At 65.6% G+C, this 53,234-nt stretch carries 59 protein-coding genes and 3 pseudogenes; 23 read left to right on the top strand and 39 right to left on the bottom strand.

The window, feature by feature from the left end; genetic code table 11:
* Positions 1-95: 95 nt before the first annotated feature.
* Positions 96-797, bottom strand: coding sequence for an organomercurial lyase (gene merB, locus BLV97_RS13475; RefSeq protein WP_160169209.1), 702 nt, complete (start codon positions 795-797; stop codon positions 96-98).
* A gap of 394 nt (positions 798-1,191) precedes the next feature.
* On the opposite strand from merB, the gene BLV97_RS13470 reads away from it, so the two are divergent.
* Positions 1,192-1,542 carry a YnfA family protein gene (locus BLV97_RS13470; protein ID WP_051646350.1) on the top strand — a complete coding sequence of 117 codons (351 nt, stop codon included), beginning with the start codon at positions 1,192-1,194 and terminating at the stop codon, positions 1,540-1,542.
* Positions 1,543-1,570: 28 nt separating this feature from the next.
* Here the strand turns inward: BLV97_RS13470 and BLV97_RS13465 are convergent, their stop codons facing one another.
* From BLV97_RS13465 to BLV97_RS13445, 5 genes are all read right to left on the bottom strand, one after another.
* On the bottom strand, positions 1,571-1,993 hold the full coding sequence (locus tag BLV97_RS13465; protein WP_035847039.1) for a hypothetical protein: 423 nt from the start codon (positions 1,991-1,993) through the stop codon (positions 1,571-1,573).
* 46 nt (positions 1,994-2,039) lie between these two features.
* Entirely contained in the window at positions 2,040-3,491 is a 1,452-nt protein-coding gene (gene merA, locus BLV97_RS13460; RefSeq protein WP_092164106.1) for a mercury(II) reductase, read from the bottom strand.
* Positions 3,492-3,722: 231 nt separating this feature from the next.
* Complete coding sequence (locus tag BLV97_RS13455; protein WP_244521027.1) at positions 3,723-3,950, bottom strand: hypothetical protein; 228 nt, start codon at positions 3,948-3,950, stop codon at positions 3,723-3,725.
* Between the two features lie 4 nt (positions 3,951-3,954).
* Entirely contained in the window at positions 3,955-4,272 is a 318-nt protein-coding gene (locus tag BLV97_RS21230) for a cation transporter (RefSeq protein ID WP_176992657.1), read from the bottom strand.
* 38 nt (positions 4,273-4,310) lie between these two features.
* Complete coding sequence (locus BLV97_RS13445; protein WP_035847030.1) at positions 4,311-4,694, bottom strand: mercuric transporter MerT family protein; 384 nt, start codon at positions 4,692-4,694, stop codon at positions 4,311-4,313.
* A 74-nt stretch (positions 4,695-4,768) separates the two neighbouring features.
* Here BLV97_RS13445 and BLV97_RS13440 point away from each other — a divergent pair, with 74 nt between their 5' ends.
* On the top strand, positions 4,769-5,185 hold the full coding sequence (locus BLV97_RS13440) for a MerR family transcriptional regulator (RefSeq protein WP_035847029.1): 417 nt from the start codon (positions 4,769-4,771) through the stop codon (positions 5,183-5,185).
* Between the two features lie 916 nt (positions 5,186-6,101).
* On the opposite strand, the gene BLV97_RS13430 is transcribed toward BLV97_RS13440, so the two are convergent.
* The 4 genes from BLV97_RS13430 to BLV97_RS13415 form a co-directional block, all read right to left on the bottom strand.
* On the bottom strand, positions 6,102-6,779 hold the full coding sequence (locus tag BLV97_RS13430; protein WP_035847024.1) for a cytochrome c biogenesis protein CcdA: 678 nt from the start codon (positions 6,777-6,779) through the stop codon (positions 6,102-6,104).
* A complete protein-coding gene (locus BLV97_RS13425) occupies positions 6,776-7,453 on the bottom strand; it encodes a MerR family transcriptional regulator (RefSeq protein ID WP_035847021.1) in 678 nt (225 codons plus the stop codon). Before BLV97_RS13425 ends, BLV97_RS13430 begins: the two co-directional genes overlap by 4 nt.
* Before the next feature lie 166 nt (positions 7,454-7,619).
* The gene (locus BLV97_RS13420) at positions 7,620-9,041 is read right to left on the bottom strand and encodes an ATP-binding protein (RefSeq protein WP_092164099.1); all 1,422 of its coding nucleotides are present in this window, start codon (positions 9,039-9,041) and stop codon (positions 7,620-7,622) included.
* Positions 9,038-9,760, bottom strand: a complete 723-nt coding sequence (locus BLV97_RS13415) for a response regulator (protein WP_035846997.1) — start codon at positions 9,758-9,760, stop codon at positions 9,038-9,040. The genes BLV97_RS13420 and BLV97_RS13415 overlap by 4 nt, the downstream gene beginning before the upstream one ends.
* Positions 9,761-9,931: 171 nt before the next feature.
* Between BLV97_RS13415 and BLV97_RS13410 the strand changes: the two genes are divergently transcribed.
* Together BLV97_RS13410 and BLV97_RS21805 are read left to right on the top strand one after the other, a co-directional pair.
* Positions 9,932-10,588 carry an EF-hand domain-containing protein gene (locus tag BLV97_RS13410; protein ID WP_051646349.1) on the top strand — a complete coding sequence of 219 codons (657 nt, stop codon included), beginning with the start codon at positions 9,932-9,934 and terminating at the stop codon, positions 10,586-10,588.
* 278 nt (positions 10,589-10,866) lie between these two features.
* Complete coding sequence (locus tag BLV97_RS21805; protein WP_280138189.1) at positions 10,867-10,995, top strand: hypothetical protein; 129 nt, start codon at positions 10,867-10,869, stop codon at positions 10,993-10,995.
* 13 nt (positions 10,996-11,008) lie between these two features.
* Here BLV97_RS21805 and BLV97_RS21225 read toward each other — a convergent pair whose 3' ends face one another.
* Complete coding sequence (locus BLV97_RS21225; RefSeq protein ID WP_160169208.1) at positions 11,009-11,299, bottom strand: hypothetical protein; 291 nt, start codon at positions 11,297-11,299, stop codon at positions 11,009-11,011.
* Between BLV97_RS21225 and BLV97_RS13395 the strand changes: the two genes are divergently transcribed.
* The gene (locus tag BLV97_RS13395) at positions 11,286-11,975 is read left to right on the top strand and encodes a TVP38/TMEM64 family protein (protein ID WP_035846991.1); all 690 of its coding nucleotides are present in this window, start codon (positions 11,286-11,288) and stop codon (positions 11,973-11,975) included. The two genes, BLV97_RS21225 and BLV97_RS13395, sit on opposite strands and share 14 nt — an antisense overlap.
* A gap of 121 nt (positions 11,976-12,096) precedes the next feature.
* On the opposite strand, the gene BLV97_RS13390 is transcribed toward BLV97_RS13395, so the two are convergent.
* The 4 genes from BLV97_RS13390 to BLV97_RS13375 all read right to left on the bottom strand — a co-directional run bounded on the left by BLV97_RS13390 (position 12,097) and on the right by BLV97_RS13375 (position 16,033).
* Positions 12,097-12,786: a ZIP family metal transporter gene (locus tag BLV97_RS13390; protein ID WP_035846988.1), complete on the bottom strand. Its 690-nt coding sequence runs from the start codon at positions 12,784-12,786 to the stop codon at positions 12,097-12,099.
* 66 nt (positions 12,787-12,852) lie between these two features.
* Positions 12,853-13,281 carry a MerR family transcriptional regulator gene (locus BLV97_RS13385; RefSeq protein WP_035846985.1) on the bottom strand — a complete coding sequence of 143 codons (429 nt, stop codon included), beginning with the start codon at positions 13,279-13,281 and terminating at the stop codon, positions 12,853-12,855.
* Positions 13,282-13,353: 72 nt separating this feature from the next.
* Positions 13,354-13,608 (bottom strand): TFIIB-type zinc ribbon-containing protein, encoded by a 255-nt coding sequence (locus BLV97_RS13380; RefSeq protein WP_035846982.1) that lies wholly within the window; start codon positions 13,606-13,608, stop codon positions 13,354-13,356.
* A 52-nt stretch (positions 13,609-13,660) separates the two neighbouring features.
* Positions 13,661-16,033, bottom strand: a complete 2,373-nt coding sequence (locus BLV97_RS13375; protein WP_081825220.1) for a heavy metal translocating P-type ATPase — start codon at positions 16,031-16,033, stop codon at positions 13,661-13,663.
* Between the two features lie 391 nt (positions 16,034-16,424).
* Here BLV97_RS13375 and BLV97_RS13370 point away from each other — a divergent pair, with 391 nt between their 5' ends.
* The 3 genes from BLV97_RS13370 to BLV97_RS13360 are packed head-to-tail and all read left to right on the top strand — an operon-like array spanning position 16,425 to position 18,598.
* Positions 16,425-16,964, top strand: a complete 540-nt coding sequence (locus tag BLV97_RS13370; RefSeq protein WP_081825219.1) for an iron transporter — start codon at positions 16,425-16,427, stop codon at positions 16,962-16,964.
* A gap of 28 nt (positions 16,965-16,992) precedes the next feature.
* Positions 16,993-17,175: a hypothetical protein gene (locus tag BLV97_RS13365; RefSeq protein ID WP_035846977.1), complete on the top strand. Its 183-nt coding sequence runs from the start codon at positions 16,993-16,995 to the stop codon at positions 17,173-17,175.
* 7 nt (positions 17,176-17,182) lie between these two features.
* Positions 17,183-18,598 (top strand): 4Fe-4S binding protein, encoded by a 1,416-nt coding sequence (locus tag BLV97_RS13360; protein WP_051646347.1) that lies wholly within the window; start codon positions 17,183-17,185, stop codon positions 18,596-18,598.
* 271 nt (positions 18,599-18,869) lie between these two features.
* Here BLV97_RS13360 and BLV97_RS13355 read toward each other — a convergent pair whose 3' ends face one another.
* Both BLV97_RS13355 and BLV97_RS13350 read right to left on the bottom strand, forming a co-directional pair.
* Complete coding sequence (locus BLV97_RS13355; protein WP_035846974.1) at positions 18,870-20,195, bottom strand: type II toxin-antitoxin system HipA family toxin; 1,326 nt, start codon at positions 20,193-20,195, stop codon at positions 18,870-18,872.
* Positions 20,195-20,446, bottom strand: a complete 252-nt coding sequence (locus BLV97_RS13350; protein ID WP_035846971.1) for a helix-turn-helix domain-containing protein — start codon at positions 20,444-20,446, stop codon at positions 20,195-20,197. The genes BLV97_RS13355 and BLV97_RS13350 overlap by 1 nt, the downstream gene beginning before the upstream one ends.
* Before the next feature lie 166 nt (positions 20,447-20,612).
* Here BLV97_RS13350 and BLV97_RS20795 point away from each other — a divergent pair, with 166 nt between their 5' ends.
* Positions 20,613-20,813, top strand: a complete 201-nt coding sequence (locus BLV97_RS20795; protein ID WP_143037537.1) for a hypothetical protein — start codon at positions 20,613-20,615, stop codon at positions 20,811-20,813.
* Here the strand turns inward: BLV97_RS20795 and BLV97_RS13345 are convergent.
* Positions 20,777-21,880, bottom strand: coding sequence for a lysine-2,3-aminomutase-like protein (locus tag BLV97_RS13345; RefSeq protein ID WP_051646346.1), 1,104 nt, complete (start codon positions 21,878-21,880; stop codon positions 20,777-20,779). The genes BLV97_RS20795 and BLV97_RS13345 overlap by 37 nt on opposite strands.
* Positions 21,881-22,266: 386 nt before the next feature.
* On the opposite strand from BLV97_RS13345, the gene BLV97_RS13340 reads away from it, so the two are divergent.
* Together BLV97_RS13340 and BLV97_RS13335 are read left to right on the top strand one after the other, a co-directional pair.
* On the top strand, positions 22,267-23,427 hold the full coding sequence (locus tag BLV97_RS13340; protein WP_035846969.1) for an aminodeoxychorismate synthase component I: 1,161 nt from the start codon (positions 22,267-22,269) through the stop codon (positions 23,425-23,427).
* Positions 23,388-24,065: an aminotransferase class IV family protein gene (locus BLV97_RS13335; protein ID WP_051646345.1), complete on the top strand. Its 678-nt coding sequence runs from the start codon at positions 23,388-23,390 to the stop codon at positions 24,063-24,065. Before BLV97_RS13340 ends, BLV97_RS13335 begins: the two co-directional genes overlap by 40 nt.
* Positions 24,066-24,153: 88 nt before the next feature.
* On the opposite strand, the gene BLV97_RS13330 is transcribed toward BLV97_RS13335, so the two are convergent.
* Positions 24,154-24,468 (bottom strand): hypothetical protein, encoded by a 315-nt coding sequence (locus BLV97_RS13330; protein ID WP_035846967.1) that lies wholly within the window; start codon positions 24,466-24,468, stop codon positions 24,154-24,156.
* A 228-nt stretch (positions 24,469-24,696) separates the two neighbouring features.
* Here BLV97_RS13330 and BLV97_RS13325 point away from each other — a divergent pair.
* Together BLV97_RS13325 and BLV97_RS21220 are read left to right on the top strand one after the other, a co-directional pair.
* Positions 24,697-25,036: pseudogene (locus tag BLV97_RS13325) on the top strand (acyl-CoA dehydrogenase family protein); the annotation flags it as partial.
* On the top strand, positions 25,011-25,247 hold the full coding sequence (locus BLV97_RS21220; RefSeq protein ID WP_035846964.1) for a hypothetical protein: 237 nt from the start codon (positions 25,011-25,013) through the stop codon (positions 25,245-25,247). The pseudogene BLV97_RS13325 and the gene BLV97_RS21220, both read left to right, overlap by 26 nt.
* A 219-nt stretch (positions 25,248-25,466) precedes the next feature.
* Here the strand turns inward: BLV97_RS21220 and BLV97_RS13320 are convergent, their stop codons facing one another.
* Together BLV97_RS13320 and BLV97_RS13315 are read right to left on the bottom strand one after the other, a co-directional pair.
* Complete coding sequence (locus tag BLV97_RS13320) at positions 25,467-26,111, bottom strand: 3-oxoacid CoA-transferase subunit B (RefSeq protein ID WP_035846962.1); 645 nt, start codon at positions 26,109-26,111, stop codon at positions 25,467-25,469.
* Complete coding sequence (locus BLV97_RS13315) at positions 26,108-26,884, bottom strand: 3-oxoacid CoA-transferase subunit A (protein ID WP_244521030.1); 777 nt, start codon at positions 26,882-26,884, stop codon at positions 26,108-26,110. The genes BLV97_RS13320 and BLV97_RS13315 overlap by 4 nt, the downstream gene beginning before the upstream one ends.
* A 49-nt stretch (positions 26,885-26,933) precedes the next feature.
* On the opposite strand from BLV97_RS13315, the gene BLV97_RS21800 reads away from it, so the two are divergent.
* The 3 genes from BLV97_RS21800 to BLV97_RS13305 all read left to right on the top strand — a co-directional run bounded on the left by BLV97_RS21800 (position 26,934) and on the right by BLV97_RS13305 (position 28,689).
* Complete coding sequence (locus BLV97_RS21800; RefSeq protein WP_280138187.1) at positions 26,934-27,065, top strand: hypothetical protein; 132 nt, start codon at positions 26,934-26,936, stop codon at positions 27,063-27,065.
* 161 nt (positions 27,066-27,226) lie between these two features.
* A complete protein-coding gene (locus BLV97_RS13310) occupies positions 27,227-27,457 on the top strand; it encodes a hypothetical protein (RefSeq protein WP_035846960.1) in 231 nt (76 codons plus the stop codon).
* A gap of 74 nt (positions 27,458-27,531) precedes the next feature.
* Positions 27,532-28,689, top strand: a complete 1,158-nt coding sequence (locus BLV97_RS13305) for a CaiB/BaiF CoA transferase family protein (RefSeq protein WP_035846958.1) — start codon at positions 27,532-27,534, stop codon at positions 28,687-28,689.
* A gap of 11 nt (positions 28,690-28,700) precedes the next feature.
* On the opposite strand, the gene BLV97_RS13300 is transcribed toward BLV97_RS13305, so the two are convergent.
* Genes BLV97_RS13300 through BLV97_RS13240 form a run of 13 tightly spaced genes read right to left on the bottom strand, consistent with a single transcriptional unit; the run spans position 28,701 to position 39,854 of the window.
* On the bottom strand, positions 28,701-29,624 hold the full coding sequence (locus BLV97_RS13300; RefSeq protein WP_035846956.1) for an SDR family NAD(P)-dependent oxidoreductase: 924 nt from the start codon (positions 29,622-29,624) through the stop codon (positions 28,701-28,703).
* Between the two features lie 23 nt (positions 29,625-29,647).
* Positions 29,648-30,409 (bottom strand): enoyl-CoA hydratase/isomerase family protein, encoded by a 762-nt coding sequence (locus tag BLV97_RS13295; RefSeq protein ID WP_035846954.1) that lies wholly within the window; start codon positions 30,407-30,409, stop codon positions 29,648-29,650.
* A gap of 9 nt (positions 30,410-30,418) precedes the next feature.
* Entirely contained in the window at positions 30,419-31,285 is an 867-nt protein-coding gene (locus BLV97_RS13290) for a MaoC/PaaZ C-terminal domain-containing protein (protein WP_035846951.1), read from the bottom strand.
* Positions 31,282-31,854, bottom strand: a complete 573-nt coding sequence (locus BLV97_RS13285; RefSeq protein ID WP_035846949.1) for an acetate--CoA ligase family protein — start codon at positions 31,852-31,854, stop codon at positions 31,282-31,284. The genes BLV97_RS13290 and BLV97_RS13285 overlap by 4 nt, the downstream gene beginning before the upstream one ends.
* Positions 31,851-33,002 (bottom strand): thiolase, encoded by a 1,152-nt coding sequence (locus tag BLV97_RS13280; protein WP_092164098.1) that lies wholly within the window; start codon positions 33,000-33,002, stop codon positions 31,851-31,853. Before BLV97_RS13280 ends, BLV97_RS13285 begins: the two co-directional genes overlap by 4 nt.
* An 8-nt stretch (positions 33,003-33,010) precedes the next feature.
* On the bottom strand, positions 33,011-33,373 hold the full coding sequence (locus tag BLV97_RS13275) for a Zn-ribbon domain-containing OB-fold protein (RefSeq protein WP_035846941.1): 363 nt from the start codon (positions 33,371-33,373) through the stop codon (positions 33,011-33,013).
* Positions 33,370-33,864 (bottom strand): MaoC/PaaZ C-terminal domain-containing protein, encoded by a 495-nt coding sequence (locus BLV97_RS13270; RefSeq protein WP_035846939.1) that lies wholly within the window; start codon positions 33,862-33,864, stop codon positions 33,370-33,372. Before BLV97_RS13270 ends, BLV97_RS13275 begins: the two co-directional genes overlap by 4 nt.
* Positions 33,861-35,441, bottom strand: a complete 1,581-nt coding sequence (locus BLV97_RS13265; protein ID WP_035846936.1) for an AMP-binding protein — start codon at positions 35,439-35,441, stop codon at positions 33,861-33,863. The genes BLV97_RS13270 and BLV97_RS13265 overlap by 4 nt, the downstream gene beginning before the upstream one ends.
* Positions 35,441-36,151 (bottom strand): ABC transporter ATP-binding protein, encoded by a 711-nt coding sequence (locus BLV97_RS13260; protein WP_092164097.1) that lies wholly within the window; start codon positions 36,149-36,151, stop codon positions 35,441-35,443. Before BLV97_RS13260 ends, BLV97_RS13265 begins: the two co-directional genes overlap by 1 nt.
* The gene (locus BLV97_RS13255) at positions 36,148-36,918 is read right to left on the bottom strand and encodes an ABC transporter ATP-binding protein (protein WP_035846923.1); all 771 of its coding nucleotides are present in this window, start codon (positions 36,916-36,918) and stop codon (positions 36,148-36,150) included. The genes BLV97_RS13260 and BLV97_RS13255 overlap by 4 nt, the downstream gene beginning before the upstream one ends.
* Positions 36,915-37,820, bottom strand: a complete 906-nt coding sequence (locus BLV97_RS13250; protein WP_035846921.1) for a branched-chain amino acid ABC transporter permease — start codon at positions 37,818-37,820, stop codon at positions 36,915-36,917. The genes BLV97_RS13255 and BLV97_RS13250 overlap by 4 nt, the downstream gene beginning before the upstream one ends.
* A 13-nt stretch (positions 37,821-37,833) precedes the next feature.
* Positions 37,834-38,703 carry a branched-chain amino acid ABC transporter permease gene (locus BLV97_RS13245; RefSeq protein WP_035846919.1) on the bottom strand — a complete coding sequence of 290 codons (870 nt, stop codon included), beginning with the start codon at positions 38,701-38,703 and terminating at the stop codon, positions 37,834-37,836.
* An 11-nt stretch (positions 38,704-38,714) separates the two neighbouring features.
* A complete protein-coding gene (locus tag BLV97_RS13240) occupies positions 38,715-39,854 on the bottom strand; it encodes an ABC transporter substrate-binding protein (RefSeq protein ID WP_035846917.1) in 1,140 nt (379 codons plus the stop codon).
* Between the two features lie 173 nt (positions 39,855-40,027).
* Between BLV97_RS13240 and BLV97_RS13235 the strand changes: the two genes are divergently transcribed.
* On the top strand, positions 40,028-40,903 hold the full coding sequence (locus tag BLV97_RS13235) for an IclR family transcriptional regulator (protein WP_051646344.1): 876 nt from the start codon (positions 40,028-40,030) through the stop codon (positions 40,901-40,903).
* Here the strand turns inward: BLV97_RS13235 and BLV97_RS13230 are convergent.
* Entirely contained in the window at positions 40,868-41,056 is a 189-nt protein-coding gene (locus tag BLV97_RS13230) for a hypothetical protein (RefSeq protein ID WP_143037536.1), read from the bottom strand. The two genes, BLV97_RS13235 and BLV97_RS13230, sit on opposite strands and share 36 nt — an antisense overlap.
* A 775-nt stretch (positions 41,057-41,831) precedes the next feature.
* Between BLV97_RS13230 and BLV97_RS13225 the strand changes: the two genes are divergently transcribed.
* On the top strand, positions 41,832-43,601 hold the full coding sequence (locus BLV97_RS13225; protein WP_035846911.1) for a thiamine pyrophosphate-requiring protein: 1,770 nt from the start codon (positions 41,832-41,834) through the stop codon (positions 43,599-43,601).
* Between the two features lies 1 nt (position 43,602).
* Entirely contained in the window at positions 43,603-44,703 is a 1,101-nt protein-coding gene (locus tag BLV97_RS13220; RefSeq protein ID WP_035846908.1) for an enolase C-terminal domain-like protein, read from the top strand.
* A 40-nt stretch (positions 44,704-44,743) separates the two neighbouring features.
* On the opposite strand, the gene BLV97_RS13215 is transcribed toward BLV97_RS13220, so the two are convergent.
* The gene (locus tag BLV97_RS13215; protein ID WP_035846905.1) at positions 44,744-45,109 is read right to left on the bottom strand and encodes a sensory rhodopsin transducer; all 366 of its coding nucleotides are present in this window, start codon (positions 45,107-45,109) and stop codon (positions 44,744-44,746) included.
* 206 nt (positions 45,110-45,315) lie between these two features.
* Here BLV97_RS13215 and BLV97_RS13210 point away from each other — a divergent pair, with 206 nt between their 5' ends.
* The 4 genes and pseudogenes from BLV97_RS13210 to BLV97_RS13195 all read left to right on the top strand — a co-directional run.
* Positions 45,316-46,296, top strand: coding sequence for a hypothetical protein (locus BLV97_RS13210; RefSeq protein WP_051646343.1), 981 nt, complete (start codon positions 45,316-45,318; stop codon positions 46,294-46,296).
* Complete coding sequence (locus BLV97_RS13205) at positions 46,293-46,919, top strand: gluconate 2-dehydrogenase subunit 3 family protein (protein WP_035846903.1); 627 nt, start codon at positions 46,293-46,295, stop codon at positions 46,917-46,919. The genes BLV97_RS13210 and BLV97_RS13205 overlap by 4 nt, the downstream gene beginning before the upstream one ends.
* Positions 46,916-48,580 (top strand): GMC family oxidoreductase, encoded by a 1,665-nt coding sequence (locus tag BLV97_RS13200; protein ID WP_035846901.1) that lies wholly within the window; start codon positions 46,916-46,918, stop codon positions 48,578-48,580. The genes BLV97_RS13205 and BLV97_RS13200 overlap by 4 nt, the downstream gene beginning before the upstream one ends.
* Before the next feature lie 107 nt (positions 48,581-48,687).
* A pseudogene (locus BLV97_RS13195) lies at positions 48,688-49,695 on the top strand (SDR family oxidoreductase); the annotation flags it as partial.
* Positions 49,696-49,775: 80 nt separating this feature from the next.
* Here BLV97_RS13195 and BLV97_RS13190 read toward each other — a convergent pair.
* The 3 genes and pseudogenes from BLV97_RS13190 to BLV97_RS20790 form a co-directional block, all read right to left on the bottom strand.
* Entirely contained in the window at positions 49,776-51,671 is a 1,896-nt protein-coding gene (locus BLV97_RS13190) for a glycoside hydrolase family 15 protein (RefSeq protein WP_176992656.1), read from the bottom strand.
* A gap of 302 nt (positions 51,672-51,973) precedes the next feature.
* Positions 51,974-53,041, bottom strand: a complete 1,068-nt coding sequence (locus BLV97_RS13185) for an IS630 family transposase (RefSeq protein ID WP_244521026.1) — start codon at positions 53,039-53,041, stop codon at positions 51,974-51,976.
* A 110-nt stretch (positions 53,042-53,151) separates the two neighbouring features.
* Positions 53,152-53,234: pseudogene (locus tag BLV97_RS20790) on the bottom strand (IS5/IS1182 family transposase); the annotation flags it as partial.

The following is a 53,234-nucleotide window of genomic DNA, read 5'->3' as shown; positions in this document are numbered from 1 at the left end:
TTGGGCGGCCGGCCCGCGTTGCCACTCCATCTGCGAACCCTGCGGGCGGCGGGGCGAAACCGCGCCCGCCGTCAACCCGCACGGGGCAAGCGTGGTCAGGAAGCGGCCCTGTCGTGCGGGGACTGCATGAACGGCCGGAAGATCGCCGCGCCAAGTTGCACACCCTGGGTCAGCGACAGGTCGAACCCGCGTGCCGAGGGCGGCTGAGAGCGCCTCCAGGCCGCCAGATGTTCGGGGCCGCAGAACAGCCGCATCGTCTTGCACTGGCTGTCGGCGGCGCAAGTTCCGACATCCTTGACGCCGGTCCAGACCCGGGCCTCGGGCCGCGAGGCATGGTCGACCGCAAACCCATCGGAGGCGACGGTGATATCGACACCGGTTCGGCAGATCGGGCAGACGCAGGTGACCTCGGCCGCGGTGCCGGCCATGGCGGCGGTGCCGAGCGCGTCGACCGCGCAGATGGCATGGATCGTCACACCGCGCAATCTGACCCTGAAATCGGTCGGTCGGGCAGAGAAGGGATAGGCAAGCGCGATCTCGCGGTCCCGGACATGCACCAGATCGCGCGCGGCCAGGTCGGCCAGCGTTTCGGCGCGGAACTCCGACGCCGCAGGCGGCGCGCCTTCGGTCAGAAACGTCCGCAGGATCTCTTGATGCACTTGCCGCGTTTCGGGCGAGAGCCCGCCCCAGCGCGCGGCCAGCCGGGACTCGTTCATGAGAGCGGACAGCGCGTCCCTGACCTGCGGATCCGAGAGGAGCGCCAGGTCCGGGCCTCCCTCTTCGACAGATATACTCATGTATTCTTCGCTCGTTTTCTGTAGATCGGCCGCCGGATCCCTTCCTGGCCGCCGGAGACGGCATGTGGGGCGGCAGATCCAGGTTGATGGATCGCTGCCGGGAAGACAAGCTTCGGGGTTGCCCGCCGGATCGCCTGCCAAGTCGGGCCGCCTGCCATCTTGTGGCGCCCGGATGGCCCCGGGGCAATCCGCCGGACAGGGGTGACATTCGTCCCGTTTCATCCGCCACAGGGGATATAAATGACCAATAGTCATCGAGAAGCCGGTTTCGGGCCTTCGGCATCGGCCCTGCCATCGCGGTCCTGACCGACTTGGGCTATCTGGGGATCCATCATCACGCCGGCGGTAGCAAAAGCTGGGGCGACGCAAGCCAACCATTGGGGCGGGACATGCAATGAAACTATCCGAACTCGGCCAGGCGGGGCCGGTCTATGCGGCGGCCGCGCTGTTCGAAATCGCGGGCTGCTTCGCCTTATGGGCAATCTTGCGGCTCAACCGCTCGGTCCTTTGGGCCATTCCGGGCGTGGTCTCGCTGGTGCTGTTCGCCGTCTTGCTGACGCGGATCGATCTGTCGCTGGCCGGGCGCGCCTATGCCGCCTATGGCGGGATCTATATCCTGGCGTCGCTGGCCTGGCTCTGGGCCATCGAGGGACAGGCCCCGGATCGCTGGGACGTCATCGGCGCCGGCCTGTGCCTGGCCGGCGCCGTGATCATTCTGCTGGGCCACCGCGCCCCGTCCGTCTGAACGGGGCCGTGCCGCTTTCACCTCGCGCTCAGGCCGAACGGGCCGAGGCGCCGAGACGGCGGCGCTGGTCGATCACGCTCCAAAGCGAGGCGCCGATGAACAGCGCCATGCCGACGATGATCAGATCGGTCCCCACATGCTTGGTTCCGGCGACCACATGCGGCAGAAGAACGCCGACCCAGGCCACCGATCCGCCGATCAACCCGCTCCAGAACGGAGGATAGCGCAGGGCCGATCCGGCCAGGGCGTTTCCCTGGATCCGCAGGTTCCAGACAACCCACAACACCGAGACCGTCATGAGCGGCAAAAGCACATAGACATTCAGGATGGAATGGAAGGCGCTAAAGCCCAGGGCGGCGGCAAGCCCGGCAAGGATGGGCCCTGCGCCCAGGCAGCACGCGCTGACGAAGAGCGACCCGGCAAGGCCGACGGATTGACGTTTCGGTGTCATGAGAATTTCCTTCCGCAAAGTTGTGGTTTCCGCGTCTCGATCGAACTTACCCCGCGCAGCAGCTCAGCTTCGCCACGTCCTTGTCGAAGGTCTGGGCGGCAAGTTTCAGCCCCTCTACCGTGGTCAGATAGGGGAAGATCGTGTCGCCAAGCGCCTTGGTGGTCATCCCGAACTTCAACGCCATGGCCAGCGTCTGGATCGTATCCGAACCCTCCGGCGCCACGATCTGGCCGCCCAGCAACCGATCGGTCCCGGCATCCGCCACCAGCTTGATCGCCCCGCGCGTATCGCGGGCGGCGGCGGCGCGCGGCACGTTGTCCAGCGTGATCACGCTGGTCTTGACCTCGTACCCCGCCGTCTTCGCCTGTGCCTCCGATAGGCCGACGCCCGCCACTTGCGGGTCGGTGAACACGACCCAGGGCATCGCGGCGTTGTCATAGCGCATCGGTTCCAGCCCGAAGGCGTTGTTGATCGCCACCTTGGCGCCATAGGCCGCCATATAGACGAACTGGTCGCGGTCGGTGACATCGCCCGCAGCCCAAACGCCGGGGCGGCTGGTCGCCATGTCGGGACCGACCTTGATTGCGCCGCGCGCATCGGTCTCGATGCCCAGATCCTCCAGCCCCAGCCCCTCGGAATTGGCGATCCGGCCGGTGGTCGCGACCAGACGCGCGGCGCGCAACGTTTCGGTCTTGCCGTCGCGGTCGATCGTCAGGGTGACACCTTGGGCGCCCTGGGTCACCGAAGCATAGCTCAGGCCGGTCTCGATCGCGATGCCTTCGGCCCGCAGCGCCTCGGTCAGCGCCTCGGCCACTTCCGGCTCGGCGCCCGGCAGAAGCCGCGAACGCGTCACCAGCGTGACCTTCGCCCCCAGCCGCGCGGCCATCTGGGCCAGTTCGCAGCCGATATAGCCCCCACCCAGCACCATGATGCTTTCGGGCCGCTCAGGCAGGGTCAGAAGGGCCGTGGAATCAAGCACGTCGACGCCGTCGATCCCCGCGATCGCCGGCATATGCGGGCGCGAGCCGGTGGCGACCAACACGCACGGGGCCGACAGCACCCGCCCACCGACGGCGACGCCGCCCTCGATCAGCCGCGCCGGGCCTTCCTCGATATAGGTCACGTTGTCATAGGCTGGCAGAAGGTCGATGTATTTCTTGTGCCGCATCTCGCCGACCAGATCGGCGGTGCCCTTCACCACGGCGGGCCAGTCCACGGAATGGGTGCAGGGCTCGATCCCGGGAAAGCGCGCGGCGGAGGCGCCGCCGTGCACGGCTTCGGCGGCGCGGATCATCGCCTTGGACGGCACGCAGCCGACGTTGACGCAGGTGCCGCCGATCGTGCCATGCCCGACCAGCGCCACCCGCTTGCCGGCCTCGGCCGCCGTGATCGAGGCCGAAAATCCGGCCGAGCCGGCCCCCACCACGATCAGGTCATAGGCGTCGCCGCCATCATCTTTCGTAGCGCAGCAATCGTGCGTTTCGACCATCTGGTCCATCATCATATCCTTTTCGTCGCGACCGGGCCCGCAGGGCGTCCGATCAAGTTTCACAATTCACACCATCGACCCCGGACCGGAGGCGTAGCTGGGGCAGGCGCAGATCATCGCCTTGATCTGGTTGGCGGTCTGCCGGGCGCCCATCGCCATGGCGGCCGGGGTGATCCGCTTCTTGGCGCCCGAGGCTGATCAGATGCGCGCCGAGGGTCTTTCCGGCGCCCTAACATGACATCAAGATATCCGACCGCGCCGGACAGGCCGCTTGCGGCGGACTTGCCGAACCACCAGCCCGGCGCCAAGGGCCGCGGTCAGCGCGGCGATCCCACCAAGCCCGGTCAGCCAGCCGCCAATTCCGCCAAGAATGGCAGAGAGGATCACGCCGCCACCACCACAGCAGATCACCACGACAGGGGCGGCGATGGCCGTCGCCAACAATCCGCCGTGGAAGTCATCGCGCATGTCCTTAGCCTTTAGGAGTGGCGGGGTAGCCCGCTTCCTTGGAGGCCGCGGCGATGGCTGCCGCATTGGTCTGCCTGGGGTCGTAGACGACATGCGCACTGCGTGCCGCAAAGTCGACTTTGACCGACTTCACGCCCTTGACCTTGCCCATGGCGGCCTTGACCGTCACTGGGCAAAGCGCGCAGGTCATGTTGGCGATGTAGAAATCGGCGGTGGCCTGGCTCGCCGCGACCGGGGTTGCCGACTGGGCGATGGCCATCGGCGCCAGGGCCGGACTTCCAAGCGAAAGCGCGCTCAGCGCGAGGATTGCGAAACGCTTCATGCGGTGTCTCCTATTCGGGCCGGGTTCGGGGCGTGGGATCAGTAGAACAGCGGCGCCCACCAGTTCACGGTGATCGACAACAGGACCAGCAACGTTGCAGCCCAAAGGGCGGTCTTGGTGATGAGAGAGGATTGCGGCTTGGCGCAATACGACCCGTCTGCGCAGTCGGGTCTGGCGCGGAAATAGACATGCCAGAAACCCGCCGCGATGAAGAAGATGGCGATCCCCGAGGTCAAGGGCTTGTAGGGCTCCAACGCCGTCAGGTTGCTGATCCAGGCGCCAGAGATCCCCAGCGTCACCAGAACCAGAGGCACGATGCAGCAGGCCGAGGCGAGGAGCGCCCCAAACATGCCGAGCGCCGCGAAAAGGCCCCTGCGGTTCGGCGGGGTCGTGTCGACCCGGGGGGTATCGGGTTCGGTCATGCGACTCTCCTTGAGCATCCGACCAAGTCTATGTACGGTCTGTAGGAGGTACAGGCTCAAGAGGAAAAGGCGTCATGCGCCAACACAAGGCGGAGATGGGCCTGACGCGCGGAGAGCTGGCGCGCGTGACCGGCTGCAATATCGAGACGATCAGATATTACGAAAAGACCGGCATCCTGCCCGACCCCCCGCGCACGGCCGCGGGGTACCGGATCTACACCCCGGATCATGTCACGCGTCTGCGGTTCATATTGCGCGCCCGCGAACTCGGTTTCGGGATGGACGATATCCGCGGGCTTCTGGGGCTAGAGGACGGCACCGCCCCCAACTGCGCCGATGTCAAGGCCAGGACCGAGCGCCACCTGGTCGACATACGCGCGAAGATCGCCGATCTCGCGAGGATCGAGGCCGTCCTTGCCGATACCGCCGCCAGATGTTCCGGCGAAACCGTTCCGGATTGCGCCGTCTTGCGGACGCTGGCCGGAGAGTGACACACCCCAGGGCGATCGGCCGGAAACGTCACGTAAGCCACTGAATTTTCGCGGCCCCGCTTGGGACTCGCCCTCAGCCACACCGGCAGTGCCCCAACCAGAAATCGGGTCAGGCCCGGATTTCGCGCGGCCTGACGGTGCCGGAATGGCCCGGAAAATCAGGCCGGCCGCGACAAGCGGCGCGCCCACACCATTGAACAGGATGGCCAGCGATATGTTCTATGGCAGCTTGCAATAACCCGAACGGCCGATCGCGCACGCCGCGATGACCGCCGAGATCCGGCCGCATCGGGGCAGGTGGGTCGTTGATCCTGTCCCCGACCATCGCGGTGCGGCGCCTTGCTGAAGATCGCGGATCAGATCCACTTTCTGTTCCGGCAAGACCAAGGCATGCACCTTGTCGATGCCGACCGCGCAGGGATGCCTCATCGCCGCCACGCCGAGCCCGGCGAATATCGGGCGCAAAACCGTACGGCGGCGGCACGAAAGCCTAGCCGCGCCTTGCCGCAAGCGGCAGCATCGGGCTGAAAATCAAGCAGACGCCGGACCGCGCGGGAAGGCAATCAACGCGGTCGCCAGCAGGCTGAAGGCGACGACCACCAGAAAGTGGCGGCCCTCGTGCATCGATCTCATGCTCTTCCTTCTCCAAGGGGCGCGGCTAGTTGGGTCGTGGATCGTGTAGGCGATACCCCGCAGGATCTGCAGAAGTGCCTCGGGCCGGGGCAATTTCGGGTCACATTCCGCCAGCGCCTGTTCGTGCGTCAGGCTGACGGCCCACAGCCTTTTCGATGGTGCCGGGGCAGGGCGAAATGCTGCCCGCCGGTGCGGGCCCGGATACGCGCGCTCGGCGCGCTCGTCGCCCCGGATAGGCGATGTTTCATCCATCTTACGAGCGACAATCATCGCAAAGGCCTAGTCAGCGCGCCGTGTTGGCGGCGATATCGACAAACAGGCCGAACCACACCGACCAGGCGCCCAACCCGATCAGGACCAGGCCGGCAAGCCGAACAAAGCGGCCCGACAGCGCGGCGAGCCGGTCAAGGCGACGCTGCGCGGCAGGGATCAGGACCAGGACGATCAACGGCGCCGACAGGAAAAATCCGAAGACGGCCAGCGCCACGAACCCCGCCAGCGGCGACAGCGCGCCACCCGCCGCGCCCGCCAGCAGCGCCAGAAGTAGCGGCGCCGCACAGGCCGGGATGTTCAGCCCGAACAGCAGCCCCAGCCCCAAGGCGCCGCGCCGCCCGGCAAGCCAGCCCGGCCCGGGCCCCAGAGCTACCATCAGCGCCCCCACCCGGCGGGTGAAGATCAGCACGCCCAGACAGATATAAAGTAGGCCAAGGACCAGCCAGGCGCCGCGCTGAAACCCCAGGAAGGTAGAACCGGCGTAGGCCGCAATCGCACCCAAAAGCCCGATCAAGATCGCGCGGGTCAACCCGAACAGCAGTGTCTCGGAAAATTTCGCCGCCGGGCTCTTTCCTTCGAGATATTTGAGGAAGATCAGGCTGGTGCCGATCGAGCAGGGCTCCACAAAGCCGAACAGGCCTAGCCCGGCCGGGATCAGCAGCAACCCGGTCGCACCGGAAAGGATCATGCGCCGAGGTCCCTGACCACATAGCCCGTCTGCCCGACCGCCGCGTGCAGATCGGCAGCGCTCGCCTGATCCGGGTCGTGCAGGACGCGGGCGCGCTTTTCGGGATAGGTCACTTCGGCCTTGCGCACACCCGGCACCTGCCTCAGCAGCGCGGTGGCGGTCTTTGCGCAGCCGCCGCAATGCATCCCGTCGACGATGAATTCCGTGGTTATCATGGCGACAGGCCCCTTTGCAGTTGGCTTCGCGGGATGGATCGAGCCCACTGGTCGCAGGTTTTGCCGGGCGATCTCGTTCAGGATCGAGCAGGAGCCGACGGCGCCCTGGCCGGGGCAGGCAGCGATCAGCGTCTCGAGCGCGGCCCGCATCTGTTGCAGCCGGCAGATCTTGGCGTTGACGTCGCCCAGTTTGGCCACCGCCCGCAACCGCACCTCGGAACAATCGCTTCCAGGATCAGTGCGCAGCGCCAGCAATTCGCGGATATCGTTCAGGGAAAACCCGATCTGCTGCGCGTGGCGGATGAAACGGATCCGCTCGATCGTCTCGGCACCGTATTCGCGATAGCCCTGGGTTGGCCGGGGCGGTTGCGGCACCAGGCCGCGCCGCTCGTAGAAACGGATGGTCTCCACATTGACGCCCGTGGCCCGGGCGGCCCTCCCGATGCTGCAACCTGTCATCTGCGCTTTCCTCCGAGGTGCCAACCTAAACTCCGTACCATGGTACGGTGTCAATCGGGGCGCGGGTCGTGTCTTAGCTTGAAATCCGTCGGGCTGAACGGCCGTTCGCCGGGCACCGCGTCAAAATGGTCGGACAGGAGTAGTGCCGAAGGGTAGCGCCGGGCGGCTATGGGGTAACCACGCCGGCCCCCTGCAGCACCTGACCCGCGCCAAGAGGAACGCGGATCTGGGCCTGCAGGCCGCCTTCGGGACGGTTGCGCAGGGTGATCTCGCCGCCATGGGCATGGACGATGGTGCGGGCGATCGACAGCCCCAGCCCGGTCCCCCCGGTCTCGCGCGAGCGCGAGCCTTCCAGGCGAACGAACGGGTCGAATACGCGTTCAAGGCTGGCATCGGGGATGCCGGGGCCATCGTCGTCGATGGTGATCCACGCATCCGCCTTGTCGACCGAAGCGGTGATCCGCGCGCGCTGGCCGTAACGCAGGGCATTCTCGATCAGGTTGCGCAGCGCGCGGCGCATCGCATTGGGGCGCAAGCGCAGCTTGGCATCCTTCCCTTGCAAGGCCACCTCGCCGCCCAGGTCGCGGAATTCGTCGACGATGGCGCCGAGAAACAGCGACAGTTCCACGCTGTCCACCCGTTCCGCCGTCGCCATGCCCCGCGCGAAGGCCAGCGTCGCCTCTACCATTTCCTGCATCTCTGCGATGATCGCGATGATCCGCTCGCGGGTCTCGTCGTCATCTACCATCTCGGCACGCACCCGCAGCGCCGTCAGCGGCGAACGCAGGTCATGCCCCAGCGCGCCAAGAAGGCGGGTGCGCTCGCTGATGAAGCGCTGTAGCCGGGCCTGCATCTCGGCGAAGGCCGCGGCCAGATGCTGCATCTCCTCTGGGCCGCGGATGTCGATCGGCCCCGCCGCCTCGCCCCGTCCGATGCGATCCGCGGTCGCCGCCAGCCGTTCCAGCGGCCGGACCAGCCGCCCGAGCGCCAGCCAGAGCACCAGGCCAAGCAGCGCGGCCGTCAGCGCAAAGGTCGCGGTTTCGGACCAGACCCATTGATATGGCGGATCGTGGAACCGCGAGGTCATGTTCAGCCAGCGCCCGTCCTTCAACGCAATAGACAACGACAACTCGACCGCGCTCATCCGGCCGGCGTTCATCGCCGCGTGCATCTGCATCATCCGGGGCGAGGCGCCCGGCATCATCGGCATCGGCCCCTCGCCCCGGTGCAGCTCGACCCGTATCGCCCGCGGCCCGCCCGGGCCAAGCAACTCGCGGATCCGGTTGGCGATGAGCGTGTGGCCAGCCTGTTTCCCTTGCGCCACCGCCGGTTTGTCCGCGATGGAGAACTGCACCAGCGGCGAATTCGCGGCGCGCAGAATTTCCGGGGCCAGGGCGGGCGGCGCATCCGACAGCAGCCGCACGAGGTTGCCGGCCCGGTCGGCAGCCTCAAGCGACAGGGCCGAGCGCACTGCCAGCGCGCGCTGGTCGATGAACAGCCACAGCGTGATTGCCTGGGCGACCGCCAGTGCCGCGATGATCAGGACGATCAACTGACCGCGCAGGGTGCGCGGAACCGGCCGTCTCATGGCGTGCGCTCCACATCGGTGGCCAGGCTGTAGCCGCCGCCGCGCACGGTGACGATGATCTCGGGCGCCGCCGGGTCGCGCTCGATCTTGCGGCGCAACCGGCTGATCTGGTTGTCGATCGTGCGATCGAAAACATGCCCGCTGCGCCCCGAGGTCAGGTCGAGCAGCTGATCGCGGCTGAGCACGAAGCGCGGCCGCGCCAGCAGCACCGTCAGCAGCCGGAAATCGGCGGTGGTCAGGGTCTCCTCGCGCCCGTCTTCGGCCACCAGCCGCCGCGTGTCCGTGTCCAGCGTCCAGCCGGCGAAGCGCAGGACATGGCCGCCGGGGCCGCCGACCTGCTGCGGCCGGCGTTCGGTGCGGCGCAGGATCGCCTTGATCCGGGCCAGAAGCTCTCGCGGGTTGAAGGGCTTTGGCAGGTAGTCGTCGGCGCCGACCTCCAGCCCGACGATGCGGTCGGTCTCTTCGCCTAGCGCGGTCAGCATCAGGATCGGGATGGTGCCCTCGGTGCTCAGCCGGCGGCAGACGGACAGCCCGTCCTCGCCCGGCATCATCACGTCGAGCACGATCAGGTCGTAGCGCCCCCGGCGCAGCCTGTCATCCATCTCGGCGGCATCGCGGGCCGAGGAAACACGAAAGCCGTTGCGCTCCAGATAGCGGCTGACGGCATCGCGGATCTCGCGATGGTCGTCGACGATGAGTATATGCGGCTCGTTCTCCATGCCTTTGTCTTAGACCATTCGCGGTGGGGCGCGGTGAAAAGTGTGTAGCCATCTGTATCAAGCCGCGAAACCGTTACAAATGGATACAAAACAGCCTGCTTCCGGGATCGTTCTGCGACATGGAGGGCGCAGATTGATGTCATCGCAACCAACATATCGAGAGGTGATGACATGAAACGCAAGACGGTGTTGGCCACGGGCCTGGTTGTGGCGCTGACCGCCGCGCTAAGCGGACCGGTTCTGGCACATGGGACAGGCAGCGGGGGAATGGGCCAAGGCATGGGCCAGGGCATGGGCCAGGGCTACGGCCCCGGCGCGATGCACGGCAATGGTGGCTACGACGGCCCGCGCGGTGGCCCTGGCTCAATGGGCGGACAGGGCGCCGATGGAATGATGGGCGGCGGCATGATGGGCCGGATGGGCATGATGTCGACGCAAGGCGGCGGAATGATGGGCGGCGGCACGATGGCCGGCGGGCCGGCCATGATGGGCACGCTGATGAAGCAATTCGACACCAATGGCGACGGCAACGTCACCCCGGACGAGATGCGCAGCGGCCTGAAGGCGGAGTTGAAGAAATATGATTCCGATGGCGACGGCACGCTCTCGCTCGACGAGTTTGCCCAGCTGCGCGCCGCGCTGACCCGCCAAGCGACCGTGCGCCATTTCCAGGCGCTCGACGTGAACGGCGACGGCAAGGTGACGGCGGATGAAATCTCTGCCCCGGCGGACCGTCTTGAGTGGATGCAGAAGTTTCGGCAGTCGCATCAGGGCGGCGGCGCGCCGCAGGGCCAACCGGCGCCGATGATGAAGGGTGACGGCAATTGACGGCCTGATTTGGGAACTCGACGGCGGTGCCACCCCGGCGCCGCCCGCAACCGGAGGGTCAAGCCATGATGGGGTTTGGATTCGGAGGCCTCGGGATGGTGCTGATCACCGTTCTCGTCGTGCTTCTGGTCGTCATGCTGCTGCGCAAGAACGGCGGCAACTGATAGCGATCGGGACGCATCGCCTGAACGCAAATCTGCACCGTGTCGTCGGCGCGCGATATGTCCGGAATATCCGTCCAGACAGCGCAGTCCACGGTCGGTACGAAGGAGATTGAGATGACCAACTGGAACGGAACCGGGATGGGGATGGGCTTTGGTATGGGCTTTGGCTGGCTCTTCGGTCTGCTGACCCTTGTGCTTGTGGTCCTGGCCATAGCCGCGCTGATCAAGTACCTTCGAAAATAGCAAGATGGACGTGTCAGTGACATATGCGATCGCGCGAACGATCTTTGGCACGGGTATCGATGCCGTCGACGCCGGTGCCCGCCCGGCGCTTGCGCACCACGGCTATGGTATCCTTGCCGAGATTGACCCCAAGGCCACGATGAAGAAGGTTAGCGCTGAAATGCCCGGGCATCGCGTTCCCGGCGCGCGCAATCCCGAGATGGCGCATCAGGCGATCGGGAATGCCAAGCTGACGGCCGTTGCGGGTGCTGTCCGTGGCCTGCCGGCGCGGCCCCCCGCGGCGGCCTGAGATGAGTTTGCGCATCGGCATTCTCTCGGGCCTCGCGCTCGTCGGGCTTGTCCTGGGCATCCTCTGGCTGGTCGCGCCTTCGATCTTTGCCGAGGCGCGCGGCGTTCTGGACCGGGACCGCCTGGAAATGCTGGTCGCACGCGCCGGCCTGTGGGGGCCGGTCGTGATTGTCGCGCTCATGACCATCGCGGTCGTGGCCAGCCCGATCCCGAGCGCGCCGATCGCGCTGGCCGCCGGGGCCGGCTATGGGCATCTTTGGGGGACGGTGCTGGTGGTGATTGGTGCCGAACTCGGGGCTTTGATCGCATTCGGCCTGGCGCGGGTTCTGGGGCATGGTGTCTTGCGGCGGGTGTTCGGCCAACGCATGGATGCCGGCCTTCTTGGATCGCAAGCCGCGTTGACGACTACGGTATTCGCAAGCCGCCTGATGCCGTTCGTGTCCTTTGACATGATCAGCTATGCTGCGGGGCTTAGCCGCCTGCACGCCTGGCGCTTCGCCCTCGCCACGCTGGCCGGCATCGTCCCGGCAAGCTTCGTTCTTGCGCATTTTGGCGGCGAGGCGGCCAGCGGAGACCTCGGCCGAGCCACTTGGGCGGTGTTCGGCCTTGGCCTGATCACCGGCTTGCCGCTGCTCTGGATCGCGATACGGCGTGGAGGGCAAGGTTCCGTGGACGCGACCTCGTCACGATGAACGCCGCGTGCGTCCCTTTCGCCAAGTTGCCAAGCCCGAGAAAAGCGATCACCCGCCGGAGATGATCATATCCGCCTCATGATGAACCCGGCGGCTCCGCGCGATGCGCGGGGCGCGCTGCTCAAGCCAAAGACTCTTCGAACAGCAGAAGCAGCAGGAAGCCCACGAAGAACATCGCGGTGATCCAGGGGCGATCCGGTGTTTCATGCGCCTCGACCAGCAGTTCCTCGGTGACGAGATAGAGTAGCGCCACCAGGCCGAACGCCAGAAAACCGCTGACGACGGGGGGCGACAACGAGGTGACGGGTGTTGCAAGAAGCGCTCCTATCGGCATCAGCGCCATCAGCCCCGCCGTGACCGCGACTATGCGCCGCCGGTTCCAGCCCGAAGCACCAAGCTTGGATGTCAGTGCCAGCCCAAGGAACGCGACCTCAAGCGACAGGGCCGCGGTCAGCAAGAGGCCCGATTTCACTCCCGCCGTGAACCCGATCCCAAGCACAAGCCCGTCGATCAAAACGTCGATCCCGATCGCCGCAAGCAGACCTGCCGGGCCTTTGATGTAGCCCTCGATCTGTTTGACCAGCAGCATCACCGCCACCCCGGTCGCCCCGCCGACAAGCGTCGCCACCGCGGATCCCTGATGCTTGATATCGGGCAGGATTTCGCCCGCTGCGGCAGCAAAAACCACCCCAGCCGCAAAATGCTGAATCGCGCTGATCGCCAGCGGGCCGGGGCGAACCCAAACGGAAATCGACGCGGCGGTCAGCCCCAGAAGCATAGGCACGAGCGTATAGATCCAGGCCGCAGTCATACCATTCCGTCCCAGTTCGTTCTGACCGAAACCGACCGAACGCCGCGCAGTTCCCCTGCTTGGCGGTCAGGCGCCGATCTCGTCGTGATCGGTCAGGCATTCGGAATGGTCGCGCAGCACTTCCAGCACCCGGCATTCCGCCACCCGGTCGCCGCTGCATTCAGCGATCATCCGCTTCAGTTCTTTCTTCAGTGCCTGAAGTCGTTTCAGCTTTTGCTCGACCTGTTTCAACTGCCGCTGGGCGATCGAATCCGCTTCGGCGCAGGATTGGTTTGGATGGTCCGACAGCTCCAGCAGTTCGCGGATCGCGTCGAGCGAAAATCCCAACTGGCGCGCATGGCGCACAAAGGCCAGCCGGTCAAGATCGGCCACCATGTAGCGGCGCTGCCCGCCCTCGGTGCGGCCGGGGGCCGGCAGCAGGCCGATCTGCTCGTAATAGCGGATCGTCTGCACCTTGGTGCCGGTCTTGCGCGACAATGTTCCGATGCTCAGCATTTCTTCCCATTTCCTACATCGACTATAGCTTTATAGAAAACCCGCGCCATTTCCCAGCTGTCGTGGCCCCCGCTAGTCGAAGATTTCCGACAGCCAGGACTTGCGGCGATATCCGCCGTGCTTGCCGCGATGGCGGCCATGGCCACCATCATGACCCCGCGGTTGCGGCTCGGGCGTGCGGGGGGACAGTTCGGCGGCACTGCGTTCGATGATCTTGTCCAACTCGCCCCGGTCAAGCCAGACACCGCGGCACTGCGGGCAATAGTCGATCTCGACACCTTGGCGTTCCGACATGGTCAGCGCGACCTCGCAGACAGGGCACAACATGGATGATCGCCTTTCCTGTTTCCGTTTTGGGACACTTTCGGTTTCCTTGCCTTCAGTGTGCATGGGCCGGGACCGCCCCTATGTCGCCTTCATCGGCCCGCGTGCCGCCGCCGGGCGCAGCGGGGACCTGGCCCCTGGCGCGCAACAGCCTGAGCGCATTGGCCACCACGATCAGCGACACACCCACATCCGCCGCGATCGCGCCCCACATCGAGGCCATGCCGAAGACCGTCAAACCGGCAAAGACCGCCTTGGTCGCCAGCGACAGGCCGATGTTCTGGCGAATGATCCACATCGTGCGGCGCGAGTGGGCGATCAGCCAGGGCAGCTTGCCGATATCGTCGCTCATCAGCGCAATATCCGCGGTCTCGATCGCCGCATCCGAGCCGATGGCGCCCATGGCGACGGCGTAATGCGCCCGCGCCATGGCCGGCGCGTCGTTCACCCCGTCGCCGATCATCGCCACCATGTCATGGCTGGCGGCCAGCTCCTCGATCGCCGTCACCTTGTCCTCGGGCAGCAGCCCGGCGCGCACCTCGTCGATCCCGACCTCGGAAGCCACGGCGCGGGCGGTGCGTTCGTTGTCGCCGGTCAGCATCACGATGGTCTTCACGCCCTGGGCGCGAAGGCGGGAAACGATGCCTTTCGCCTCGGGCCGGATCCGGTCGCGCAGTTCAAGCAAGCCAAGAAGATCATCACCGACCCCCACCGCGACCAGCGTGCCGCCCGCGCCCTCGATCCGGTCCACCGCCTCGCGCGGCATCCGCGCGCCGGGCGCCTTTTCCCGCGCGAAACGGTCCGAGCCAAGCCAGATCGCCCGCCCGTCATGGACCCCTTCGACGCCGCGCCCCGCCACGTTGCGGATCGCTTCGGCCGGGCGCGCGGGAACGCCGTCGGCCGCGGCCCGCGCCAGGATCGCCCGGGCCAAAGGATGCGAGGAGCGTGCCTCGAGCGCGGCGGCCACGGCCAGCAGGTCGCGCTCGGACGTGCCATTCAGGGCATAGAGGTCTTTCACCTCCGGCGCGCCCATGGTGATGGTGCCGGTCTTGTCCAGCGCCAGCGCCGTCGTGCGGCCCGGCGCCTCGACATAGGCGCCGCCCTTGATCAGCACGCCGTTTCGCGCCGACGAGGCCAGCGCCGCGACGATCGACACCGGCGTCGAGATGACCAGCGCGCAGGGGCAGGCGATGACAAGAAGGACCAGCGCATTGTAGATCCAGAACGACCAGGCACCGCCGAAGGCCAGCGGGGGCAGCAGCGCGATCACCATCGCCGCCACCATGACGATCGGCGTGTAGACACGGGCGAAGCGCGCCACCCATTGTTCCACCATGGCGCGCCGCGAATGGGCATCGCCAACCATGCGGATGATCTTGGCCAGGACCGTATCCGTCGCGGCCCGGGTGGCGCGCACCGTCAGCGTGCCCTCACCGTTGATGGTCCCGGCATAGACCTGATCGCCGGGTTCCTTCGACACCAGGGCGCTTTCGCCGGTGATCGGGGCCTGATCGACCCCGCCCATGCCGTCAACCACCTCGCCGTCCAGCGCGATGCGGTCGCCAGCACGGACGACGAAACGGTCGCCCGCCAGCACCTGCGCCGCCGGCACGTCGGCCTCAGTCCCGTCGTCGCGGATCACCCGCGCCGTCGGCGGCGCCAGATCGAGCAGCGCCGAGACCGCGTTGCGCGCGCGCCCCACGCTCCAGCTTTCGAGATAGAGCGAGAGCGAGAAGAAGAAGGCCACCGTCGCGGCCTCGAAATAGGCGCCAACGCCGATGGCGCCGATCACGGCCACGACCATCAGCAGGTTCATGTCGGGCGCAAGCCGGCGCACCGAGGACCAGGCCTTGGGCGCCACCAGCCAGGCACCGAAGACGATCGCCAGCATGAACAGCGCGACCTCGGCCAGCGGCATCGGCACGGTGCCGTGGCCAGCAAAGAGCCCCAGCGCACCAACCGGCCCGACCTTCACCGCGTGCCAGAGAAACCCGGCCGCCCAGAACCCGCCCGAAAGCATGGTAAAGGTTTTCTGCCGTTTCAGATGCGCCGCCTGATCGGCCGCGGCACTGTCGGCATCCCAGAGTTTCGCCGACATGCCGGTGGCGCCGACCAGCTTTATGATCCGGTCGTCGGAAAGGGGTTTGCCGCTGTCCAGCACCGTCATCCGGCCATTGATCACATCGAAGGCCAGATGCTCGGCTCCGCCAAGTGCCGGGCCGAGCGCGCGGTTCAGGATTGCCACTTCCTCGACGCAATCGAGCCCGTTGACGCGAAAGCTGCGCCCGCCGGCATCGATATTTCCCGCCGGCCCGATATCGCCGCACATCACATCGCCACCACCACCGCAGCAGGCGCCCTCCGTGCCGTGGTCATGCGTGTGGTCATGGTCATGCTTATGGTCGTGGTCGTGGTCGTCGCGCGCCATCCCGGCACCCCCGCTAGTCTGAGTCGCACTGAAGATAGGACCTTCAGCAACTAGAGGTTCAAGGGGCGACTGCGAAGTTCCAGTTCCCTTTGGTGCAACACGGCGCATGCACCTCAAAGGAGAGACCGGCCCCTGCGCATCTGCGACTGTGTGCGTTGGCACGGCCTGGTCATTGTTGCAGAAGTCGTCGTGGAGACGAGCTTCCCCTTGGGTGGCTTTCACCTCACCCGGATATTGCGCCACGTTCCAATTTTCATCACCTCCGTGACATCACCACGTCGCGCGGCGTCAAGACATTACCCGAGTCTTTTAGTAACCTTAGTCTTTTACTCGGAAATTCTTGCTGTTATGGTTCCGTCGACTCAAAAGCGAACCTGGGAGCCCGAGCGCAATGAGACCTGACACCCGATCGATGCTGGCCGTGTTCACCACCGTGGCGCTTGCGGCGGCGCCTTGCGTAAGTTTCGCCAAGGAATACCCGGTCGGAACACCTGTCGATGTCGCCGGCATGGAAATCGGTGCGGTCTATCTTCAGCCCATCAAGATGGATCCCCCCGATATCATGGCGCCGGCAGCCGCGACGGACATCCATCTGGAGGCCGACATTCACGCGCTGGCCGACAATGCCGGCGGCTTCGCCGAGGGTGCCTGGATGCCCTATCTGCGCATCACCTACGAGCTGACCAAAGCGGGCGGCAAGACCATCACCGGCAAGCTGATGCCCATGGTGGCCAGTGACGGGCCCCATTACGGAGACAACGTCAAACTCGATGGTGTCGGCAAATACCACCTGACCTTCACCATCGAGGCGCCCGGCCCCGAATTCGGCCGTCACGTCGACAAGGAAACCGGCGTCCCACCCTGGTTCAAGCCACTGACGACAAGTTACGATTTCGTCTTTGCCGGTGTCGGCAAGATCGGCTCTTATTGACCGAACGATAGGGAATGAGGGACCGCCGATGACCCGGCCGGCACTGACGATGATCGTTGCGGCGGCGGGGTTGCGCATTGGATCCATCGCCGCTGCCCTGCCCGGCTACCGCGCTGCTCCGGATCTGATGACCATTGCTCGCCGGCTCGTCTACTGGGGAGGGATCGCCTTCGCCTTGCCGCGTCAGACCCGCGGCCTCGCCCATGCCTGACGGATCCATGCCACCGCCCGCGTTTTCCGCCACGGCGGGGCGGCGCCACGACGCTTGGGCGTTCCGGCTGGCCCGCACGGGCGATTGGCTTCGCCGCCATCAGCGTGCCGTGCGCCGGCTGCAATGGGGCGTGGTCATCATCTATGCCGTGCTGCTGATCGGTCCGAACCTGATCCCGCTGCCGGGCCGCAGCGCGCATGTCTGGAACGATCTGACGCTCTTTGCCCAGTTCGTTTTCTGGGGCATCTGGTGGCCGGGGGTGCTGTTGTCGATGCTTCTCTTCGGCCGGCTCTGGTGCGGCCTTCTGTGCCCGGAAGGCGCGCTTAGCGAAGCAGTCAGCCGCCGCGGCCGCGGCCGCGCGACACCGCGCTGGATGCGTTGGCCCGGCTGGCCCTTTGCCGCATTCGTTCTGACCACCGTCTACGGCCAACTCGTCAGCGTCTACCAATATCCAGGCCCGGCCCTTGTCATCCTGGGCGGTTCAACCGTCGCCGCGATCGTCGTGGGCTATCTTTACGGCCGCAACCACCGGGTCTGGTGCCGCTACCTCTGCCCCGTCAACGGCGTCTTCGGCCTGCTGGCCAAGCTTGCGCCAATGCATTACGGCGCCGACATGGAGGCCTGGGCGCGCACCGCGCCGGATCAGGGGCGCACGACACAAGTCACCTGCGCGCCGCTGGTGCCGCTTCGCGGCCTCGACAGTGCCTCGGGCTGCCACATGTGCGGTCGCTGCGCGGGCTTTCGCGACGCGATCGAACTTCGCCCGCGCGCGCCGGGCAGCGAGGTCGTGCAGCGCGGAGGCTTGGCGACGCGCTGGGAAAGCCTGCTGACCATCACCGGCCTGATGGGCGTGGCGCCCGGCGCTTTTCTGTGGTCGGCGTCGCCCTGGTTCATCGCCATCAAGCTTCAGCTCGCGAGCTGGCTCGTCGACGCCGGCATCCTTTGGCCGCTGCAGGCGCGCCTGCCCTGGTGGCTGCTTACCGACTATCCCGGGCGCAACGACGTGATGACCGTGCTCGACGGCGCGACGCTTCTGATCTTCGTCTTCGCCGCGGCGGGTGTCCTGACGCTGGCCATCGCTGCGCCGCTGCTTGTGGCGGCCCGCATCCTCGGCCCGCTCCGCGACCTGCGGCGCTTCCACCATCTCGCGCTCGCCCTGCTGCCGGTCGCCGCCTGTGGGGTGATCCTCGGCCTGTCGGCGCAGACGGTGACGCTCCTTCGTGCCGATGGCGTCGCCCTTCCGTGGGTGCCAGAGGCCCGGGCAACCGCGCTGGCTCTTGCATCCAGTTGGAGCGTCGTTCTTCTGTGGCAGATCGCGGGCCGCTACGCGCGACGCAGCCGGCGTGCCATCGCAGCCCTGGCCGGGGCCGGCGGAATCATTGCAGGCCTCAGTCCCTGGCTTTTGCTGTTTTGGGTCTGGTAGGACGCAGCGCCGCAATCGCGAGGGACAGCATCACACCATCCCGGCGCCATGATCTTTCGGCGCTTGGCCCCGTGATCCGCAACGTCCCGTGCAGCGGGACCTCGACCTTGTCTCAAGCCTGGTTGCACAGCCAAACCCGGCCCCGCCAGCGCGCAACAGTTTCTCTGGCGGAGTTTCTCGCGTCAGCGCATCGGCGGACAATTCAAACGCAGCTTCCATGACGCGGTGGCGCTGGTGGGACTATCGCGCAAGCGGTTCCTCGGGCGCGCCGTCAGGCATCCGTTCCTTTATCGATCACCAGGCCGCGCGCGCGGTCGATGACCGCGGATCGAACCGCGTCATGGATTTCTTCGGGGAAGTCTTTCGGCAACGCGGCCGCGACCGTGTCCAGCGCAGCCCCTGCGCGGGCCGCGACATCGTCCAGCAAGCCGAGGGCGCGCGTCTTTGACAGGCCACCGCGTGTCGCCGTCTGCAGGAAGTGCCGCCCATGGATCTGGTCCGCGCGGTAGTGTCGCCGGTCACCCACAGACATCGCAAGCTTCATCTGTTTGCGTTCGATCTGGCGGGCGATCAGGCTCGGCTGTGCCGACAGGATGTCATAGAGCGGCGTCATGTGGTAGGAACCGCCCGGCCCGATGAACAGGCTGAAGTTCTTGGCGTGGCCGTCCGTGGCCCCCATGAGCCAGAAGACGATCTGCGCCTTGAAGAACAGGTCCTGATCCGCCGTCGGCGTGTCGCTGCCCGTCAGAAGGCCAAGAATGTCCACGACGCCGGGGCCGCCGTCACTTTGGTATTTGAGGGTCGGTGGCACCGATAGCGCCTGACAGCAATCTTCCTGCGGCAGTCGCAACAGGCGGCCGTCTTTCGCCCAACGGCGATCGAAGCGTTCGATGACAAGCGCCTTGGTCTCGCCGAATGTCTCGATACGCGCCTGATTGACCGGCAGGCCGAAAGCCTCGGCCAGCTTCAGGCAATAGAATTCGTTCTCGACGCTGTTGGAAAGGTCGATGCCGTTCGGCAGCCGGCCGATCTGCGTCTTGAGCAGATGCGTCGTCGGCGTCGTGCCGTGCGGCTTGATCCATTGGCCGTTGTAGCGCAGCAGCGCCGTCTTCTCCTGAGCGCCGGCGACGGAAATGCGAAAGTCGTCGTCGCGTGAAAGCCCAAGCGGGGCCTGGCCCAATCCTTTCAGGATCTTCTCGATGGCCACGTCATCGACCGCCTCGCCCTCGATCCGTCCGGTGCTGTCGATCGCCTCGGCATCACCGGCGATGAATTGCAGCGCGCCGACGCAATCCCGTCCGATCGCGGCAAGCAGGCTGTAGGCGTCGATGCCGCGCGCGCCGACCTTTTCGGCGACCCGGCGCCGCAAGGCGTCCGAATCCGGCAGAAGGTTCTCGAAGACCGCAATGACCGGCTCGCCGCGATACGGGGTTTCGCGCAGGGGCAGCGAAAGCGAGACGGGCAGCGCCTGCGCCCAGTTCAGCCAGTCGGGATGATAGGCGAAGCTGATCGCGCCGCTTGGCTCGCGCTCAAGCGTGCCGATGCGCCGGTTGTTGAGATAGACGCGCAGCGGCGCATATCGCGGGCGCCGGCCCATCAGAACAGCTCCTCGATATCCGACGCCGTTCCCTTGGCCCGGGGACCGATGGTGAATTCGAGGTCAAGGGCGGCAAGCACCGCAAGGATCGACGGAAGTTTCGAGGGTTTCTCGCCGCTCTCGATGATCGAGATCGTCTCTTGGCGAAGCCCCGCGCGTTCGGCAAGCTGCGCCTGCGTCCAGCCACGCTGCTTGCGTGTGCGCTGGATGATGGTGCCGATCTGCCTTGAGGTTCTGGCCAGCTTGCTCATGCATCGTTTATGCGTTTTAGGGCATAAATTGTCAATATGTGCTGCGACGCATAAATCATGTTTATGGGCCATAGCACATAAAACCGATATGTGTATCGGTCCGGGCGATACTGCAAGCACCGCCCGACGGCATCCTTGCCGACAGCGCAATCCGACAGCGCCGAGGATGGATCGCGTATTGGTTCAACCAATCCGCGCCCGCGATGCCCCGTTCAAGATCCGCAGCGGGCGAAGGCGCGTTGACGGCGTCGCCACCGGCTCGGCGCACTCGGCCGGGACGTTGACCGGTATCGCCCTTCGCCCGCGCCTGTATCCACTTTCCGTGCCGTTCTACAAGCTCGTGTCGTCGATCGAGGCGATCGTCTGAAGCGGGTCGATCGGGTCGGCATAGGCGTGGGTCGTTCCCCGGAAATCCCGCACCTCGTAACGGCCGGCGCCGGTTTCGCGCAGGGCTTGAGGCGTCAGCGGAACCTTGCCGAAACCACCCGGAATATCAAGCACATAGGTCGGCTGGCAAAGGCCCGACACAACCCCGCGCAGGGCGCGCATCAGGGCAAGGCCGCGCCGGATCGAGACACGGAAATGCCCGGTGCCGCGCGCCAGGTCGGGATGGTGCAGGTAATAGGGTTTGACGCGGGTCTCGACCAGGGCGCGGGTCAGGTCGCGCAGGGCCTCGGGGCTGTCGTTGACGCCTTTCAGCAGGACCGATTGCGACAGCACCGGGATCCCCGCGTCGACGAGGCGTGCGATCGCGCCGCGGACCGGGGTGCTCAGCTCTTTCGCGTGGTTGCAATGGACCACCACATAGACCGCCGTCTTGACGCCAAGCGCGGCCAGAAGGCCCCCGGTGACGCGCGCGGGATCGGCGACCGGAACCCGGGTGTGCAGGCGGATGACCTTGACATGTTCGATGGCGTCCAGCGCGGCCATCACCCGCGCCAGGCGCCGGTCCGACAGCACCAGGGGATCGCCGCCGCTCAGGATCACCTCCCAGACCTCGGGATGCGACCGGATGTAGGCAAGCGCCTGGTCCAATTCATCCTCTGTCAGCTGTTCGCCGGCGTCGCCGACCTTCTCGCGCCGGAAACAGAAGCGGCAATAGACCCGGCAGGTATGGGTCGGCTTCAGCAAGACGCGGTCGGGGTAGCGGTGGGTGACGCCCTTCACCACCTCGTGGACCTCGTCGCCGATCGGATCGCCGGTTTCCCAATCATGGGTTTCAAGCTCATCCGGCGAGGGCACGAATTGCGCCCGGATGGGATCCGCCGGCGCGGCGGGGTCGGCAAGGCGGCTGAGATCCGGGGTGATCGCCACGCGGAACTCCTGCGCCACCTTCTCTAGAACCGCACGGTCGCCCTGGACGAGACCGGCGTCGACAAGCCCCGCCACCGAGGTCAACGTCTTCGTCCCTGTGCTGGCTTGATGGTCCGACATGGCGCCCTTCCGTCCCTTGCTTTGGCGGCGTTCCTAAGCATCAAGGACCATCGCCTGCAATGGGTTCATTCCAATATTAGGGATGGCTGAACTCTGGCAGCGATGGAAACGGCTGTGCCGCGAACTGGGCGAATATGGGAACGGCGGCAGACTTCGGGCGGCACGACCGCCGTGACGGCCTTGCTGAAGCTGTGGCTCCATCTCCGCCGTCTGGTCGTCGTCTCGGCCACGCCGCCGGATCGGAAGCGCAAGATCCTCCTGGCGCAACCGTTCGGATTTCGCGAACCGCCTCTTCCCCGCCACCGCGCTTGACGCCGCCTGCGGAACAGTCGAAAGCGGCACGGGCACGGCGATGGCCGCCGCCCCCAGGCAACCGGGAACAGCCGATGGCGACAACAGCCGCAGCACAGGTAATTTTCGATCAGGGCCCTTTGTCGGGGGGAACCCTGTTCGACGCGCCGCGCGAAATCATCCGCGCCGACCGCCCCGAAGAAATTCCGCAGGCCTTCGATGCGCTGGAAAAGGCCCGCGCCGGGGGGAAATGGCTAGCGGGCTATGCCAGCTATGAGCTGGGCTATGCCCTGACCGATCGCCTGAGCCCCCTGATGCCGGCGAACCGATCCCTGCCGCTGCTGATGTTCGGCGCCTTCGACGGGCCAATCCCGGCCCCGGTCCCGGCCGCGCCTTTTCCCCACGCCCTCGATGGGCTGTCGGCACTGACGCCCGCGTGGGATTTTCGACAGTACCGCGCGGCGTTCGATCAAGTGCATGCGCTGATCGGCAGCGGCGATGTCTATCAAGTCAACCTGACTTTTCCGCTGAGCACAGACCTCGGCCACGATGCAAGCGTGTCGCCGGTCGATCTTTACACGGCGCTGGCCGCGCGTCAGCCGGTTCCCTTCGGCGCCTTTGTCGATCTCGGCGGACCGGTCCTGTTGTCGCGCTCGCCAGAGCTGTTCTTTCGCACCGATGCCGCCGGCCGCATCGAGACCCGGCCGATGAAGGGCACCCTGGCGCGCGCCGGCGACGCGGCAGAGGACGCGATGCGGCGCGACTGGCTGGCGAACGATCCAAAGAACCGCGCCGAAAACTTGATGATCGTCGACCTCCTGCGCAACGATATTTCCCGGCTGGCCGAACTCGGCTCGGTCCGCGTGCATCGGCTTTTCCACGTCGAGACCTTTGCGACGGTACATCAGATGACCTCTCACATCTCGGCGCAGCTGCGCCGCGACCTGTCGCTGCACGAGATGTTCGCGGCGCTTTTTCCCTGCGGTTCCGTGACCGGCGCACCAAAGATCCGCGCGATGGAGATCATTCGCGCATTGGAGCCGGATCCAAGGGGCGCATATTGCGGGGCGATCGGCTGGATCGCACCCACTGGCGAAACCGAGTTCAACGTTGCCATACGCACCCTGGTCTTGCCCGGTGACGGCACCGCACGGTTGAATGTCGGTGGCGGTATCGTGCACGACAGCACAGCCGAAGCCGAATATGAGGAAGCCCTTTGGAAGACGCGTTTCGCAGCCTGTCCGACCAGGAGCTAGGCGAGCTAGAGATCATCGAGACGCTGCGCTTCGATCCCGGCCAGGGCCTTGTTCGTTGTGATCTTCACCTTGCACGGATGGCCCGCAGCGCAACCGCCTTCGGCTTTCCCTTCGATCGGGGCGGCGCGCTGGCCGCCCTTGCCGAGGCCTCCGGCGCAGGGCCGCTGCGGCTGCGCCTGACGCTGAATCGCACCGGACGCTTCAAGCTGAATTCGGCGGTGCTAGCCCCCGATCCGCCGATCTGGAACTTTGCGATCGCCCGTGATCGGCTTCACGCGGCCGACCCCTGGCTGCGCCACAAGACCACCCGCCGGTCGCTTTACAACCGCCACCGGGCGGAGCTGCCGCCCGGCGTCGACGAAATCGTCTTTTGCAACCATTTTGGCGCTTTGTGCGAGGGGACGATCAGCAATATTTTTGTACTCAGGAACGGTGTCCTGCTGACCCCTGACACCGGTGCAGGGCTGCTGCCCGGGGTGCTGCGCGAACAGCTTCTGGCCCAGGGCAAGGCCCGGCCGGCGGGGCTGACACTTGCCGATCTTGCCAGCGCCGAGGCGCTTTTCCTGGGGAACTCCTTGCGCGGACTGATCCCGGCAAGGCTGGTGTCGGGGCCGATGCCCGCCCCGTCAGCCCCATGATCGTCCTGCCAAGAAACCTACCGGCGCGATCAATCCTTCTTCGGACAGCGCCCTGCTGCGGCTCCTTCGGTCCGGGGGGTGGCCCAGATCAATCGCCGCGCTCGGCGCTGCGATAGCGGTTGCCCTCGTCTCGATTGTTCCGCCAGCGCTGGTCGCCCTCGCGCCGGTAGTAGCGGCGGAAATGTTCGCGTTCCCGGCGCTGACGCCAGTAGTCATCGCTATGGTAGGCACGCCGGTAACCGTTGTCGTCGGTATTGCCATAAAGTATCTGGGGCAGGATCTGCGCAAAGATCCCGTCCGCATGGGCGGGCGCGGCGACCGCCGATATCCCCCCAAAGGAGATTAGCGCGACGAGGGCGACCGAGGTGATCCTGGCGCGTGTGGGTCGAACTGAAAGAGTCATGATTTGCTCCGCTTCTGCTGTGCAAGAAGCCCTGTGACGGGCAGTCACCCTAAAGTCGCTATCGAAGCTGGCAACCAGCTATCCGCGATCATACGCTTTGGTAAGTAACATCACGCAAGGTCGATCCTGGCGCGAACGCTGCTCGGGTTTCGCGCCCGCCAGCACCCCTTGCCTCAGCCTTACTCTGGCGGTGTTGATGCAGCCCACCGATGCCCGGCTGTCTCTTCCTTCGAACGTCGGTTCGGCCAGAACCAAGGCATCCAGTTCCCGATCGCCCGTGCCTATGCCCAGAAGCGCCGCCTAGTTGATGATGATGGAGGCCTGCCGCCGCTACGAGGAGGACGAGAATTGCGGCGAGGAGGCGAACATCGCCAAGCTGCTGGCGGCCAAGGCGAGTTGGGCCGCGGCCGAGGCCTGCGTGCAGACCCATCGCGGCTTTGGTTTGGCCGAGGAATACGACGTAGAGCGCAAGTTCCGCGAGACGCGGCTTTACCAGGTCGCGCCGATCTCGACCAACCTGATCCTGAGCTACATCGCCGAACATGTGCTGGGGATGCCGCGTTCGTATCGAGAACCGCGCGGTTTCCGACGTGATCATCCTGCGGGTTGCTGCGTGCCTTGCCGTGATCGTGACGGAGGCGGCACCCGAGGCACCCGAGGCCGAGGAAAGCTTTTCCATCGGCGCGGCGGCGGTCCTGCTCGCGCACTACTCGACGGTCACGTTCAACGGCCACCGCACCCATTGCGACGTGCACTATTGCCGCGCGGAAGAAGGCTAAACCGGACTGATCGTCCAAAGGCCGCCGCAGGCGACCTACCTGTTCTATATCGCGTGGCGCCGGGCGGACGGGCGGCTTCCTGCGGTGTTTCGGCCCTGCCGCGTCTCGTCACCATTCGACGGCGCGATATTCAGCGTGAGCGCCACGGGCGGGGAACCCTAGATTGCCGATACCGAGGAACGCAAGACCATGGTGGCCGAGACCAGCCGAAGCCCGCCCTCAGGCATGGATCTTCGCTCCGGTCACCGCCTGCACCGCGCCGAGCGTGTTTCCCGGAGCCAGCTCCACCAGCCGGAAGCCCTCGGATGTCACATCCAACACGCACAAGTCGGTGTAGACCCGGCTGACGACGCCGAGGCCGGTCAGCGGATAGCTGCACCGCTCCATCAGCTTGATCGATCCGTCCCGTCCGGTATGGCGCATGATCGCGTAGATCGTCGGAACACCCACCACCAGGTCCATCGCCCCGCCCACCGCCGGTGGGTGCTTGTCGTCCAGTGTCGCCCAGTTCGCCAGTTCGCCGTTCTCGGCCACCTGGTAGGCCCCTAGAACCGCGATGTCGATATGCCCGCCCCGCATCATCGCGAAGCTCGTCGAATGCTCGAAGAAGGATGCGCCCGGGATCGTCGTCACCAGCTGCTTCGAAGCATCGATCAACTCGGGATCCTCGGTGCCCGGCGCGGGCGTCGGGCCGACGCCAAGAAGGCCGTTCTCGGAATGGAACATGACCTCACGCCCCTCGGGCACGAACCCCGCCACCTTGTTCGGCATACCGATGCCGAGGTTGACATAGGCGCCGTCGGGAATGTCCTGCGCAAGGCGGCGGGCGACATCGTTGTCGCTGAGACGGTGAAGATCATTCATGGCCTGACCCCGTATTCGGTGACAGATCCCACGAAGATGCCGGGCGTGATCACCGCCGCCGGGTCCATGGGACCGTCGAGCACGCGGCGCGCCTCAACGATCGTGTGCTTTGCGGCCGTCGCCATCACCGGGTTGAAGTTGCGCGCGGTGGCGTGGAACGACAGGTTCCCCCAGCGGTCGGCCTCCTCCGCGCGGATCAACGCGATGTCGGCATGGAGCGCCATCTCCAGCACCTGGCCGCGGCCGTCGATCTGCCGCGTCTCCTTGCCCTCGGCCAGCTTCGTGCCATAGCCCGTAGGGGTGAAGAAGCCGCCAAGCCCCGCCCCTGCGGCACGGATCCGTTCGGCCAGAGTACCCTGCGGCACGACTTCAAGTTCCACCTCGCCGGCCGCATAACGGCGCTCGAACCAGATCGAGCCTGGGGTGCGGGGGTAAGAGCAGATCACCCGCGCCACCTGCCCGTTCCTCAGGAGGACCGAAATCCCCTCTTCGCCCGCCCCGGCGTTGTTCGAGACGATGGTGAGGCCGCCCACCCCGCTGCTGGCCAGAGCATCGATCAGGCCGAAGGGAATGCCGGATGTGCCGAAGCCCCCGATCATCACCACGGCGCCCTCCTCGACCGGTGCAATCGCCTCGGCCAGTGTTGCAACCCTCTTGTCGATCATGCGCGGGCCCTTCCCGATCGGTTCCCCGCAAGGCATGGCAATGGTGGCCACCGCGACCATCAGCGCGAACCCCGCGATATCGGTGTAGCCCTCGGGGACGAGGGCCATCAAGTCCGACACTCACATCGGCACCCGTAACACTGGCGTGAGCCTGCCCGTGCCACGATGCCAGCCCTCCACCGCCGTGGTCATCGCCCAGATCGCGACGCTGCTCGGCACCAGCCGCGCGAGGATCCCGCGGCCCTGCATGGCCACCTTCGCCGGCCGCCCCGGCACCGCGCGCGCCTGATCGCCTCGGGCCTTTCTGCATGGGCCGCGCTTCTCTTCGCGGCCTCATGCGCCCTTGTGCGCGGGCGGTATCTTGACACAGGCTGTGGCCCCGAAGCATCTGCTGCAAGAGCATTGAATGGCGTAACAGCCATAAGGAAGCGGCATAGTGGATTTCCGCAAGTGGCGGGACAGCTGGTCGCCCGGCCGGTCCAGAGTCCCGCGCTGGACCGCACGCTGGTGACATGGACGCCGCTCACGCGCCTGGCAAGCCGCTTGACCGGCCCGTTCATGGAAATGCCGAACGCGACCGTCCACAGGCTGGTCACCGATGGCGAATGGCCAGGCACGCAGCTTCAGGGTCTCACCGACCGGCATGGCCCGGCCAACTCCATATCCGATGGGCATTCCTGAAATTCGCATTCGGCTTTTGCCGCGCGCGGGATCTGCCGCTACTGTGGCCGGCGGCAGCGAGCGGAGGAACCCCGATGGCACACGCCCCCCTTGAAGGCCTTCTGGTGGTTTCGGTCGAACAGGCCGTCGCCGCGCCCTTCTGTACTGCACGCCTTGCCGATGCCGGGGCGCGGGTGATCAAGGTCGAACGCCCCGAGGGCGATTTCGCGCGCGGCTACGACACCGCCGCCGGTGGACTGTCGAGCTACTTCGTCTGGCTCAACCGCGGGAAGCAGTCGCTCGCGCTTGACCTCAAGGCGCCCGCCGACCGCGCGCTGTTCGAGCGGATCGTCGCCCGGGCCGACGTGCTGGTGCAGAACCTCAAGCCCGGCGCGCTGGACCGGTTGGGCGTCGGACCCGGTGACCTCAGGGCGCGCCATCCGCGGCTGATCACCTGCTCGATCAGCGGCTACGGAGAAACCGGCCCCTATGCCGGCCGCAAGGCCTATGACCTTCTGATCCAGGCCGACAGCGGCCTGTGTTCCATCACCGGCGGACCGGACGAGCCCGCCCGCGTCGGCATCTCGATCGTCGACATCGCAACCGGCGCGACTGCCCACGCCGCGATCCTCGAGGCGCTGATCGGCCGCGGGATCCACGGGCGGGGCGCCGACATCCGGATCTCGATGTTCGACGTGATTGCCGATTGGCTGGCGGTGCCCTATCTCCACGCGAAGGCCGGCAAGCCGCCAAAGCGCATCGGTCTCGCCCATCCGTCAATCTGCCCCTACGGCGTCTTCACCACGCTTGACGGCGCGCACCTGTTGATCGCGATCCAGAACGAACGCGAGTTCGCCTCGTTCGCCTCGCGCGTGCTGGGCGATCCGGACCTGCCCTGCGATCCGGTCTTCGCCAGCAACAATGCCCGTGTCGCGCATCGCGTGAAGGTGGATGCCACCGTCGCCGCCCGTCTTGGCGAACGGACCCGGGCCGACGTGGTGCAGGCGCTGCTGGAGGCCGACATCGCCTTTGCCGACGTGAACGACCTTTCGGGCCTGATCGACCACCCCCACCTCACCCGCGCGACGGTCGAGACGGCCACCGGACCGCAAGATCTGCCCGCGCCCGCCGCCGCCGTCGACGGCACCCGGCGGATCGGTTCCCGGGTGCCCGGGCTCGGCGCGGACACATCGACGATCCGCGCCGAATTCGCCGGGGCCAAGGTTGATGAGGCCAGTGTCGACGGAACCTGAAGCCCCCCCCTTCAGACCGGATCCCAGCTAAAGATGTCGCCCGACCGGTCCATCGGTACCAGGTTTGGGCGCAAGGCGGGCATCGCGCGCTCGGCGATCGTCTCGGGCGTCCAACCCTCGGCGGCCTGGACCGAGCGGATCGGCCGTGTCTGGCCGAACAGGAACACCTCGTTCATCCGCGCGGCGAATATCTGCCCGTTCACCCCCGCAGCCGCGGGCGAGGCGAGGAAGACGACGATCGGCGCGTTGGTCTCCGGGGTCATCTTCTTCATCCGCTCGACCCGGGCCTGTTCCTCCGGCGTCTTGGCGGGGATCGAATCCGTCATACGGCTCCAGGCGAAGGGCGCAACGCAGTTCGAGCGCACCCCGAACCGCGCCATGTCCAGCGCGATCGACTTCGACAATCCCACGATCCCCATCTTGGCGGCGGAATAGTTCGCCTGGCCGAAGTTCCCGATCAGACCGGAGGTCGACGTCATGTGCACGAAGGCACCGGAATTCTGCAGCCGATAGACCTCGGCCACCGCGCGGCTCATGTAGAAACTGCCATTCAGGTGGACGCCGATCACCGCCTCCCAGTCGGATGGATCCATCTTGTGGAAGATCACGTCGCGCAGGATGCCCGCGTTGTTCACCAGCGCATCCACCTGACCAAAGGCATCCATCGCGATCTCGACCGTGCGTTTTGCACCGGCCCAGTCCGAGACGCTTTCCGACGATATCACCGCCTCTCCGCCCATCGTCTCGATCATCGACCTGGTCTCCTCGGCGGGCGCAGAAGACCGTTCCCCCGTGCCGCCCAGCGACACGCCGATATCGTTGATCACCACCCGCGCGCCGGACCTCGCAAATTCCAATGCGATGCTCCGGCCGATTCCCCCACCCGCGCCGGTGACGATCGCAACCTTGCCCTGAAGGCCCAGGTCAATGGTCATGTCTCTCTCCCTTTCTGCCTTGGTCACTTGCCCTTGAACGCGGGCTTGCGTTTCTCGAAGAATGCCGCGCGACCCTCGGAAGCGTCGGTGCTGAACATCAGGAAAGGCTGCAACTCGCGCTCATAGTCGAGCGCGCGGTCGATCTCGGCGGCGTAGTAATCCTTGACCAGCATCCGCGGTAACGGCGCCAGCGCCGCGCCCGCGCGGGCAATCTCTACCGCCCGCTTCAGGGCTGCGCCCGGCGGCACGACCTCGTCCACGGCGCCCAGCCGCAGCGCCTCGGCCGCGTCGATCCGGCCCGAAGACAGGAAGATCCGTTGCGCCCTTCCGGCGCCGATCCGCGCCGGAAGTGTGGCCAGAAGACGCATGTCCGGGAACAGTCCGATCGTCCCGAAACTCGCGGCGAAATGGGCGTCCTCGGCGGCGACGACCGTCTCGCAGATCACGGCAAGGGAAAAGCCGCCGCCCGCCGCCCAGCCCTCGACCGCCGCCACCAGCGGCTTGGACAACCGCGCCATCCGGCCCAGTAGCTCCTTCATCAGCGTGAAGCGGTCCCGCGCGACATGAATGTCGCTCACCCCCTGCTGGTCGCGGATGTCGCCGCCGGCCGAGAACTGCCCCCCCGCCCCGGTCAGCACGACGCCCGAGACCTCCGGCTCGCGCTCTGCGTCGGACAACGCGTCGCGCAGGGCCAGCCGGACACCATGCCCCACCGGGTTGCGGCGACCGGGTTCGTCCAGCGTCAGGACCCTGATCGGCCCGTCATTCGTGATGCTCAATCCCATGATGTGTCCTCAGTCGATCACCGCCAGCCCATCGCCGACAACCACCCGTCCGCTTTCCGCCTCGACAGTGCGGAACGACCCGTCGCGCCAGACCTCGGTTCGCAGCGTCTCGCCCGGGGTGACCGCCGCGGTAAAGCGCCCGCGCAGGCCGCGGAGCCGCGCGGGATCGCGGTCGCAAAGCGTGCGCACCAACCCGTAGGCGGCGATCCCGAGGGTGCAAAGTCCGTGCAGGATCGGCCGCGCGAACCCGGCTTTTGCCGCCACCTCGGGCGACAGATGCAGCGGGTTATGATCGCCGTTCCAGCGATACCAGAGCGCCTGCTCGGGCCGGGTCCGGGTCTCGAAGCGCGCGTCTGGCGGACTGGCCGGCGGCGTATGGGCCCCGCCCCCTTCTGCGCCGGGGCCGAAGCGGCTTCCCGGCGTGCCGCTGAACCCGCCGTCGCCGCGCAGGAAGATGGTCGCCGTGGTGGTGGCGTAAAGCGCGCCGGTCGCCGCGTCGCGCAGCTCCTTCTCGGAATAGAGCAGCGCGCCCCTGCCCGCGCCCTTGTCGATCAGCCCGGTGACGCGGGTCTTGCCGATCACCTGGCCCTCGGGCGGCAGCGGGGCGTGAATCGTGATGCCCTGTTCGCCATGCACAAGACGCACCGCGTCTACCCCGGTATCGGAGTTGCCAAGCCAGAAGCCTGGATGCCCGAGAACCAGCGGCAGCGTCGGAAAGGGCCGCGGCGCGCCGGACCCGACAAAGCGCAGGTCGTCCGCGTCCATCGGGTCATGCCCAATACCGATGGACAGCGCGTAAAAAGCAGTGTCGCGCGGGCCATAGGCCTGGCGCACTTCCGGTATATCATAGCTCAGCAGGTGGTCGGGGTCGATCATGCGGTGACCTTGGGGGCGATGTCGATGACGGCGTCCGGCGTACAGGCCCCATCGGGCAGCGCGAGGACCGGGTTCAGGTCGATGGCCCCCAGGCGTGCCCCCGCGGCCAGCGCAAAGACCGAAAGGCGCGAGAGCATCGCCACAAGGGCGTCAAGGTCGGCCGGTGGACGGCCGCGGGCACCCCGCAAGATCTGTGCGCCGCCGATCCACAGGATCATCTCGCACGCCTCGGCTTTGGGCACCGGGCAGGGCCGGATCGCCACGTCCTTGAGGATATCGACGAAGACCACGACGGGGCCGAAGACCGGATCGCGGCTGACCCCCATCAGGCATTCGGTACCGCCCGAAAGCTGCCCGGCGACAAGCGCGCCCCCGACCCGCGCCCGCGCCACATTTGCTGCGACCGAGGCGAGGATCCGCGCGTGGGCGGCCTGCAGCATCGCCGCGATCGGGCGACCTCCGATCCGGCTCGGATCGGCCGAGGCGCCTACGATCGCGACCGAGCCTGGTGACAGAAGCGCCCCCAGCGCCGCGAAGTCATAGCCCGAAAGGTCATCGCGCCTGATCATAGCGCGATCGCAGAGCCCAGCACCGCCGTCACCTGGCTTGACAGCGTGCCGCCGTTGCCGTTCAGCAGCGCGATATCCGCGCGCTCCAGCTGCCGCTCGCCAGCCTCGCCACGGATCTGGGCCACCGCTTCCGCGATCAGGAACATGCCGTACATGCCCGGGTGCACGCAGGAAAGACCGCCGCCGTTGGTGTTCACCGCAAGCGCCCCCCCCGGCGCGATGCGGCCATCGCGGACGAAGCGCCCGCCCTCGCCCTTGGGGCAGAAGCCGAGATCTTCGAGGAACAGGATCGTGTTGATGGTGAACGCGTCGTACAACATCACCAGGTCGATGTCGGAATGCCCGATCCCCGCCATCTCGAAGGCGCGCGGCCCGCTGTCCGAAGCTGCGGTCACGGTGAGGTCCGGCATCGCCTGGATCGAGCGGTGCCAGTTGGCGCCCGCCGCGCCAAGGAAATAGACCGGTGCCTTGGGGAAATCCCTCGCCCGATCGGCGCGGGTCAGGATGCAGGCCGCGGCGCCATCGGTCACGAGGCAGCAATCCCCCGCGGTCAGCGGGTCCGAGACCATGCGCCGTCCCAGCACGTCCTCACGGGTCAGCGGCCCACGGGCGAAAGCCTCGGGGTTGAGGTTGGCCCAGCCGCGCGCGGCCACGGCCACATCCGCCAGATCCTCGCGCGTGGTGCCGTATTGGTACATGTGCCGGGCGGTCGCCAGCGCGTAGCCGGTGATCGGGTGACGCGGATGGTAGGGCGTCTCGTGCCATTGCGGCTCGGACATCGAGACCAGCCGCCCGCCCGCGGTGCGCTGGTTCGAGCCGTAGCAGATCAGCGCCGTGTCGCACAGCCCTGCCTCCAGCGCCAGCGTCGCTTGCAGAAGGTGCATCTCGAAGGAAGAGCCGCCGACATTGGTACTGTCGAAGAACTTCGGCTTTAGCCCGAGGTATTCCACCACGCTCATCGATGCGAAGGCGTGACTGGAGGTGGCGGCAAACACCGCGTCAATGTCGCCAAGCCGCAGCCCGCAATCGTCGAGCGCCTCACGCACCGAAAGGCCCAGAAGTTCCATCGCCGAGAAGCCTGGCGCCTCGCCCATGCCCGCCGTGCCCATGCCGACGATCGCGGTCTTGCCACGCAGGGAATGTGTCATGGTCAGCCCTACTCGATGGGGTTGAAGACGATGCGCGGGGTCTCGCCCGCCTCGATCCGGGCGCGGACGCGGGTGCCGATCGGCACTGTCTCGACGCCCGCGACGGTGGCCATCATCCGTACCCCCTCGTCCAGATCCACCAGCGCGATGTTGTAGCAGCCTTCGCGTTTGCGATTCACGGTGATCGCATAGATGGTGCCCGTACCCCGCGCCTCGACCCAGTCGAGATCGGTCGCGCCGGAAGGCGCCATCACCTTGGGATAGAAGACATGTTCCCCGGTCGCGCGCGATTTCAGCAACATGAAGCGGCCCTTCGCAAGATAGGCCTCGAAGGCCTGTTGCGGCCCCAGTTTCGCGGGATCGTCGATCATGCGCTCGTCTCCCTCTCGTTGTCGGCGCCGCGACCCGCGCGGGTCGAGACCAACACGTCGCTGCGACCTCGCTGGATCACCTCGCCCGCGCTGTCGATCAACTCGAACTGGCGGCCGACACGGCCAGTGCGACCGGTACGCCCCGGCTCCACCTCGATCACCGTCAGGCGCAGGCGCAGGGTCATGCCCAGCAGAATCGGCTTTTCGAACGTCCAGTCCGAAATACCCAGCATCGCCACCGCCGTGCCCTCGAAGATGCCGATGCCGTGCATCAGGCCGATGGCAAGGCCGATGCCGAAGCTGCCGTGAACCAGCCGTTGGCCGTAGCGGGTGGTGGCGGCGAAATCGGCGTCGCAATGGATCGCGTTCCAGTCCCCGGTGAGCATAGAGAACATCTGCAGGTCGGTTTCGGTGATCGTCCGGCCTGCGGTGAGAAAACTCTGCCCAGGGCTGAAATCCTCGTAATACATCGCGCTCGGATGGTGGCTCATGCGTCGTCTTCCTTCAGCTGTTCCTCGGCCATGGTGCGCAGCCTGGCGCGCTGGATCTTCAGCCCGTTGGCGCTGTCGGTCGTCGGAAAGCGCTCGACCGGCCAGACCCGGAGCGGCACCTTGAACGCGGCAAGCTTGGCCGCCGCGTCGGTGATGACCGCGGCTTCGTCGAAGGGGCCGTCGGCGATGACGAAGGCTACCGGCCGGTTCTGCCCGTCGCGGACCACCGCCACCACCTGCGCGTCGCGGACCCCCGGCGCGGACTTCAGCACCTCCTCGATCTCGGCCGGGTCGGTCAGGAAGCCCGACAGCCGGATCGCGTCGCCCATCCGCGCGAGGTAGACGAAGCTGCCGTCGGACCGCGTGTATCCCATGTCGCCAGAGTGGAAGAATCCTTCCGAATCAACCGCCTTCGCCGTCTCCTCCGGGTTACGGAAATAGCCGAGGAACTGGTTCGGCGCGCGGAATTCCAGCGCCCCCGGGCTGCCATGCGGCAACAACGCGCCGGTTTCCGTATCGCGAACCCGAACCTCGGACCGGGCCGAGGCCGGACGGCCACCGCCTTTCACCTGCTCCTCTGGCGCGATCCCCGCATCCTGCACCGAGAACAGCGCGCAGACTTCGGACGAGCCGTAGACCCCGCGCAGCGGCACGCCACGGGCGGCGGCGGCCTCCATCACCGGGCCCAGACCGGGTGTGAAGCTCGCGAAACCGCAGCAGGTGGTTGCGTCGAGGACGTTCGGATCGATCTCCATCAGGCGGCGGAACATCTCGTCCGAGCCGACGAGATGGGTCAGGCCATGGTTGCGGATCAGTGCAGCGGTTCGCTCGGCGTCGAACATCGGCATGATGTGGCTGGGCGCGCCGCCGGCGATCGCGCCAAGTTGGGCATTCAGGCCGAAGACGCCGCAATAGGGCATGGTGGCCACGAACCCCGCCCCCGGCGCGTCAAAGCCATAGGCCGCGGCCGACGCCAATGCGTGAAACGCCAGCGTGCGCTGGCAATGGGTCACCAGCTTCGGCGCCGAGGTGGTGCCCGACGTGGTGAAGAACACCAGCGGCGCCTCGGGGTCGCTGCTTCCATCCCGCCCCTCGCGCATCCCTGGCGCAATCCGGGCCGTCAGCACCGGGCGGCCGATCAGCGTGGCGGATGGCGCCGCCTCGTCCAGCAGCGCGATCTGCGCAAGCTCCGGTAGGTCGGCGCCATCCAGGCCCTCTAGGATGCGCAGGAACTCGATCTTGCCAAAGGCCGGTGCGAGGATCAGCATCCGCGCGCCCGAGGCCCGAAGGATATGCGCCAGCTCGGCGCTGCGGTAGCGGGTGTTCGCCACCGCCACCGCAGCCCCGACACGCGCACAGGCGAAGAACAGCGCAAGCCAGTCGACGCGATTGACGTGCCAGAGCGCGATGCGGTCCCCCGGCCCCACCCCCAGCCCCTTCAGGAAACGGACGGCCCCGGCGACCAGCGCGTCAAAACCCGCAGCGTCGATCGCCTCGCCCGCGTCGGTCACGAACAGCGGCCCCGGCCGAGCGCGCCCCGCGGCGAGGATGTCATCAAGTCTTGGCGTTCGTTGCATCAATAAAGCTCCATGAGCTTCTTGTTGTCGGAAAGCTCTTCCGGCATTCCTTCCCAGATCATCCTTCCGGACTTCATGACCTCGACGCGGTCGGAGATCTTGAGCGCCTCCCGAACGTTCTGTTCGACCAACAGGATCGACAGGCCCTCGTGCTGCTGCAGCGCCCGGATCGGGGCGAGAAGATCCTGAAAGAGCTTGGGCGCCAACCCGATAGAGGGCTCGTCGAGCAACAGGATCCTGGGCCGGCCAAGAAGCGCGCGACCGATCGACACCATCTGCGCCTGCCCGCCCGACAGCGTGCCCGCCCGGCGGTGGCGGAACTCGGCGATGACCGGCAGCACCTTCAGCACCCAGTCGCGACGCGCCGCGCGCGCGCTCTCGGGCACGCCCACCGCCCACATCCCCATCTCGAAGATTTCGTCCACCGTCAGGTTCGGAAAGATTCCCCGCCCCTCGGGCACCATCGCCATCCCTTGCTTCGCCAGCGCCTTGGGCGTGGCCCCGGTGACCTTTTCGCCGCGCAGCATCACCTCGCCCGAGCCCGCCGGATGCAGGCCGAAGAGCGTCTTCATCAGGGTCGACTTGCCCGCGCCGTTATGCCCGATCAGGCACAGCACCTCGCCCTCGTTCAGCGCGATGGACAGGTTTTCCAGCACCGTCGCCCCGCCGTAGCCGGTGGTCAGGTTGCGCGCTTCCAGGATGGCGCTCATACCCGGTCTCCGAAATAGATCTTGGTCAGTTCCGGATCCTCCAACACCGTCTTCGGGTCGCCGTCGGCCAGCAGACGCCCCCGGTCGAGAAAGGCGATCCGGTCCGAGCTGCCGACGACGATATCGAGGTTGTGTTCGATGATGCAGACGGTAACGCCCGCCGCCACTTCCTCGCGCAGAAGCCGCAGGAAGGTGGCATAGCTGTTGGGGTCGAGCCCGGAGGCGGGCTCGTCCAGAAGCCACAGCCGCGCCTTCGCCGCCATTATCCGCGCCAGCGACAGGAACTTGCGCTCTGCATAGGCCAGATCCACCGCCCGGGTGCGGGCCTTGTCGGCCAGCCCCGTGCGCTCCATCACCCGCGCGACCCTCTCGCGCTTCTCCCGTGCCGAGGGCCCGGTGAAAGAGAACGGCAGCGCGCCGGGCTCCATCACGGTCAGGATGTTCTCCTCGACCGTCATGTCCTTGAACAGCCTCAGGTCCTGGAAGGTCCGCGCGATGCCCAGCCGGGCAATGCGATAGGGCTTCATTCCGCCGATGTCGCGCCCCAGCCAGCGGACGGAGCCCCCCGAGTGCGTCAGGTGGCCGGTGATCAGGTTGAAGAGCGTGGTCTTGCCCGCGCCGTTTGGCCCCACCAGCGTGGTCACGATCCCCGCCCGCAGGTCCATCGACACGTCCGAGACCGCCTTCACCCCGCCAAAGCTCTTTTCCAACCCGCGGATTTCCAGAAGCACCTCTTCCGAGAGGCTGGCCAACGCCTGCGCGGTCATTTCCCACCTCCCGCCTTGCGGGTCCTGCGGCGGGCACCCGACCGCCCGACCAATCCGCCGGGGCGGAAGATCATCAGCACCGCCATGCCGAGGCCGTAGATGATCTGCTGGATCGCGCCGATCTGGGTCTGGGGCAGGAACCACAGATAGCTCAGCATTCCCGGCAGCAGCAGCAGCAGCGCCGCGCCCACGATCGGCCCCAGCGCGGTGCCTGTGCCGCCGATGATCACCATCGCCATCACCAGCACCGAGGTGTCCAGCGTGAAGCTCTCGACGTTGATGAAGCTCAGGTAATTGGCGTAAAGAACCCCGGCCACCGCGGCCAGCGCCGCCGAGACCACCACCGAGATCGTCTTGATCAGCGCCACGTTCTTGCCGAAGCTCTCGGCCGCGCTTTCGCTGTCGCGGATCGCGGTCAGCGACCGCCCGAGGCTTGATCGGACCAGCAGGCGGGTCACGATCAGCACCAAGATCGCCGCCCCCGCCGCCAGCGGAAAAAATGCCGCCGGGCGGTAGATGTCCTCGCCGAACATCCGCACCGCAGGGATGCCGATCAACCCGCCGATGCCGCCGGTCATCCCCTTCCATTCCGAGAACACCGTTACCGCCAGCATCTGCAGGCCCAGCGACGCCGCCACGAAATATTCGCCGCGCACCCGCAGCGCGGGCAGCGCCAGCATCAACGACAGGACTGCCGAAACGGCCATGGCCGCCGGGATCGTCACGATGAGCGAGGCGGAGAAATGCATCCCCACCTGCGCGCCAACATATGCGCCGACGCCGAAGAAAACCGCATGGGCCAGCGAAAAGATCCCGGCATAGCCCATGATGAAGTTCAGCGTCACCGCGAGGATCGCATAGATCGACACCAGTACGCCGAGGTTCAGAAGATAGGCTTCCATCCGCGCATCCCCCTCAATGTGCCGCCGCGCGGCCGAAAAGACCCGAGGGACGCAGCAGGATCACCAGGAACAGGATCGCGAAGGTCACCGCCTCGGTCCATTGGCTCTGGAAGAAGATCAGCGCCAGGTTCTCGGCCAGCCCCAGCACGAAACCCGCGACCAGCGCCCCGCCGATCGACCCGATTCCGCCGACAATGGTCGCTGCCAGAGAGATCAGCATGACGTGGTGCCCGAGCGCCGGGTTCAGCCCCGAGCCCAAGGCGGTGATCACCGCCCCCGGCACTACCAGCACCGACCCGAGGGCGAATGCGTAGGAGCTAAGCCTGCGTGGATCGAGGCCGTAGACCCGGATGAGTTCGGGCGAATCCGCCAGCGCGCGCAGCGCCATGCCGGTGTGCGTGCGGCGCAGGAAGAACTGCAGCAGCGCGAAAAACACCGCCGCGCAGGCGATCGCGATCCAGGCCAGCGGTGCGACATAGACCCCGTCCACGATCTCGCGCGATCGGCTCAGTGTCGAGTTCATGGTGACGAAGCCGCGCCCGAAGACCATGCCCACGATGTTCTGCACCGCGATGCCCACGCCGAAGGAGGCCACGAAGACGGTAAAGAAAGACCCCTCGTGGCGCTGGATCGGCGCGTAGACCAACCGGTCCATGGCGACGCCGAAGGCCATGGCCGCCAGCGCCGCCAGCACGATGCCCGGGATCATCCCCAGCCCCGCCGTATCGACCCAGTAGAAGACGTAGGCGGCCAGCACGAAGGCCGCCCCGTGGGCAAAGTGGAAGACCCGCGTCGCCCCGAAGATCAGCGAGAAGCCGACCGCCGTCAGCGCGTAAAGCGCGCCGGTCTGAAGCCCGGTGAGGGTAAGTTGAAGCCAAAGCATCGCACTGCCCGTCAGTGGATGTCGACGGTTTCCTGGGGCTGTCCGGCCCCATCGACAATCTTGTTCACCTGGATCGGCGCCAGCAGCGTGCCGTTCTCCTGAAACGAGACCTTGCCGCCGACCAGGTCGAAGCTCTTGGTAGCCTTGCGCTCGGCCAGCAGGTTCGCCCCGGTGATCGGCTTGCCGGCTTCCTCCAGCTTGTGGCCGAGGATGCCGAACAGCAGCACGGCATTGTAATAGTTCACGACGTAGGCGCTCGGCTTCTTGCCGTCGTGCGCCTTCTCGTAATCCGCCAGGAACCGCTTGGTCACCGCGTCATCGGCTTTGTAGTTCACGGCCTGCGTGGTGTAGAGCAACCCGTTCGCCTCCGGCAGCTTCAGCGCGTCCGGGGTCGAGAACCCCGAATAGGACGCAAGCTGCACCTTGACGCCGTTGTCACGAAGCTGCTTCGCAATCTGGATCTGCTGCGCGCCATAGGACGCAATGTAAACCGCGTCCGCGCCCGAGGCCCGGACCTGCGCCGCGACGCCAGAAAAGCTCTGCGCACTGGTCGGAACCGACATCTCGGCCACCAGCTTGCCGCCGGCCTTGGGCAGGTTCGCCTTCAGCTCGTCCAGGATCGCCTGGCCCAGCGGGTCGTCGACATAGATCAGCGCGACCTTCTTCATGTCATGCTTGGCGAGATAGGGCACCATCGCGCGGACCTCGAGGTTCGCCAGCGGAATGACGTTCCAGAAATAGGGCCCGAGCTTGGCAAGATCCGGTCCGACGCCGCCGCCGTTCACCACCACCGTCTGGCTGCGCTGGCCAAGGGTCGAGATCGCCTTGGACACGCCGGTGAAGGCCGAAAGCACATAGGGCACCTTGTTGACCTCGACCAGCTTGGTCATGGCGACCACGGCGGGCTGCGGCAATGCTTGGCTGTCCTCGTAGAGGATCTTCAGCGGCGCCTTCAGCATGTGATCGGCGTTGATATGTGCCACCGCGAGTTCCGTGCCCGACTTGAACACGTCGCCATAGATGGCGTTCGACCCGCTCAGCGGGAACTCCGCGCCGATCTCGATGTCCTTCGCCTGCACTCCGCCGGCAAGTCCGGCAACCGCGCAGAATGCCGCCGCGGCCAATGCCGCGGTCCGTGTCGCTTTCAACATTGATCCCTCCCTTGTCCGACGCGAGTCAGCGCCCCTTATTTTTCTATATTGCGAATACCATTCTTCAAAGAGAAAATTGACATGCCCGGCATCATGGGGGTAGGCCCCCCGGAAGCAATGCATCAAGCGGGAAGGACGGCGCCCCTACGGTGGCGCGCAAAGGGGGGGAAGGCATGGAAAAGCCACAAGCTCTTGCAGGGGGCATCCACGCCGAGGACGGAACCGGACATGATACGCATGGCCGCGCCACGACCGGAGGCAAAGGTGGCACCGACGGCGGGCGCGGTTCGACGAAGTATGTGGGCGCGGTCGAGAACGCCGTGGCGATCCTTCGCTTTCTCACCCATCACCACGGCCCCGCGGGGGTGGCGCGGATCGCGCGCGACTGCGGGCTGAACGTGTCGACAAGCTTCAACATCCTGCGCACGCTGGCCAAGGAGGGTCTTGTCTCTTTCGACCAGGAATCAAAGGAATACCGGCCCGCCCTCGGCCTACTGGAATTCTCGGTGCCGCTTCTGGGGACCAGCCAGACCGATCTGATCCGGCCGCGGCTGGAACGGCTGTCGCAGACCCACCGTGCGCTGATCGGGCTGTGGAAGGTGACGTCGTTCGACCGCATCGTTCTGGTCGACCGAGTGGTCGAGGGCCGGGTGGTGCGGGTCGACATGTCGCTCGGCGCGCGGCTTCCGGCCTTCGTCGGCGCCATCGGGCGCTGCGTGGCGGCCACCCGCGACCTGTCCGAGGCCGAGCTTCGCCGCGCCTTCGACGCGCTTCGCTGGCAAAAGACACCAAGCTTCGCCGAATACTCCGCCGACGTGGCGCGGGCGCGCTCCGACGGTTTTGCGCTGGACCGCGGCAACCTGTTCCAAGGCGTCGACATCGCCGCATCCGCAGTGCGCGATACCGAGGGCACGGCGCGGCTGGGCCTGTCCGGCATCGCCATCGCCGGGCAGCTTGACGAGGGCGAATTGCAGGCGCTCGCCCGCGACCTGCACCAGACCGCGGGCGCGCTGTCAGGCCTGCTTTACGGGCGCGACGCCGGAGCCTGAGCCAAGGCTCAGCACCTTGCGAACGGCAGGCGCCCCGCGGCCCGCGCCTTGGCTTTCTTTCGCGTCGTCCGGTGCGCCTGTCCAGTTGATCACAAACTGGGCCAGGGTCACCATCGCGGCAAGCTTGCCGTCGCCGCGGGTCACCTTCACCACCCGCACCATCGTGGTACGGCCCCGCGCGATCTGGGCGGTCGCCCTATCCCCTGTTGGGCTCAGTCGTGGCGCTCCTCCCCGGGGCGGCAGCACGCCCTCACCCGCGTTTGGGGACCAGACCTAGATCAGCCGCTGGCCGGACAGCAAAGCATTTCAGCTATGGCGATGCACCGTGGCTTTGACAGTTCCCGGCCGAGACGGCATTTATCGTAGGAGAACGCCCATCGTTTCCGATCAGAACTAAGGGCGGCTCTCTCATCAAGGTCAGGATCCATGGGCAACCATCTGGCCGGCAAGTATTTCCGGCGCGATCCACTCGGCCGTTCCTGTCCCCACGATATGGTGTCTAATCCCAAGCAGCGACCCAGCGACTGCTATTGCGGTCATGACAGGCAGCTTCACCGAAGAACCGGTGGTTGCGATCGCGTAGTTAGCCCATGACGATCACGATTCAGAAGCAATCCATCTGCACGCAGGCCACCGGTCCCTGCGGCGCGAGAAAGCTCTATCGCTGTGCCCCAGCGGCTTCATGGTTGGCCAAACCGTGAAGGCAGCTAGAAGAACAAGCAATACGATGCGTAGCTCCGTCGCGGTCTGTTGGAGTGGGCCGCGGGCGAAGGCCCGGACTTGATCGACCGTCCATTTCGGTCCGGCCAATGGACGGGAACGGCGCGCTCGACCGGATTGTCACATTATATTGCACAATGTTGCAGGAACTTTGGTTTTGTTTCCGCGCTTCTCCCCGACTGCGAACTAGCCCACGGAGGAGCTTTCCATGTCCGAAACAGTAGCGGATTTCATGCTGACCCGCCTCAAGCAGTGGGGAATCACCCGGATTTATGGGTTCCCTGGCGACGGGATAAGCGGACTTGTGGCAGCGCTTGGACGTGACGACGAGATCGAGTTCGTCCAGACCCGGCATGAGGAAAGCGCGGCCTTCATGGCAGCGGCTCACGCGAAATGGACCGGCGAGGTCGGTTGCTGCCTCGCGACCTCGGGACCGGGCGCGATACATTTGCTCAACGGTCTGTACGACGCGAAGCTCGACCATCAGCCCGTTGTCGCGATTGTTGGACAACAGAGTCGAAACGCGCTTGGCGGCAATTACCAGCAGGAAGTCGACCTGCAATCTCTCTTCAAGGATGTCGCCGGGGAATACGTCCAGACGATGATGGCGCCGGGTCAGGCACGGCACCTGATCGACAGAGCGATCCGCATCGCGCAGGCTCGGCGCAGCGTGACCTGTGTGATCGCGCCGAACGATGTCCAAGAGAGCCCGGCGGTAGAGACCCCGCCCCACGCTCATGGCACAGTCCACAGCGGCGTGGGCTATCAGACCCCGCGCCTGCTGCCCGCCGAGAAGGACATCACCGCCGCCGCCGATATTCTCAATGCCGGCGAAAGAGTCGCGATCCTCATCGGCGCGGGGGCCGCCGGTGCCGCCGATCAGGTAGCGCGGTTAGCCGATACCTTGGGAACGGGGGTCGCCAAAGCGCTGCTTGGGAAGGCCGCCATGCCCGATGATCTGCCCTATGTGACGGGTTCGATCGGGTTGCTCGGCACCAAGGCGACGGACTGGATGATGCGAAATTGCGATACGCTGCTGATGATCGGCTCGCGCTTTCCCTATTCCGAATTCCTGCCACAAGAGGGCGACGTCAAGGCGGTTCAGATCGACCTCGACCCGACGATGATGTCGATCCGGTACCCGATGGACGTGAACCTTGCAGGAGACGCGGCGGACACGATCGAGGCGCTGCTGCCGCACCTCAAGCAAAAGACGGATCGGGACTGGCGCGACAAGATCGAGAAGAACGTGCAAGAATGGTGGGACGGCGTTGAGAAACGCTCTCGCGAAAGCGCTGATCCGATCAACCCCGAACGCCTGTTTTGGGAGGCGTCTTCGCGTCTGCCCGATCGTGCGATCCTGAGCGCCGATTCCGGCAGTTCGGCGAACTGGCTCGCACGGGCGATCAAGATACGCAAGGGTATGAAGGCATCCCTTTCGGGAACGCTGGCAACAATGTGCCCGGGCGTTCCATACGCGGTGGCCGCGAAATTCTGCTACCCCGACCGCACGGCGGTGGCCTTCGTCGGCGACGGCGCGATGCAGATGCTCGGCATAACGGATCTGATCACGGTCGCCAAATACTGGCGCGAGTGGTCCGATCCGCGCCTCGTGGTCTGTGTGCTTGCGAACCAGGACCTCAACCAGGTGACATGGGAACTGCGCGCCATGGCAAACTCGCCGCGCGTTGCCAAAACCCAGGATGTGCCGGATGTGGACATGGCCGCCTATGCCGAAATTCTCGGCCTGAACGGTATCCGCGTCGAGAAGGCCGATGACATCGGCCCAGCATGGGAACGCGCCTTCTCGGCCGATCGTCCCACGGTGATACATGCCGTGGTTGACCCGGACGTGCCCACCCTTCCACCGCACATCACCATGGACCAGGCGAAATCCTTCATGAACGCCATGCTGCACGGCGATACCGAAACGGCCGGCATTATCAAGCAAACGATCAAACGGGTCGTGGACCGTTGAAATGGGAAGCTCTTCTGCACCCAAGATCGAGACGATCGAAACGACGGTCCTGACATTTCCGACCGATGCGCCGGAATCTGATGGCACGCTGAAATGGGATTCGACCACGATGGTTCTGGTCGAGATTTCGGCCGGCGAGAAAACCGGCATCGGCTATACCTACGGTATGTCCGCGATCGCCGCGATCGTGCGGGATTCGCTTGCCCCGCTGATCGAGGGCGGCGATCCGATGGACATCGCCGCCCTGTGGCTGAAAATGGTCGAAGCTATGCGCAACAATGGTCGCGGGGCCGCGATCGCCATGGCGATCGCGGCGATTGACAATGCGCTTTGGGATCTGAAAGGCAAGCTTCTGGATCAGCCGGTGGCGGCCTTGCTGGGAAGGGCGCGCGAAGAGATCCCTGCCTATGGTTCCGGCGGCTTCACCTCCTACGACGATCATCAGATGACCGAGCAGCTCGGCGGTTGGGCAAGCGCGGGTTTCGGTATGGTGAAGATCAAGGTCGGCCGCGCGCCGGAAAGAGACCCCCACCGCTTGGGTGTCGCGCGACAGGCGATCGGATCGGATGTCGCCCTGTTCATGGATGCCAACGGCGCCCAAAACCGAAAGGAGGCGCTGATGTTGGCAGAGCGGGCAGCCGAGTTCAGCGTCGCATGGAACGAAGAGCCGGTATCGTCCGACGATCTGTCCGGTCTTCGACTTCTGCGCGATCGCGGTCCGGCCGGGATGCAGATCACCGCAGGCGAATACGGCTACGACATCATGTATTTCCGGCGCATGTTAGAGGCCGGCGCCGTCGACGTGCTTCAGGCGGACGCGACGCGCTGCGCGGGGATCACCGGCTTCATGGGGGTGGCTGCGTTGTCGGCCGCGCACCAGACGCCCCTCTCGGCTCATTGTGCCCCGGCGCTGCATCTTCATGTCTGCCTCGCTGCGCTGCCCGCAGTGCATCTCGAATGGTTTCACGATCATGTCAGAATCGAGGACATGCTGTTCGATGGCGCCCCGGTTCCTCGCGGCGGAAAACTGCGCGACAATGGCTTGCCGGGACTTGGCATCACGGTACGGCCCGATGTGGCAGAGCGCTACCGTGTCGGCTGAGCGCGCCGTCCATCCGGGGTATGGCTCCGGGCGCGGCGTCTCAGCCGGGCGCGGCGAGTGTGCTGAACAGCGCGTTCTCCGCCTGCCGGGAATCGAGCCTGGTATGTTGCACGACCACGGGCACATCCGCGGTTATCACGCAGGCATATCCCAAGTTCGTCGGCACCGGCGGATCGAGATCATTGATGCGCTGATGAACGGTACGCATCGCGGGGACGGTCAAACGATACGGGCCGGCCGGCGGGCGATCCTCGAAGTAGAGCATGAGTTCCACCCGCGCATCCGTCGGACCCGCGTTGAGGATGTTCACGGATTCATGGCTGACCATCTCGGGTTCGGGGCCGTGGCTCCAGGCGGGCAGATATCCGTCGGCGATTGCCCATCGGCGATGTCCTATCGGCTCCATGCTTCATGGTCTCCTTCCTCGCTCCGCCCGCTCAACACTCTCGGGCTGAAACGGTTCCCCGGGATCGGCACCCGAACCGGTCAACACTTCATCGCGTCATTGCAACGTAGCGGAATGAAACCGGCGGCGCGGTTCGGTGTTTCACCTTTCAGCGGGTCCGCAACGTCGATGGAGCTATCCGAAACACCACGCGGGAGGTACGGGTGATGAAAGACAGCAATATTTCCGATCTGCTGACGAAACGCACCGGGCGGCCGGTTGCCGGCTCTGGAATCGGACTGGTGGCTGCCACGGCTGCGCTGAGTTTCATTGCCGCCGGGCTGGCCGCACGCCGCCCCGACCCCCATCCACGCGGCCTTGCAAAGCGCGCGCCGGCCAAGCGCGAAGCACTGCGCCTAAGCCGCGACGGCGCGGCGATCATGGGCAGCAGCGTGCTTCTGGACAGCGCGCTAGAGCATCTGCGCGGCGACTTCCGGCGTGATGAAATGTATATTGCCCCGCTCGCCGGCGCGGCCTCGATGGCGGCTGCAATGGCAGAGCCGCGCCAAAACGCGGCTGGCCGGGCGCTCGAGGGGGTCCATATTGCATCCTTCACGACCGGCCTCATGGGCATGGGGTTCCATCTGGGAAATGTCCTGCGACGGCCGGGGGGCATTTCGTGGAACAACCTGTTTTACGCCGCGCCGCTTGGCGCGCCCGGGGCGCTTATCATGAGCGGGCTGATCGGGATGGTGACACATCAGATGGCACGGTCCTCCGGGCGCGAGCGGCGCCACGGCCGCCAGCTTGCCGCGCTGACGGCAACGGCAATGCTGGCCGAAACGGCCGAGGTTGCCTTGTTGCATTTCCGCGGAGCCTACCACGATCCGGCGATGTATCTTCCGGCAACACTTCCGCCCGTCGCCGCGGTCGGCCTTCTGGCCGAGTCGCTGTCGCCGCGCAAGCGCCGCCGGGGTCCGCTGAAGCTTCTGCTGCGTGCGGTTGAGGCGCTTGGCTATATCGGTACGGCGTTCCACGCGCTCGGCGTCGCGCGTAATTCCGGTGGCTGGAAGAACTGGCGCCAGACGACATTGGCGGGTCCACCAATGCCTGCGCCGATCAGCTTTGCGGGGCTTGGGAAATCGGGACGCGCGGCGCTCGACCTGCTCGACGTGGCCGAAGACCGCGAAGGGGGCCGTGCGCGATGACAGGTCCATTCCGCACGCCCTATCCGGGCTACGACATACTGGACAAATGGGCCTCGCCTTCCTTCGACGATGCCACTCGCAACGTGTTGCGACTTCGGCGCGTCCCGCCGCCGCGACGCTTTCTGTCCGAGGAGCGGTACTCCACACTCCAGGCGCTCTGCGCCACCGTCATACCCCAACGCCGCGCCCGGCCTGTGGAAATCGCTCCCTGGATCGACGCCGCCCTGCACGAAAACCGCGGTACGGGGACACGGTTCGCGGTCATGCCGCCCGACCGCGAAGCCTGGCCGCTAGGGCTGGATGCGATCGATGCGGAAGCGCAGGCCACCCATGACGGCAAGGGCTTTTCCGACTTGCCGTCAACCGATCGGGGCCGTCTGCTGAAGGCCATTGACGCGGACAAGCTGCGGGCACGCCAAGCCTGGCACGACATGCCGGCAGGCAAGTTCTTCCGCGCAATCGCGCTCAAGCAGATCGTCCAGTTCTACTATTCTCAGCCCGCCGCCATGAGCGAGATCGGTTATGGCGGACCCGCCGCGCCGCGGGGCTATGTGCGGCTGACCGCCAGCGGCATCGACCCCTGGGAAGCGCCTTTCGGAAACTGGAAGGAGGAGCGGAAATGACCCGCCCCATCGGACAACATGCGCCCGAGGCCGAAACCGAGCCACGCGCAGTCGATGGCCGGGCGCCGGACGTCTTCTCTTCTAGGGGCTATGTCCCCATGCGCGAGTTCAGGACAGAGGACGAAGTCGATTTCGTGATCGTGGGTGCCGGCTGTGGCGGCTCTGTGCTGGCAGCGAAACTGGCCGAGGCCGGCATGTCCGTGGTGCTGTTCGAGGCAGGGCCCTTCTTCCGCCCGCTATCCGATTTCGCCTCGGACGAATACGAACAGGAAAAGCTTTACTGGCTGGATCCGCGGATCTCCGACGGCGACGATCCGATCGAGTTCGGCGCGAACAACTCGGGACAGGCCGTGGGCGGTAGCAGCGTGCATTTCCAGATGGTGTCGCTGCGCTTTCGTCCGGAATGGTTCAAGGCCCGCACGAAGCTTGGATACGGGAAGGATTGGCCGGTCGACTGGCGCGAGATGTGGAAATACTACGCCGAGGTCGAGGCGGCGTTGAAGATTTCAGGGCCGATCCGATACCCGTGGGGGCCACCGCGGGGCCGCTATCCCTATCGCGCACACGAGGTAAACGAAGCCGGCCTCGTGCTGGCGCGCGGGGCCGAGGCCCTGGGGGTCGGCTGGACGCCGACACCGCTTTGCACGGTGTCGGCGCCGCGCGGCAAGTCCCCCCCCTGCGCCTATCGAGGCATGTGCAAGATCGGCTGTTCCGTCAATGCCAAGCAAAGCATGCTTATCACTTATGTCCCGCGCGCCATCCGCGCCGGGGCGGAGGTGCGTGATCTTGCGATGGTCGGCCGGGTCGAGACTGCCAGTGACGGGCGGGCAACCGGCGTTTCCTACCACCGCGGCGGGGCTTGGATGCATCAGAAGGCGCGCAACGTCGTGCTCGCGGGTTATTCGATCGAGACGCCGCGTCTGATGCTGAACTCCGACACCGCCCGGCATTCGCAAGGGCTTGCCAATTCGAACGGCCTGGTCGGGCGCAACCTGATGGTTCACTCCAACCACGCCGTCTGGGCCAAGTTCGACGAAGAAATACGTTGGTACAAGGGACCGCCCTCGATGGCGACCTGCGAACATTGGAACTATGCCGACGACGATCCGAGCAAGGATTTCGACGGTGGCTATTCCTTCATGAGTCAAGGTCCCCTGCCTGGCGATTTCGCTGGCACCCTGACCTCGGCCAGTGGCCTCTTCGGAGATGACCTGCTCAAGGCTATGGGTGACTACAATCGCATGGCGGGGCTGAAAATCGTCGGCGAGACGATGCCCTCCCCCGACAATCGGGTCATGTTGTCGGACGAGCTGGACGATCTTGGCCTGCCGCGCCCCAGGGTCACGTTCTCGTTTTGCGAAAACGACAAGCGGTTGCAGAGACATTCGCTTGATTTCATGTCGAAGATGCTGACAGCGGCCGGAGGACAGAACCTTCTGGAGACATCGAGCACGGCGCATCTCATGGGTGGCTGCGCGATGGGCGACGACCCGGAAACCTCTGTCACCGATGACATGGGCCGATGCTGGGATGTCGACAATCTCTGGATCTGCGACGGCTCACTGATGCCGACCGCGGGGGGGGTCAATCCGGCCATGACGATCCTGGCCAATTCCGCCCGGATCGCCGATCGCATCATCGCGTCGCGCGGTAACCTTTGAAATCGGTCAGCACGAGCGCCTCGTTCGGGCCGCACGAACATATTCGAAGCCGAAGAACGAAAGCCCGCCATGTCTTTTGAACGCGGAGCGAACAAGCAAAGGAGTTTTCCATGACCAACATCGTAATCACAGGTGCATCGGCCGGCGTCGGTCGCGCGGTGGTCCGCCGCTTTGCCGAGACCGGCAACAACCTTACGTTGATCGCCCGGAACGAGACCCGGCTAAAGGCAGCGGCAGAGGAAGTCCGCAAGGCCGGAGGGAATGCGCTGATCATGCCGCTCGACGTCGCCGATGCCGACGCGCTCGACCATGCCGCCGACGAAGCCGAGAAGGCATTCGGCCCGATCGACATATGGATCAACGTCGCTATGGTGACGGTGATCTCACCGGTCGCGAAGATGACGCCCGAAGAATACCGCCGGGTGACGGAGGTGACCTATCTGGGCACGGTGAATGGAACGCTCTCGGCGCTCAAGCGCTTCAATCGTCGCGGGCGCGGGACAATCGTCCAGACTGGTTCGGCGCTTGCCTATCGTGCGGTGCCGCTGCAATCGGCCTATTGCGCCGCCAAGGCGGCAATCGTGGGGTTTACCGACAGCCTGCGAACAGAACTCCTCCATGATAAATCAAACGTGAAGATCACGGTGTGCCACCTGCCGGCGGTCAATACGCCGCAATTCGACTGGGCGCGCAACAAAATGCCCAACCGGCCCCGGCCCGTTGCCCCGGTATTCGACCCCGAACTCATCGCCGACGGCATCTATCACGCGGCGTTCCATCCGAAACGCGAATACTGGCTCGGCTTTTCGTCCGTGAAGGCCATCATGTCGGAAAAGATCTCGCCCGCGGCCGGCGACGCCCTCCTTGCGAGAACTGGCTACTCGGGTCAACAGACCGACGAAGCCGACGATCCCGATCGCCCCGACAACCTGTTCAAGACCGTCGAAGGCGATTGGGCGGCCGAGGGCCGGTTCGGCGACGAGGCAGAGGAAAGCTCGGCCGCGATCTGGACAAGCGAACACGGAGGCTCGCGCCTGTTCGGCGGCGCGGCGTTGGCCATGGCGGCGATCGTGGCGTTGGGAACCTTCGCCATCACTGGCCCGCGGCGCGGCTGAAGGGCTGGCCGCTTTGGCGCGGCCCCCCATTTCCCAGCCCTCCAATTCCCCGGCCGCGTCGAATCCGCGCTCGACCACCGCTACCCCTTTTTCGGGAAGCGCGCCTCGCCGGAGGCTTCCGCCAGCGCGGAGATCGCCGCGATCATGCCCGCATGCGAAAGACCCTGCGGGAAATTTCCAAGCTGAAGGCCTGCGTCGGGATCATATTCCTCGGACATCAGCCCCAGGTCGTTGGCCGCCGCCAGCATCGCCTCGATCTGCGCTTCGGCCTCTTCAAGCCGCCCGGCGCGTGCAAGGTAATCGGCCGCCCAGAACCCGCAGACGTTGAAGGTGGCCTCGCGCCCCTCAAGGCCATCTACGCCATCGGCATAGCGCCGCAGATGGGCGCCGTTCCCAAGCCGCTCGCGAATCCTGTCATAGGTCGCGACCATCCGGGGGTCGTCGGCCTCGATGATGCCGATACGCGGCAGTAGAAGGACGCTGGCATCCAGCCAGTCCGACCCAAGCGCCCCCGCGAAGGCGCCGATTTCATCATGCCAGGCTTCGCGCAGCACGACATCCCGGATCTCATCACGTTCCTGCCGAAAGCGGTCCACATCTTCCGAGACAGCGCCGAGTTCGGCCAGCTTCACCAGGCTGTCGAGCGCAGCCCAACACATCGCTTTGGAATAGGTGTGGTGACGCCTCGGATCCGGCATTTCCCAGATGCCGTTGTCGGGCAGCGTCCACTGGTCCATCACCACTTCGCCGAAACGGACCACGCGCACGGCCTCACCCGGATGCAGGTGGCCGCCCTTCTGAACGTAAGAGAACGCTGTCATCAGTATGGAACCATACGCGTCTAGCTGAAGCTGCGTCGACGCGCCATTGCCAAGCTGAACCGGCGCGGATGCTTTGTAGCCCTCAAGCGTCCGCAGATTCCGCAGACCGATCTTGCTGTCGCGATGCACCGTGTAAAGCGTCTCGAGATATGGCGCGGAGGTGCGGCTGGCAGCCATCAGCCAGCGAAAGAAGGCGCCGGCTTCCTCGGTGAGACCCTGGTCGAGGAAAGCGTTTAGGACAAAATAGGAATCCCGCAGCCAGCAATAACGATAGTCGTAGTTCCGGGTGCCACCAATAACTTCGGGCAGGCCCATCGTCGGGGATGCGATCACCGCCCCCGTAGGGGCATGGACCAGCAGCGACAGGACCATCAGGCTGGTCTTCATCTGCGCGGCAAAGGGCCCCTCGTAACTGTCGGCAAATCCGCGCTCTGCCCAGGTCGCGCGGGTCCGCCCAAGGCTCTGACGCGCCTCCGCAAGGCTCGTCACATAGCCCTCGCCGCCCTGAGTCACCGACAGGGTGACATAATGGTGCTCATTCTCCGCAACCATCACCTCTGCCTCAAGGAAACCGCGCCGTGTGTTCGCCAGTTCCACACTTCCGTCGATCACCACGATGTCTCCGTCGTGGCGAAACCACCAGCGGCCCGCTCCGTCACGTTCGAACTTGGGAAGTTCGGCCCCGTATTGAAGCCGCGGGCCAAGGCTGATCCGCATCAGCGCGCTGCCCTCCTTCCCATCGATCAGACGAACAATGGTGCGCCCGAAACTTGCCGCCTGCGCAAGGTCGCGGGGAAGGATCATGAAATCCGTCACCTCGACCTCGGCATCGCGCGAACGGTGGGCCGTGGTCAGGATCGGTGCCTCCGGGTCGTAGCGGCGCTCGGTCGTCGCCGCGCCTCCGTCGCGCGCCGCCAGCGCGATCTGGAAATATCCCCCCCTGTACTGGTCGGCTAGCCGGCAAAACAGCGTGTCATCGTCGAAATCGGGACCACAGAACCAGTCGATCGACCCGTCCCGCGCCACAAGTGCCGCAGTCCGCGTATCTCCTATGATCGCGTAATCGCCGATCGGAAGATATCCGTTGCGTTCCGGCAGGAAACCAGTCGCGTAAGGCTTCTCCCCGTCTGCCTGACTGCGGACCGGCTTCTTCATCATCTCTCCTTGCAGATCCATGGATCCCATTGTGAGCTGCCGGTTGGAGAACCGGCACGCTCGCTCAAAGGTTCCCTGACAAGGACGTGACCGCTTCCGCTGCCGAACTGCCGCGCAGCCAGTCGCGGTCGTGCGCGCCGGACCGCGGGTCCAAGCCGCCTGCCCACGGTGGGCACGATGGGAAGGACAACATTCGCGGCTCTCCCCTCGGCTTCCCGCAATATCGATCAAGGGAGGCAGAGGAAGGGAACACACCTACAGCCAATAGCGTTAATTAGAGGATTTTATAACATATACCGCCTTTACTTCAAAACCCGAAAGTTCTCGTGGGTGATGACGCGGAAGTTGTCTGACACCTTGTCGCGGAATTTTCGCCATTCCTGCGGGATGGTTTCACGCATGAATGCAAGGATGGCGTCGGCGAACTGCTTCTGACTTGGGTAGTAGCGATTGTGGGTAACGTATTGATGCAAGACGGCCCAAAGCCGCTCAATCGGGTTGAGATGAGGGCAGTAGGGCGGCAGCTGGATCAGATGGATACGGCAAGCTGTCCTGGCGAGGAAGGCTCTGACATCGGGCCCTTTGTGGTAGGCAGCGTTGTCCCAGATGACATGAATGATGCGCTTGTCAGGGTTGCGCGCTTCGATCTTGGTCAGAAGCTGCACAGCACTGACCCCATCAACGGTGGTGGGCTCGACAAAGGGTGCATCGAAGGTTTCGAGGTTTACAGCTCCATGAATGTTCACACGACCGCGCCCTGCTGTGCTGAGAACCGCTGGATTTGATCCCACCTTCACCCAGCCAAATGCAGGCTTGGTCTGGTATTCCGGATGCACCGCATCGGCGAAGTAGACGGCTTCATCTGCTGGCAACTCACGCATCAGGCGCTCGTAGAATGCGATGAAAGCGGCCTGCTTTTCCGCTGATGCCACGCGCGGCAGGGGCTTGGGCTTGCGGTATTCAAAGCCCAGTCGGGCCAGAAGTTTGATGCAGCCAGAATGGGAATAGTTCAGACCGCACTCAGCTGCGACATGGGCCCTGATCTCGACCGTCGAGCGACAGAAGCGCGCTTCCATCCAAGCGCACAACGCAGCCTCCTGTGCCTGCGTCATACGGGATTGACCGCCTTTCCAGCCGTCGAAGGCAAGCGCATCCCAACCATCTTGCAGGTAGGTTTTATGCCAGCCCCGGATGGTATCGTCGTCCAGATACAGAAAATCCGAAATCTCTTGGCAGGATTTGCCGTCGTCCAGCAGCAGGATCGCATTTGCCCGGCGGGCAATACCGTGGTCCTCGCGCTGGCGACGCACGCAAGCCTCAAGCTCGAGGCGGTCTGCTGAGGAAAGAAACCCAGGGCGGATCATAGGCATAGCTGAATCGTTCCACGCCCAGCCGTCAAGACATCAAATTCGGCTTCCGCAGGACTCGGAGTATATTTTTCAACAATTGTGCGCTCTGTGCACGTAGCTAGGGTGAGGACTCATAGCCAATAGATGACAGTTGCGGCAAGGGCGATGGCTGAGAGGAAGACCTTCGGACATCTATCGTATCGTGTTGCGACAC

The sequence above is a fragment of the Allgaiera indica genome (assembly GCF_900106675.1).
Classification (GTDB): domain Bacteria; phylum Pseudomonadota; class Alphaproteobacteria; order Rhodobacterales; family Rhodobacteraceae; genus Acidimangrovimonas; species Acidimangrovimonas indica.
Note: the sequence above shows the minus strand (reverse complement) of the source record. Positions and strands in the feature narration are given on the sequence as shown.

What these genes read in the sequence shown, in the direction of transcription:
- merB (WP_160169209.1), bottom strand. Translation starts at nt 797, where the DNA reads ATGAGTATATCTGTCGAAGAGGGAGGCCCGGACCTGGCGCTCCTCTCG.
- BLV97_RS13470 (WP_051646350.1), top strand. Translation starts at nt 1,192, where the DNA reads ATGAAACTATCCGAACTCGGCCAGGCGGGGCCGGTCTATGCGGCGGCC.
- BLV97_RS13465 (WP_035847039.1), bottom strand. Translation starts at nt 1,993, where the DNA reads ATGACACCGAAACGTCAATCCGTCGGCCTTGCCGGGTCGCTCTTCGTC.
- merA (WP_092164106.1), bottom strand. Translation starts at nt 3,491, where the DNA reads ATGGACCAGATGGTCGAAACGCACGATTGCTGCGCTACGAAAGATGAT.
- BLV97_RS13455 (WP_244521027.1), bottom strand. Translation starts at nt 3,950, where the DNA reads ATGCGCGATGACTTCCACGGCGGATTGTTGGCGACGGCCATCGCCGCC.
- BLV97_RS21230 (WP_176992657.1), bottom strand. Translation starts at nt 4,272, where the DNA reads ATGAAGCGTTTCGCAATCCTCGCGCTGAGCGCGCTTTCGCTTGGAAGT.
- BLV97_RS13445 (WP_035847030.1), bottom strand. Translation starts at nt 4,694, where the DNA reads ATGACCGAACCCGATACCCCCCGGGTCGACACGACCCCGCCGAACCGC.
- BLV97_RS13440 (WP_035847029.1), top strand. Translation starts at nt 4,769, where the DNA reads ATGCGCCAACACAAGGCGGAGATGGGCCTGACGCGCGGAGAGCTGGCG.
- BLV97_RS13430 (WP_035847024.1), bottom strand. Translation starts at nt 6,779, where the DNA reads ATGATCCTTTCCGGTGCGACCGGGTTGCTGCTGATCCCGGCCGGGCTA.
- BLV97_RS13425 (WP_035847021.1), bottom strand. Translation starts at nt 7,453, where the DNA reads ATGACAGGTTGCAGCATCGGGAGGGCCGCCCGGGCCACGGGCGTCAAT.
- BLV97_RS13420 (WP_092164099.1), bottom strand. Translation starts at nt 9,041, where the DNA reads ATGAGACGGCCGGTTCCGCGCACCCTGCGCGGTCAGTTGATCGTCCTG.
- BLV97_RS13415 (WP_035846997.1), bottom strand. Translation starts at nt 9,760, where the DNA reads ATGGAGAACGAGCCGCATATACTCATCGTCGACGACCATCGCGAGATC.
- BLV97_RS13410 (WP_051646349.1), top strand. Translation starts at nt 9,932, where the DNA reads ATGAAACGCAAGACGGTGTTGGCCACGGGCCTGGTTGTGGCGCTGACC.
- BLV97_RS21805 (WP_280138189.1), top strand. Translation starts at nt 10,867, where the DNA reads ATGACCAACTGGAACGGAACCGGGATGGGGATGGGCTTTGGTATGGGC.
- BLV97_RS13395 (WP_035846991.1), top strand. Translation starts at nt 11,286, where the DNA reads ATGAGTTTGCGCATCGGCATTCTCTCGGGCCTCGCGCTCGTCGGGCTT.
- BLV97_RS21225 (WP_160169208.1), bottom strand. Translation starts at nt 11,299, where the DNA reads ATGCGCAAACTCATCTCAGGCCGCCGCGGGGGGCCGCGCCGGCAGGCC.
- BLV97_RS13390 (WP_035846988.1), bottom strand. Translation starts at nt 12,786, where the DNA reads ATGACTGCGGCCTGGATCTATACGCTCGTGCCTATGCTTCTGGGGCTG.
- BLV97_RS13385 (WP_035846985.1), bottom strand. Translation starts at nt 13,281, where the DNA reads ATGCTGAGCATCGGAACATTGTCGCGCAAGACCGGCACCAAGGTGCAG.
- BLV97_RS13380 (WP_035846982.1), bottom strand. Translation starts at nt 13,608, where the DNA reads ATGTTGTGCCCTGTCTGCGAGGTCGCGCTGACCATGTCGGAACGCCAA.
- BLV97_RS13375 (WP_081825220.1), bottom strand. Translation starts at nt 16,033, where the DNA reads ATGGCGCGCGACGACCACGACCACGACCATAAGCATGACCATGACCAC.
- BLV97_RS13370 (WP_081825219.1), top strand. Translation starts at nt 16,425, where the DNA reads ATGAGACCTGACACCCGATCGATGCTGGCCGTGTTCACCACCGTGGCG.
- BLV97_RS13365 (WP_035846977.1), top strand. Translation starts at nt 16,993, where the DNA reads ATGACCCGGCCGGCACTGACGATGATCGTTGCGGCGGCGGGGTTGCGC.
- BLV97_RS13360 (WP_051646347.1), top strand. Translation starts at nt 17,183, where the DNA reads ATGCCACCGCCCGCGTTTTCCGCCACGGCGGGGCGGCGCCACGACGCT.
- BLV97_RS13355 (WP_035846974.1), bottom strand. Translation starts at nt 20,195, where the DNA reads ATGGGCCGGCGCCCGCGATATGCGCCGCTGCGCGTCTATCTCAACAAC.
- BLV97_RS13350 (WP_035846971.1), bottom strand. Translation starts at nt 20,446, where the DNA reads ATGAGCAAGCTGGCCAGAACCTCAAGGCAGATCGGCACCATCATCCAG.
- BLV97_RS20795 (WP_143037537.1), top strand. Translation starts at nt 20,613, where the DNA reads ATGGATCGCGTATTGGTTCAACCAATCCGCGCCCGCGATGCCCCGTTC.
- BLV97_RS13345 (WP_051646346.1), bottom strand. Translation starts at nt 21,880, where the DNA reads ATGTCGGACCATCAAGCCAGCACAGGGACGAAGACGTTGACCTCGGTG.
- BLV97_RS13340 (WP_035846969.1), top strand. Translation starts at nt 22,267, where the DNA reads ATGGCGACAACAGCCGCAGCACAGGTAATTTTCGATCAGGGCCCTTTG.
- BLV97_RS13330 (WP_035846967.1), bottom strand. Translation starts at nt 24,468, where the DNA reads ATGACTCTTTCAGTTCGACCCACACGCGCCAGGATCACCTCGGTCGCC.
- BLV97_RS21220 (WP_035846964.1), top strand. Translation starts at nt 25,011, where the DNA reads ATGTGCTGGGGATGCCGCGTTCGTATCGAGAACCGCGCGGTTTCCGAC.
- BLV97_RS13320 (WP_035846962.1), bottom strand. Translation starts at nt 26,111, where the DNA reads ATGAATGATCTTCACCGTCTCAGCGACAACGATGTCGCCCGCCGCCTT.
- BLV97_RS13315 (WP_244521030.1), bottom strand. Translation starts at nt 26,884, where the DNA reads ATGGCCCTCGTCCCCGAGGGCTACACCGATATCGCGGGGTTCGCGCTG.
- BLV97_RS13305 (WP_035846958.1), top strand. Translation starts at nt 27,532, where the DNA reads ATGGCACACGCCCCCCTTGAAGGCCTTCTGGTGGTTTCGGTCGAACAG.
- BLV97_RS13300 (WP_035846956.1), bottom strand. Translation starts at nt 29,624, where the DNA reads ATGACCATTGACCTGGGCCTTCAGGGCAAGGTTGCGATCGTCACCGGC.
- BLV97_RS13295 (WP_035846954.1), bottom strand. Translation starts at nt 30,409, where the DNA reads ATGGGATTGAGCATCACGAATGACGGGCCGATCAGGGTCCTGACGCTG.
- BLV97_RS13290 (WP_035846951.1), bottom strand. Translation starts at nt 31,285, where the DNA reads ATGATCGACCCCGACCACCTGCTGAGCTATGATATACCGGAAGTGCGC.
- BLV97_RS13285 (WP_035846949.1), bottom strand. Translation starts at nt 31,854, where the DNA reads ATGATCAGGCGCGATGACCTTTCGGGCTATGACTTCGCGGCGCTGGGG.
- BLV97_RS13280 (WP_092164098.1), bottom strand. Translation starts at nt 33,002, where the DNA reads ATGACACATTCCCTGCGTGGCAAGACCGCGATCGTCGGCATGGGCACG.
- BLV97_RS13275 (WP_035846941.1), bottom strand. Translation starts at nt 33,373, where the DNA reads ATGATCGACGATCCCGCGAAACTGGGGCCGCAACAGGCCTTCGAGGCC.
- BLV97_RS13270 (WP_035846939.1), bottom strand. Translation starts at nt 33,864, where the DNA reads ATGAGCCACCATCCGAGCGCGATGTATTACGAGGATTTCAGCCCTGGG.
- BLV97_RS13265 (WP_035846936.1), bottom strand. Translation starts at nt 35,441, where the DNA reads ATGCAACGAACGCCAAGACTTGATGACATCCTCGCCGCGGGGCGCGCT.
- BLV97_RS13260 (WP_092164097.1), bottom strand. Translation starts at nt 36,151, where the DNA reads ATGAGCGCCATCCTGGAAGCGCGCAACCTGACCACCGGCTACGGCGGG.
- BLV97_RS13255 (WP_035846923.1), bottom strand. Translation starts at nt 36,918, where the DNA reads ATGACCGCGCAGGCGTTGGCCAGCCTCTCGGAAGAGGTGCTTCTGGAA.
- BLV97_RS13250 (WP_035846921.1), bottom strand. Translation starts at nt 37,820, where the DNA reads ATGGAAGCCTATCTTCTGAACCTCGGCGTACTGGTGTCGATCTATGCG.
- BLV97_RS13245 (WP_035846919.1), bottom strand. Translation starts at nt 38,703, where the DNA reads ATGCTTTGGCTTCAACTTACCCTCACCGGGCTTCAGACCGGCGCGCTT.
- BLV97_RS13240 (WP_035846917.1), bottom strand. Translation starts at nt 39,854, where the DNA reads ATGTTGAAAGCGACACGGACCGCGGCATTGGCCGCGGCGGCATTCTGC.
- BLV97_RS13235 (WP_051646344.1), top strand. Translation starts at nt 40,028, where the DNA reads ATGGAAAAGCCACAAGCTCTTGCAGGGGGCATCCACGCCGAGGACGGA.
- BLV97_RS13225 (WP_035846911.1), top strand. Translation starts at nt 41,832, where the DNA reads ATGTCCGAAACAGTAGCGGATTTCATGCTGACCCGCCTCAAGCAGTGG.
- BLV97_RS13220 (WP_035846908.1), top strand. Translation starts at nt 43,603, where the DNA reads ATGGGAAGCTCTTCTGCACCCAAGATCGAGACGATCGAAACGACGGTC.
- BLV97_RS13215 (WP_035846905.1), bottom strand. Translation starts at nt 45,109, where the DNA reads ATGGAGCCGATAGGACATCGCCGATGGGCAATCGCCGACGGATATCTG.
- BLV97_RS13210 (WP_051646343.1), top strand. Translation starts at nt 45,316, where the DNA reads ATGAAAGACAGCAATATTTCCGATCTGCTGACGAAACGCACCGGGCGG.
- BLV97_RS13205 (WP_035846903.1), top strand. Translation starts at nt 46,293, where the DNA reads ATGACAGGTCCATTCCGCACGCCCTATCCGGGCTACGACATACTGGAC.
- BLV97_RS13200 (WP_035846901.1), top strand. Translation starts at nt 46,916, where the DNA reads ATGACCCGCCCCATCGGACAACATGCGCCCGAGGCCGAAACCGAGCCA.
- BLV97_RS13190 (WP_176992656.1), bottom strand. Translation starts at nt 51,671, where the DNA reads ATGAAGAAGCCGGTCCGCAGTCAGGCAGACGGGGAGAAGCCTTACGCG.
- BLV97_RS13185 (WP_244521026.1), bottom strand. Translation starts at nt 53,041, where the DNA reads ATGCCTATGATCCGCCCTGGGTTTCTTTCCTCAGCAGACCGCCTCGAG.